The sequence below is a fragment of the Pelagimonas sp. genome (assembly GCF_058892305.1).
Genome location: NZ_JBZXVN010000021.1, coordinates 14,107 through 70,924, shown reverse-complemented (window position 1 = coordinate 70,924; position 56,818 = coordinate 14,107). Strand labels below are relative to the sequence as shown.

The window sequence follows — 56,818 nt, the reverse complement described above, 5'->3', positions numbered from 1 at the left end:
ATATGACACCCAATCCGACATGGCGCTTTATTCACAATACGGCCAGCAACTGACGCGTCAGGACAAGGTTGATGTGGTGCATGGTGGCATTCTGTCTGCATCGCGTGAGGCAATCCGTCAAACAATGCGCAAGACCAAGACACCCTATTTCTACAACGTGCTTTACGAAGGCGGCGTTTGTGATCGGAACATCTTTATCAACGGCGTAACACCTGCCCAGCAGGTCGAGGCGCTTGTCCCTTATGCCATGGGCAAGTCGGGCAAGAAAGTCTACATTCTCGCCGCCGATTACAACTATGGCCAAATCACCGCACGCTGGATTCAGAAATTCGTGGCCGACAACGGCGGTGAGACTGTCGGCGTCGACTTCTTCCCGCTGGATGTGAGCGACTTTGGGTCCACCATCGCGAAAATTCAATCAGTCGGCCCCGATCTGGTGATCGCACCACTCGTCGGCGGCGCACATTTGTCGTTCTTCCGTCAATGGGCCGCCGCTGGCATGAAAGACCGTATTCCGCTGGCGTCGACCACTTTGGGTGTTGGCAACGAACACAAGGTTCTGACGCCCGAAGAAGGCAACGGGATCATGGTCGCCTACAACTACAGTCAGGAACTCGACACCCCCGCGAACAACGCGTTCAAGGAACGGTGGGCAGCGGCCTATGGTGACAGCAACCTGATCCATGAGATCGCCGTGTCGAACTATCAAGGTGTGCTGACTTGGGCCGAAGCCCTACGTCAGGCAGGTTCGATGGATCGCGATGCCTTGATCGCGGCTCTGGAAACCGGCCTGTCGATTGAAGGCCCGGCGGGCAAAGTCACGGTTGATCCCAAAACGCACCACGCGGTTTTGGATGTTCACATCATGGAAATCGAAAATCAGGGAATGAAGGTTGTCGAAACGCTGCCGCAGCGCCAGCCGATCGACACGCAGGCTGTGTGCGATCTATCTGCCAATCCAGACGACAACACACAGTACGAAATCGCCATCTGATCTCCCCCAGATTTTGGCAGGGCGGCAAACCCGCCCTGCACGCCCAGAGTTGGGCCGCCTTTCTTGCCAACGGAAACTCGCTCTCATGGACTTATCCGTCGTTATTCTTGTTGAAATGCTCTATGCGGTCGCCTCGCTGATCCTGATCAGTGCTGGGCTTGCGGTCGTGTTCGGTATGATGAAAGTGATCAACCTCGCCCATGGCGAGTTCATGATGATGGGCGGCTACGCGACCATCACCGCCGTGAACCTTGGCGTGAATATTTTTGTGGCCATGCTGGTAATTGCACCGATTGTCGTCGGCTTGATCGGGCTTGTGGTCGAACGGCTGGTCATCCGCCATCTTTACGGGCGGCTGGTTGATACGATGTTGGCGACCTGGGGGCTAAGCCTGTTCTTCATTGGTCTGGCCACCATGATCTTTGGCAATACGACGACCGGAATTTCGACTCCCATTCCCGGCTTTGCCATCGGGAATTATCAGATCAATGGGTACAACTTTTTCATCATCGTGATCGCCATCCTGCTGCTCATTGGGATACGTTTGATCCTAAAGGCCACACGCGCCGGATTGATCGCACGCGGCGCGATGCAACGCTCTGATATGGCCGCGGCGCTGGGGTACAGCCCTGATCGCATCTACATGGCGACCTTCTTTTGCGGCTCTGCCCTCTCTGGATTGGCCGGGGCTGTTCTGGCTCCATTGGTTGGCCTCGTGCCAACATCGGGTGGGGCTTACATCGCCAAGGCCTTCATCACCGTGATCGCGGGCGGGCCATCCCTGATCGCAGGTCTTTTTTCAAGTGCCGGGTTCTTTGGTATCGTCAATCAGGTTTTCACATTCGCTGTTTCACCCGTGATCGGAGAAGTTGCGTTGCTTGTCGCCGCGGTCGTCCTCCTGCGCCTGCTGCCGCAAGGCATTACGGGCAAGTTTTTCAAGGGGAACCTGTGATGCCCGGGACCCTGACAAAAGACGCCTTCACGATCATCCTCGTTTCGGCATTTCTGATCTGGGTGATGCCGCTGATGATCGGCACCTACACGCTCACCATTCTGATTGTTTACGGCATGCTTGGGCTAAGCCTTGGTCTGATCTGGGGGTTCGGCGGCATCCTCTGCTTTGGCCAAGCGGCGTTTTTCGGGCTGGGGGCCTATACCTATGCCATCGCCGCCATCAACATCGGTGAAAGCACGGTTCCGATGATCCTTGCCGTTCTGGTTCCGGCAGTCTTCGCGGCGCTTTTGGGGGCCTTGATGTTCTATGGGCGGCTCACGGACGTCTACCTTGGGGTCATCACGTTGGTCGTGACACTGATCCTGTTCAAGTTCATCAATTCCACCGCAGGGCCACAATATGTGATCGGAAACGCGCGGTTGGGCGGGTTCAACGGCATCCCCGGCTTCCAGACCTTGAACATCCCCGGTCGTCCTGACGACTACATCTGGGGTGACGCCTATTTCTATGTCTGTGCGGCCTTGCTCGGATTGGTCGTCTTCCTCGTGTCTGCCCTGCTGCGATCAAGTTTCGGTCGTATCGCCGTCGGCATTCGCGAAAATGAAACCCGCATGTCGCTGATGGGATACGATGTCCGGGCCAGAAAAACCGTTCTGTTTGCCGTTGGCGCGGCCATTGCCGGGTTGGCCGGGGCGTTGTTTGCGAACTGGGCCGAGATTGTAACACCCAGCTTGTTTTCGCTTGGCCAATCGGCCGAAATCATCATCTGGTGCATTGTTGGGGGTCTGGGGACGCGGCTGGGGCCGATCCTTGGGGCCGCCGGATTGGCCTATCTAAAGTTCCTTCTGGGCCAGCAGACAATGGTGGATAACACATTGATCACCGGCCTGATCCTCGTGCTCTTTGTCCTTTTCCTGCCCAAAGGCATCGTGCCGGCACTGGCCGGTTTGTGGAAGGTGAGCTTTGGCCGCCGCCCCTTTGGGCGCATTCATCAGCAACGACGAATGAGAAACAGGGGGCGGGTCAATGGCTGAAACTGTGCTTGAAACGTACGGGCTTACCATGCGCTTTGGCGGCGTGGTCGCCTCAGACAACGTTGACTTCAAACTCCGCGCACGAGAGCTGCGCTGTCTGATTGGCCCAAACGGGGCCGGAAAATCCACGTTCTTTAAATGCGTGACGGGGCTGCAAACCCCGACCGAAGGCGAAGTGTTTATGCGCGGAGTGGAAACCACGCATTGGATGCCGCACCAGATCGCGTCGCTTGGCGTCGGGATCAAGACACAAACGCCCAACGTCATGGACAGCCTGAGCGTTTTCGAAAACATCTGGCTTGCGGCACGGCGGTTTCACGATCCCTCGACCGCCAACAGAAAGACACAGGACATCATCGAACGTCTGGCCTTGGGCGCGATTGCCCGAGACGATCTCGGGCGGCTGGCCCATGGGGAACGCCAGCGCGTGGAACTCGCTCTGGTTGCTGTCGGGGACCCTTGGCTGGTGCTTTTGGACGAACCAGCAGCGGGTATGAGCGCGCAAGACGTTGAGCGGATGACCGGCACAATCCATGAGCTCAATAAAACCGCTGCGATCATCATCGTCGAGCATGACATGCAGTTCATTCGCTCAATTGCCGAGAAGGTGACGGTGTTCCACCAGGGGAAAGTATTGATGGAAGATCACGTTGATCGCGTCATGTCCGATCCTACCGTACGCAATGTCTATCTTGGAAAGAAGAGCTGAGATGAATGACGACGTGACACATGTCCTCGAAGTCAAAGGAATTTCGGGCGGGTATGGCAAAGTGCCGATCCTGCACGGGATCGAATTCGCGGTCGCCGAAAACGAAGTCGTTGGCATTCTCGGCCATAATGGCATGGGCAAGACCACCCTTCTCAAGACCCTCATGGGGTTTCTGCCTGCTGGGTCGGGAACGATCAGGTTTCATGCCACCGACATCACCGGGATGCCCCCCTTTGAGCGCGCCGGTCTGGGGCTTGGCTATGTTCCGCAAGGGCGGGGCATTTTCCCGCAACTGACGGTTCGCGACAATCTGCGGTTCGCCTGGCATGAATATGCCGGTGCATCCGAACGCGATGTCATGGACGCCGTGCTCTCGGATTTCCCGCGCCTGCGGTCGTTGCTTGATCGCCAGGGCGGGGCGCTGTCCGGCGGCGAACAACAATTGCTGGCCCTTGCCCGCTGCCTCATGGGCGACCCGGATTTCCTGCTTCTTGATGAGCCGACCGAGGGTATCCAACCCTCAATCATCGAAGAAATGGGCGAAACCTTGTTGGCCCTGCGCAAGAGCCGGGGGCTTTCCATCCTTCTTGTCGAACAAAACTTCGACTTCATCTCCGATCTCTCTGACCGGGTTCTGATCCTTGAGCGCGGTCGCATGACCGGCGAGTTGAGCAAAGCCGATCTGTCCGATCAGGCCAAGGTCGATCAGTTCCTCGGTTTCGGTGCGGCCCGCTCAACCCGTGGACAAGCCCGCGGGCATCCCACCGCTCAGCCCACCACACAGACACCTCCCAAATCCCAGGCAGAACCCGCAATGAAACTGGCTGCCGCAAGCATGGTGACCAACATGACCGTTAAACGACCAACACTTTCGCAGATGCGTGACATGGCCAGCCGGTTCGGGATGAACCTGTCGGATGAGGACCTGAACGAATACCGTGAGATCATCGAACCTTATATGCAGTCCTATGACCGTTTGGATGCAATGCCGGACTACCTGCCCGAGGTGCGCTATCCGCGCAACCCCGGCCATTTCCCAAGCCAGACCGAAAACCCTTTGAACGCATGGTACGTGAAAACCGAAGTGCGCGGCGCACCGGATGGCAAATTGCGTGGCAAGCGCATCGCGCTCAAAGACACGATTTGTCTGGCTGGTGTACCGATGATGAACGGCTCGTCGATCATGGAAGGTTATACGCCCGAGATTGACGCCACCATTGTGACCCGGATGCTCGATGCGGGGGCAATTATCACCGGCAAGGCGCATTGCGAAAACTTCTGCCTTTCGGGGGGCTCGCACACCAATGCCAAGGGGCCGATCCACAATCCTTGGAAGCGCGGATACATGGCGGGCGGCTCGTCTGGTGGCTCAGCGGCGCTTGTGGCGGCGGGTGAGGTCGATATGGCCATCGCGGGCGATCAAGGTGGATCAATCCGCATTCCGGCCTCCAATTGTGGCGTATACGGGATGAAACCCACGCATGGGCTTGTGCCCTACACCGGTGCGATGCCGATCGAACAAACCATCGACCATCTTGGGCCAGTGACCAACACAGTGGCCGACAATGCCTTGCTTTTGGAGGTTTTAGCGGGCGAAGATGGCCTTGATCCGCGCCAATACAAGCCGACGGTCTACAGTTATACCGAGGCACTTGGCCGGGGGGCGCATGGGATGCGGATCGGCCTGTTGAAGGAAGGCTTCGGCCATGCAAACTCGGAAGCCGACGTGGATGGCAAGGTGATGCAAGCCGCTGATCGCTTTCGTGAACTTGGCGCCCGTGTCGAAGAAATTTCCATTCCCGAACATTATACCGCCATGGATGCCTGGACGGCGATTACCCTTGAGGGGCTCCAGGACGGGATGATGTGGGGCAATTCGACCGGCACCAATTACCGAGGCCTTTTCCTGCCCTCGATGACCGACCATATGGCGCAATGGCAGGGCCGCGCGGATGAGCTGAGCCATTCGCTCAAGGCCTGCATGTTCGTGGGTGAGCATTTTCAGCGACAGTACCGAGGGCGGTTCTATGGCAAGGGCCAGAATATCATGCGGCTTTGCAACGAACGCTATCTTGCTGCGCTCAAACAATACGATTTGCTACTGATGCCGACGCTGCCGATCAAGCCGCAACAGCATCCACCGGCCGACTGCTCGCTTAGCCTCTATGTGCAGCGGGCCTTTGAAATGGTGCCCAACACGGCCCCTTTTAACGGTGGGCTGCCGGCGATGAGCATACCCTGCGGGCTCAGCGAAGGCCTGCCCATCGGTATGATGTTGGTCGGGCCGCACTATGGTGAGATGAAGATCTACCAAGCGGCGGATGCCTTTGAGCAATCAAGCGAATGGCGTAACATGTAAGGGAGGTTCAACATGTCAATCCTGAGCGAAAGCCTTGCGACCCGGATATCTGATTGGGACTCCAAGACCGAAACGGCCCCGCAAACCGCTGCTCCGCAGGACGGCCAATCCTATGTCCGTGGACCGTCAAGCCCACCATTGGCTTATATTACCATCCCACAACTGCTGCGTGATGCGGTGTCGAGATTTGGTCCCAGAGAGGCCGCCGTCTTCTCGGACCAAAACATTCGGATGAGCTATTACGATCTGGACCGCGCCGTCGATGAACTGGCCTCCGGGTTGCTGGCGCTCGGCTTGGAAAAGGGGGATCGGGTCGGGATCTGGTCCCCCAACCGGTTCGAATGGGTTCTGACACAATTTGCGACGGCCCGTGTCGGGCTGGTTCTTGTGAACATCAACCCAGCCTATCGTTTGGCTGAGCTGGAATACGCCTTGAACAAGGTCGGCTGCAAAGCCCTCATCGCGGCCAAATCCTTCAAGTCCTCTGATTATACCAGAATGATCCGGGACCTTGCTCCCGAGCTTGATGAGTGCGAACCGGGACGTCTGCGCGCACCAAAATTGCCGCATCTGCGCAGCGTCATTATTATGGACGACCAACCGGGTGCTGGGGCCTATTCCTTTAAAGACCTCAGGAATCTGGGCGGTCCGGCCCAGCAACTCCGCATTCCAGAGATCGACAAGACACTCACGCCGGATGACGCAATCAACATCCAGTTCACCTCGGGCACGACGGGGATGCCTAAAGGGGCCACGCTTTCGCACTACAACATCGTCAATAATGCGCGCTATGTGACGGATCGCATTTGCCTGTCCGAGGCTGATCGGCTGGCAATTCCTGTGCCGCTGTATCACTGCTTTGGCATGGTGATGGGGGTTCTCGGGGTGGTCAGCAAAGGCGCGACGATGGTCTTTCCCGGCGAAGGTTTTGATGCGGCCCAGACACTTGATGCGCTGGCCAGCGAGCGTTGCACGGCCCTCTACGGGGTGCCAACCATGTTCGTCGCGATGCTTGAAAGTCTCAAGGGCACCCCGCGTGACCTGTCCAACATGCGCACGGGCGTCATGGCAGGGGCACCCTGTCCGGTCGAGGTCATGCAGCGTGTGAACTCCGAGATGAACATGAAAGACGTCACGATCTGCTACGGGATGACCGAAACCTCGCCCGTCTCCTTCCAGAGTTCAGTGGACGATCCCACCGATAAACGCTGCGAAACGGTCGGTCGGGTTCATCCCCATCTCGAGGTCAAGATTGTCGATCAGGACGGGCAAATAGTACCCGTCGGCACGCAAGGCGAACTGTGCACCCGCGGCTACTCCGTCATGAAGGGCTATTGGGAAGACACAGAAAAAACCACCCAGAGCATTGTGGACGGGTGGATGCATACCGGTGATCTTGCCGTGTTCGACAGCAAGGGTTTCTGCTCAATTGTGGGCCGTGTGAAGGATATGATCATCCGTGGCGGGGAAAACATCTATCCACGCGAGATCGAGGAATATCTGATGCGGAATCCAAAAGTCAGCGACGTTCAAGTCTTCGGTATTCCAGATGAAAAGTTCGGCGAGGAAGTCTGCGCCTGGGCAATTGCCAAGCCCGGAATGGACCTGACCGAAGACGACCTTCGAGATGGGCTAAAGGGCCAGATCGCTCATTTCAAGATTCCACGACACATCCGGATCGTTGACGATCTTCCCATGACAATCACGGGGAAACCACAAAAGTTCGTCATGCGTGACAAGATGATGGATATGCTTGAATAGCGGCCATTCTAACGGTGCGCAGTCTTTGTAGCGCTGGGCACACAGCAGACCTTTGCGGTGCCCCGGCAGGCACGGTTCCGCCATTCATGAGCGCGTTCCACAGAAAACATCTGGCTTTTTGCATTTTTTAAACGAGGCCAAGTTGCTCGGGGCAGGGGAGCGAATCCTCACTGAATACCCAATAAAATAAGTCGGAATTGATGTTGCCGCACCGCAGCGCCGTTAGCGCTTAAAATGTGATCACAGCGACCAATCCAGTGATCACAAATTAACAAAAACCCGCCAATTGCGCCAAAAAACCGCGCCTTAAACGCTGCCACGCGCGTGACAGGCGTGTAAAAACCAGTAGAAAAGACGCAAGGGAACGAAAAGGACATCATATCATGGCCGACGTGAACCGGGGCAACCGCCCGCTTTCGCCACATCTGACTATTTACCGTCCGCAGCTGACATCCGTAACCTCCATCCTGTCGCGCGTCACCGGCAACGCTTTGATCGTTGCTGTGATCCTAGGGGTTTGGTGGTTGCTCGCGGCCGCGACATCTCCGGAATACTATGCCACCGTGAACGGCATCGTCACCTCTTGGTTCGGCGATCTGATCTTCACTCTGTCGGCATGGGCGATCTGGTACCACTACCTAGCCGGTCTGCGGCATCTCTATTTCGACGCTGGCAAAGGTCTTGATATCAAGACCGCTGAAAACCTGGGCTGGATCATTGTGATCGTCTCGGTTCTGCTGGCTCTGTTCACCATCGTTGTGGTCTGAGGGGGCTATCATGAGTTTTCTAACTGATCGCAAACGCGCCGTTGGCAAAGGTGCTTCGCACACCGGCACCGAACATCATTGGTATATGCAGGTCTCGTCCGTTGGTCTGGCCCTGCTGATCCCAACCTTTGTCTTCTACTTCGGCTCTGCGCTGGGCAGCACGCATGAAGAGGTGCTCGCCACCTTCTCGCGTCCGTTCCCGGCCATCCTGACCGCTTTGGTTCTGGTTGTCGGTCTGCAGCACTTTCGCAAAGGCGCGCAGATGATGATCGAAGATTACTTGCGCGGCTCATCCCGCAAGGCGGCCATCATTTTCACAATCTGCCTCAGCTACACGCTGATGGGCGCTGGCCTGTTTTCGCTCGCCAAGATCGCGCTGTGAGGAACTGAGATATGACTGAATATCAATATGAAACCCACGACTATGACGTTGTGGTTGTTGGTGCTGGTGGCGCGGGTCTGCGCGCCACGCTCGGCATGGCCGAACAAGGGTTGCGCACCGCCTGTGTGACCAAGGTGTTCCCAACCCGCTCGCACACCGTTGCGGCGCAGGGCGGCATCGCGGCGTCCCTGTCCAACATGGGCCCCGACAGCTGGCAGTGGCATATGTATGACACCGTCAAAGGCTCCGATTGGCTCGGCGACACCGACGCGATGGAATACCTCGCGCGCGAAGCCCCCAAAGCGGTTTATGAGCTGGAGCACTACGGCGTTCCTTTCTCGCGCACCGAAGAGGGCAAGATTTATCAGCGTCCATTCGGCGGCCACACCACCGAATTTGGCGAAGGCCCCCCGGTTCAACGAACCTGTGCCGCGGCCGACCGGACTGGTCACGCCATTCTGCACACGCTCTATGGCCAGTCGCTCAAGAACAACGCCGAATTCTACATTGAATACTTCGCGCTTGATCTCCTTATGGAAGACGGCGTTTGCAAAGGTGTCCTGTGCTGGAAACTCGACGACGGCACCTTCCACGTCTTTAACGCCAAAACCGTGGTCCTCGCGACCGGTGGTTATGGCCGCGCCTATTTCTCGGCAACCTCGGCCCACACCTGCACCGGCGACGGTGGCGGCATGGTGGCGCGCGCGGGCCTGCCGATGCAGGACATGGAATTTGTTCAGTTCCACCCAACCGGCATCTACGGCTCGGGTTGTCTGATCACCGAAGGCGCGCGCGGCGAGGGGGGGTATCTCACCAACTCCGAAGGCGAACGTTTCATGGAACGCTACGCCCCAACCTACAAAGACCTCGCGCCGCGTGACTATGTCTCTCGCTCGATGACGATGGAAATCCGCGAAGGCCGCGGTGTTGGCGCCGAAGGTGATCACATTCACCTCAACCTCAGCCACCTGCCTGCCGAAGCTTTGGCCGAACGCCTTCCGGGCATCTCGGAATCGGCGAAAATCTTTGCGGGCGTTGATGTCACCAAAGAGCCGATCCCGGTTATCCCGACGGTTCACTATAATATGGGCGGCATTCCAACCAACTATTGGGGCGAAGTGCTCAACCCAACCGCCGATGACGCCAACGCGATTGTTCCCGGCCTGATGGCTGTGGGCGAAGCGGGCTGTGCCTCGGTGCATGGGGCCAACCGTCTCGGGTCCAACTCGCTGATCGACCTTGTGGTCTTTGGCCGCGCCTCCGCGATCCGCGCTGGCAAGGTGATCGACCGCGATAGCGCCGTCCCAACCGCGCCCAAGGCCGAAATCGACAAGGCGTTTGATCGCTTTGACGGGCTGCGCAATGCGACCGGTGCCATTCCAACCGCCGACCTGCGTTTGGACATGCAGAAAACCATGCAGCGTGACGCGGCCGTTTTCCGGACCGCCAAAACAATGGCCGAGGGTGTCACCGCCATGACCGAAATTGCCGGCAAGCTGGATGACCTCAAAGTCACCGATCGCTCGCTGGTCTGGAACTCGGATCTGATGGAAACGCTGGAACTCACCAACCTGATGCCAAACGCTTTGGCAACCATCGTTGGGGCCGAGGCCCGCAAAGAAAGCCGCGGCGCACATGCGCATGAGGATTTCGCCGAGCGGGACGATGAAAACTGGCGCGTTCACACCATCAGCCGCATTGATGGCGCAAAGGTCGAGCTGTCGCATCGCCCTGTTGTCAAAGATCCGCTGACCACCGAGGACGAAGGCGGCATCTCAGTTGCCAAAATCGCCCCCAAAGCGCGGACATTCTAATGCGCCGCGCCCTCAGCATAGCAGCTCTGGTTCTGGCCGCTGCCACACCCGCACTGGCCAGCTCTGTTGAAGACGAACAGCGTAAGGTTCTGATGGCCTGTCAGGATCGTCTCTTTGGGGTTCCGCCTGTTGGGGCCGAAACCCACATGGAAACGACCTATAACAAAAATCACCCGATTGTTCGGGTGGTTGCGGGCGGTGTCGTCAATGAGTGGCAGGCGCGGGATATCAATTCCTGTGCTGCGCGCACTTGGGGCTTCCAGGGGCCTATTACCCTTGCTGATGGCGCGTTTAGCTCTTCTTGTCCGCCCGGTTTCCGGGGCATGTATCGGGGGACTTTGCTTTGCCGCTAAGTGCCGCTCATAAGTCTGCCCTCAAGGTTGCCCAAAAGGTGACTATTGTTGGGCTTGTCGCCTTTGGTCTCAGCGCCTGCTCTCAGCAGGCGCAGGATGAGATCGCCCGCGACGCTGCGCGCAGCGCCATCACCCCCGTGATCCAAGATAAATTCCCCGGTGTTCCTGTGGAACCGGCGGTCAATTGTGTCATCGACAACGCCAGCGCGCCCCAAATCCGCGCCTTGGCCGTTGATGCCGTTGCCGGTCCTACCGCGTCCACCGTGGAAATCGTAACCCAAATCGTCTCCAAACCCGAGACGCTGACTTGTCTGGCGGCCGATGGCCTTCCAGCCTTGCTTCGATAGGAGAGAGACATGGTCGAACTGACCCTCCCCAAGAACTCGACAATTCGTACGGGTAAAACCTGGCCCAAACCCGAAGGCGCGACCAATGTCCGCCAGTTTCAGATTTACCGCTGGAACCCGGATGACGGCAAAAACCCACAGGTCGATACCTATTTCATTGATATGGATAGCTGTGGCCCAATGATCTTGGACGCGCTGATCAAGATCAAAAACGAAGTTGACCCCACGCTGACCTTCCGCCGCTCGTGCCGCGAAGGGATTTGTGGGTCCTGTGCGATGAACGTCGATGGGATCAACACGCTGGCCTGTATCTACGGGCTGGATGAGGTTGAAACCGACGTGGTCAAAATCTACCCGCTGCCGCATATGCCGGTGGTCAAGGATTTGATCCCCGATCTGACCCATTTCTACGCCCAGCACGCCTCGATCATGCCGTGGTTGGAAACCAAAACCAACCGCCCCGCCAAAGAGTGGAAGCAGTCGATTGACGACCGCAAAAAGCTCGATGGCCTGTATGAATGCGTTATGTGCGCCTCCTGCTCAACATCCTGCCCAAGCTACTGGTGGAATGGCGACAAATACCTCGGGCCAGCCGCGCTCCTGCATGCTTATCGTTGGATCATCGACAGCCGTGATGAGGCCACTGGCGAACGTCTGGACGATCTCGAAGATCCGTTCAAACTCTATCGCTGCCACACCATCATGAACTGCGCCAAGACCTGTCCAAAGGGTCTAAACCCGGCCAAGGCTATCGCAGAAATCAAAAAGATGATGATCGAACGCCACGTCTAAGGTCGTTTGAAACAGATTCCTAAAAACCCCGGTGGCCATCTGGTCGCCGGGGTTTTCTTTTAGGCACCTTCGCCATCGCAATGTCGAAAAAAATACGCCCGATACCCATATGCAAAACCTGCAACGCGGTATTGCAAGATTGTCCGCTGATTTCCGATGCGAACATCCCTACCTTCTGGGTCAGGGAGGGGCTGCCACAAATCGAAAGGCACTCCGATGGCACAGCAGAATAAAACCAAAGCGCAACAAGCGCTTGAGGCACTCGAACAAGCTTGGGCATACTACACCCCCGAGCCACATCCCGCTCCTGCGGGCCCGGCGTATGAGGATATTCCGCTAGCCGCCTGACAATACCACTCACGCGACGATGAGGCCGTGCCGTTAGGTGCGGTCTTTGTGGGTCTGGCGCTGCGCCCTTGGGTTGGCTATCACCCACCGCATGTACCTCTTTCCAATCCTCGTCATCGCGGTGTTACTTTATGGCCTGCTGGCCAAACGCGAAACGCGTGATTGTCGTTGGCGCGAAAAGCGCGACCCTGCTTCGGATCAAAGCGATTGGACCTGTCTACATTGCGGGGCCACAATGCGCGGCCCCCAATCAACGCCTCCCAAATCCTGCCTGCGTGCATAAACGCTTGCCAAATCAACCATCTCCGCGTTTCCTGCCCAAAAACCAAGGAGAGCGCGATGTCGTCTGCCCCCCCCGATGCCGAGGCGCGCCGCGCCATTGCCCCGGTCATTTGCTACCCAAATGATAGCCTGCCCAAGCCGGACCTAGCGCTGTATCAAAAGGCTCTCACCACGGCGCAGGTCTCTGACACAACGCTGGCTCCACCGCGTGACGCCTGCACCTTTGAGGTCCCCGCCGGGTGTTTCTTTCGCATATCTAGCGTCGACGGCGCGCAGGTTGGTGATCTCAACCTTTGGAACGCCCAAGACCTGTCAGAGCGGTTTTATTCCGGCAAAACCCGTGCCTTGCACGGCACCCATGTGACCACGGGCGAACGTTTGTGGACAAGCTTTCCGCATCTGCGCCCCATGGCAACCATCGTCGAGGATAGCCTCGATTGGTACGGGATCGACGAATTTGGCGGCTCGGTTCATGACGTTATCGGGACGCGCTGTGACCCCTATACCGGCAACCTTCTGGCCGGTTCGCAGTATCATTATTGTTGTCATTCCAACCTGACACGGGCGCTTGCGGCGCATTTGGGCATTGCGCTTGAGGACGCGGAACCGCATGTGCATGACGTTCTCAACGTCTTTATGTGTACGGGGTTCACCCGCGATACGGGGCAATACTTCATGAAAGCCAGCCCGGTGCGCCCCGGCGATCAATTGACATTTTTTGCTGAAATACCGCTTTTGGGCGCGCTCAGCGCCTGTCCGGGTGGGGATTGTTCGTCGGAGCATAGCTCGGACGAAGCCGCGTGTTATCCCCTCAAGGTCGAGGTCCTGACTCCAACCAAGGGGAGCCTTGCGCATTGGTCCAGCCCTCCGCGCAACGGCTATGATCGCACACACGGTGCCTAAAACGGTAGGGTGGGGATGTTCCCCACCCTTTTGTTTTCAAACGGATTAAGCGTCTGGAAAAGCCGCTTCCAAAGCGATTTCCACCATATCCCCGAACGACCGTTCCCGATCTTCGGATGGCAATGCTTCACCGGTTTTCAGGTGATCAGACACCGTCAGAACCGCCAAAGCCCGCACGCCATAGCGCGCCGCAAGGATGTACAGTTCCGCCGCTTCCATTTCGACACCTAGGGTGCCGTGGCGTTCCATCTGTTCGGTCAAATCCGGGCGCTCGTCATAGAACACATCGGACGAATAAATGCCGCCAACATGGTAGGGCACATCGCGCGATTTGGCCGTGGCCACCGCATTCGCCAACAATCCGTAATCGGCACAAGGGGCAAAGTTCAGCTCCTTGAAAATGCCGCGCGACGGGGTCGACAATGTTGACGCAGTCATCGCGATGATCACGTCCCGCACTTTGACTGCGTCCTGCATTCCGCCACATGACCCGATCCGGATAAGGGTTTTGGCCCCGTAATCGCGGATAAGCTCATTGGCGTAAATTGACAGTGACGGCATGCCCATGCCCGAGCCGTGAATCGTGACGGGGTTCCCGCGCCACGTGCCGGTAAAGCCCAGCATGCCACGCACCTTGTTCACACAAACAGCGTCATCAAGAAACTTTTCCGCTGCCCATTCGGCGCGATAGGGATCGCCGGGCATCAAAACAGTTTCTGCGATTTGGCCTTTTTCAGCTCCGATATGGACAGTCATCTCAGATTTCCATGTCTTCGACGGATTTGCCCGCATTCAATGCGTCAACAACCCATTTTGGTTTGCGGCCACGGCCGGTCCACGTCTGGGTTGGGTCGGCTGGGTTGGCGTATTTTGGTGCGCCTTTGGTTGTTTTACCACCGGCGGACAGGATTTCATCCAGTGAATAGCCAAATTCCTTGGCAACCTTTTCAGCGGCCAGTTTGGCTTCGGCTTTGCGACGCGCGTCAACGCTTTTCAGCGCCTTGGTGGCATCCGCAATCAGTTTGCTTAGCTCTTCACGAGAAAGGCTCTCAAGATCGATTTGCATATTCCCTCTCCTTTGTTTTTCTGAACGCTACCTCGTTAAATACGAGCTAAGTCTCAAGAGGGGATTTGTGTCAATGGCAATCAATTGCTTAAAATAATGAAGATCGCCCAATTAGAAATTGAGCGACCTTCGAATTTATTACCGTAAAACGGTATATTTTTAGGGTTTGATGCTATTCAGCGGCGACCGGTTTTGTGTCAGCCAGTGCCACAATATCACGCATGATTGAATTGAGTTCAAAGTCTTTGGGGGTATAAACCCGCGCGACTCCCATGGCGCGGAGGCGCTCCGCGTCATCATCGGGAATGATACCGCCAACGGTGACCGGAATATGAGAAAGCCCTTCTTCGCGCATTCTGTTCATCACATCTTCGACCAATGGAATATGGCTACCTGATAGAATAGATAGGCCAATCACATGCGCTCCGTCTTTTGCGGCGTCGATGATTTGCTCCGGTGTCAGGCGAATACCTTCGTAGTCGATTTCCATACCGCAATCGCGGGCACGGAAGGCGATTTGTTCGGCTCCATTGGAGTGTCCGTCCAATCCAGGCTTACCGACGAGAAAGCGCAAACGCCGACCCAGCTTGTCGCTGACCGCATCCACAGCCTCGCGAATATCATCGAGCCCTTCGGTTTTGTTGCTCACCGATTTGGAGACGCCGGTCGGGCCGCGATATTCACCGTGTACGCCACGCATCTGCGCCGCCCATTCACCGGTTGTTACCCCGGCCTTGGCACAGGCAATCGAGGCCGGCATAACGTTTTCCCCGGCCTCAGATGCCGCGCGCAGGGCCGCCAGAGCGGCTTGAACCGCGGCGTCATCGCGTTCGGCTTTCCATTCATTAAGACGGGCAATCTGTTCCTGCTCAACCGCCGGGTCAACAACCATGATGCCGCCGTCTTCGCCCACCAATGGCGAGTCTTCGCCCTCGGTCCATTTGTTCACGCCAACAACAACGGTTTCATTGCGCTCGATGCGGTTTAGGCGTTCCGCATTAGAGTCAACCAAACGACCTTTCATATATTCAATGGATCCAATCGCGCCGTCCATCGATTCAATATTGGCCAATTCGGCGCGCGCCCCATCTTTGAGCGCTTCGACTTTGCGATCCACCGCCGGGTTGCCTTCGAACAGATCGTCGTATTCCAATAGATCGGTTTCATATGCCAAAATCTGCTGCATCCGCATTGACCATTGCTGATCCCAGGGGCGCGGCAATCCAAGGGCTTCATTCCAGGCTGGCAATTGTACGGCACGGGCGCGGGCCTTTTTGCTCAGCGTCACAGCCAGCATTTCTATCAAAATCCGGTAAACGTTGTTTTCGGGCTGTTGTTCCGTCAATCCGAGCGAGTTCACCTGAACACCATAACGGAACCGGCGGAATTTCGGGTTTTCGACGCCATAACGTTCCTGAAGGATCTCATCCCACAGGTCGACAAAGGCCCGCATCTTGCACATCTCGGTCACAAACCGAATGCCGGCATTCACAAAGAATGAAATCCGCCCGCAAAGCGCCGGGAAATCCTCGGGATCAACGCGCGGCTTCAATTCGTCCAACACCGCAATTGCTGTTGCCAAAGCGAATGACAATTCCTGCTCTGGCGTCGCGCCCGCCTCTTGCAAGTGATAGGAACACACGTTCATCGGGTTCCACTTTGGCACATGTTTGTAACAATACTCGGCCACATCGCCGATCATCTTTAGGCTCGGCTTGGGCGGACATATATATGTGCCGCGCGACAGGTATTCCTTGATCAGATCGTTTTGCACCGTGCCCTGAAGCTTGGACACATCCGCGCCCTGTTCCTCGGCCGTGGCAATATAAAGCGACAACAACCAAGGCGCAGTGGCGTTGATGGTCATCGAGGTGTTCATCTGTTCCAATGGAATATCGGCAAACAGGGTGCGCATGTCGCCCAGATGGCAGACCGGGACACCGACTTTCCCAACTTCACCCCGCGCAAGAATATGATCGCTGTCATACCCCGTCTGCGTGGGAAGGTCGAAGGCCACCGACAAACCTGTCTGCCCTTTGGCAAGGTTGTTGCGGTACAAAGCATTGGATGCTTTGGCGGTCGAATGGCCTGCATAGGTTCTAATCAACCACGGGCGGTCTTTTTGAATGTCGGTCATCGGGGCCTCCATCGGCAAGAATCTGGTGTCGCAATCATATTGCTTTTGCGAATGGATAGACGAAAGAATATGTCGCGTCAATTCGCTGCGTTGCGGCGGTGCATCTGCAGCATATCACAAAGCGCGCCGGCCCTCATGGGGCGAGGCGCCGCAAAGGTCTAATTAAATCTGACGTTAGCGCTCGCGTCGTTGGGGGCAGGGGGCAACAGCCCAGAAATCGCCATACCAATCTCTCCCAAACGTCGGGTAAATCGGACCGATTGCCGTTGCCGTGGCACAGAACGGCGGCGTTAACCGGTCATTTCGGGCCAAAATCCACTCCGGCTCCCAAAACTGGGGGGCAATCTGACTCAATCTTCCCGAGAATCGAACAGATTCCCCCTCTTGATCGATGTTGCCGGGGCTGCCACGGTGATTAACCATGAATAATCCGGTTACGATCCCACTCTGGGCGTTTTTATTGATTTTGGGTTTTGCGGCGATCACCTTTGCCTCGCATTTCCTGTTCCCGTCCGTGCGTTGGTTTTTCCGACATCGCATGGAGCGGGCAGTGACCCGTTTGAACACCCGACTTGAGCGGCCTATCGAACCGTTTCGCCTGTTGCGTCGTTACGATCTGATCCAGCGGTTGATCTATGATCCCGAGGTGACGCAGGCCATTGTTGATCATGCACGCGAAACCGGCGTGCGCGAGGACGTCGCCTTTGAACGCGCCCGGCGTTATGCGCGCGAAATTGTGCCAAGCTTCTCCGCCTTTGCCTATTTTGGCTGGGGGGTGCGGGGCGCGCGGTTCCTGTCCAAAGCGCTGTATCGCGTGCGCCTTGGTCATCATGATCCCAAGGAACTCGCCGGTATCGAGGCCGAGGCCACTGTGGTTTTTGTGATGAACCACCGCTCCAACATGGATTACGTCCTTGTCACCCATCTCGCGGCGGATCGCTCTGCCCTGTCTTATGCGGTTGGTGAATGGGCTCAGGTTTGGCCGCTGGCCCAGCTGATCCGCTCAATGGGGGCCTATTTTATCCGGCGAAAATCCCGAGATGCCTTGTACCGCAAGGTGTTACGCCAATATGTCCGCATGGCGACCCAAGGCGGCGTGACCCAGGCGATCTTTCCCGAAGGCGGGCTAAGCCTTGATGGCGCGCTGGCCCCGGCCAAGCTGGGGTTGCTGACGTATATGATGGATGGTCACGATCTTGACGCCCGCGATGTGGTGTTTGTGCCGGTTGGTCTCAACTACGACCGCGTGCTCGAAGACACGGTTTTGGTCGGCGCGGCCAAATCCGGCGGGCGGCGCTTTAACGCCAAAATTGCCCATGTGACGCAGGCCTTGTTCAAGCAAATCTGGTTGCGGGTCCGCGGCAAATTCCACCGGTTTGGCTATGCCGCCGTGAGCTTTGGCGCGCCTCTGTCCTTGCGGGCGCATCCCGATCTCATCGACGATCCGCAAGGGTTAGCCGATCGGCTGATGAAGGATGTCGGAGCGGTGGTGCCGGTTTTGCCTGTGCCCTTGGTGGCGCATCTGTTGTTGGCCCAAGACCAGACGCGCACCGCGCTTGAAGCGGCGTTTGAGACAGCGTTGAACGGGCTCGAGTCAAGTCATGCCCATCTGCCACGGGGTGACATTTCTTATGCGGTTGAGGTTGGTTTACGCGGGTTAGAGGAGCGTGGATTGATTGAAAAACATGGGGAAATCTATCTGGTTAACAAAGAGTCACGGGATCTCGTTGAATTTTATGCAAATTCGATCCGGCATCTTTTTTAACTGATTTTTAAGGGAATTTCTGCGTTTGCGAAGGGATTTCTGCACTCGCTCGGTTATAAAATTACAAAATACCCGGTTTCTGCGATTGCATTGTTGCGCGCCCTCTTGTACTTCAAGGGCAAGCCCCCGCACGATTCTGCACTGCAGAAGGGGGAAGGAAACGCAACTTTTCGTACCCAAGGAGGCCCCCATGGCTCTGGATCAGGACACCGGTATCGCGCAATACGACGCCCCCGAAAAAGACCTCTATGAAATCGGCGAAATGCCCCCAATGGGCTATGTTCCCAAGAAGATGTATTCATGGGCCATTCGCCGCGATCGCCATGGTGAGCCGCTGCAATCCTTCCAAAAAGAGGTGGTCGACACATGGCAGGTCGACAGCCACGAAGTGCTGGTTTTGGTCATGGCTGCGGGCGTGAACTACAACGGTGTTTGGGCTGGTTTGGGCGAGCCAATTTCGCCGTTTGACGTGCACAAGCAAGACTACCACATCGCCGGTTCCGATGCTTCGGGCATCGTGTGGGCCGTTGGTGACAAAGTCAAAAACTGGAAGGTTGGCGACGAGGTTGTTATCCATTGTAATCAAGACGATGGCGACGATGAAGAGTGTAACGGCGGCGATCCGATGTTCTCTCCAACCCAGCGTATTTGGGGTTACGAGACCGGTGATGGCTCCTTCTCTCAGTTCACCCGCGTTCAGGCTCAGCAGCTGATGCCACGCCCCAAGCATCTGACTTGGGAAGAGGCGGCTTGCTACACGCTAACACTGGCCACTGCGTACCGTATGCTGTTCGGTCACCACCCGCATGAGCTTAAGCCGGGCCAGAACGTTCTGGTTTGGGGCGCGTCGGGCGGTCTTGGCTCCTATGCGATCCAGCTGGCCAACACAGCCGGTGCCAATGCGATTGGTGTGATTTCGGACGAAAGCAAGCGTGATTTTGTTCTGGCGCAGGGCGCTAAGGGCGTGATTAACCGCAAAGATTTCAACTGCTGGGGCCAATTGCCCACGGTGAACAGCCCCGAATATAACGCGTGGCTCAAAGAAGCCCGTAAGTTCGGCAAAGCCATCTGGGACATCACCGGCAAAGGCGTCAGCGTCGACATGGTGTTCGAACACCCGGGCGAAGCGACCTTCCCTGTGTCGACCCTTGTGGTGAAAAAGGGCGGTATCGTTGTGATCTGCGCCGGCACCTCCGGTTTCAACACAACCTTCGACGTGCGTTATATGTGGATGCACCAGAAGCGTTTGCAGGGCTCGCACTTTGCCAACCTAAAACAAGCCGCATCGGCGAACCGTCTGATGTGCGAACGTCGCCTTGACCCATGTATGTCCGAGGTCTTCCCATGGGAAGAAATTCCAGAGGCCCACATGAAAATGCTGCGCAACGAGCACAAGCCGGGTAACATGGCCGTGCTGGTTCAAGCCCCCACAACTGGGCTGCGTACATTTGAGGACGCGCTGGAAGCTAAGAAGTAAGCTTTCACACTGCTGATCTTGAAACGCCCGCGAATCACCATTTGGTGGCGCGGGCGTTTTTGTTTGATAGATCGCATTTTAGAAAACAATCACTTGGAGAAACGCCCCTTCGCAGTTTCTGGGGAGTGAGATTCCGTGAATATTAACCGTGATTGGCACATGCTATTGTTGATTTAATGGATCATTAACCTGCTATAAGAGAGACTTGATATGGGACAAGATTGGATACTGGACGTACTGGCTGACCTGAAAACTTTCGCTCGTGAAAATGGTATGCCGTCGCTTGCGGCGCAGCTAGATGACGCGAGCTTTGTGGCTCATGCCGAAATTGCGTCCCTTGCCGAAGAAAACGGGATTGGGCTTTTTGGAAAACGTGCCGCGCCTGGACAGGTTGATACAACGTTTGGAATCGGCTGAAGGGCTTGATGATCTACAGGTTGCGATCGAAGAGCTTCGTGACCAACTTGGTGTGGATCATCTTGTGTATCATTGGGTCAGCAGCAACGGGGAACAATACGGTTGCGGGACCTATGATTTGGAATGGGTCAATCGCTATGTCGAAAAGGGCTACCTAAGAGTCGATCCCGTCATCCAAGGGTGTTATCAACGTTTTCACCCGGTTGACTGGAAGCGGCTGGATTGGTCCAGCAAAGCGGCCCGACAATTGCTGCAAGATGCAATCAAACATGGGGTCGGCAACCAAGGCTATTCAATTCCGATCAGGGGCCCCAACGGTCAGTTTGCCCTGTTCACGCTAAGCCACAATGCATCGGATGAGGATTGGGAGCAGTTTACCAACGATAATCGGCGCGATCTGATCTTGATTGCCCATTACTTCAATCAAAAGGCGTTGGAACTAGAACCGGGGCGGAAGCCGGAACAGGCACAAGCGCTTTCGCCCAGAGAGATCGAAGCAATGACATTGTTGGCCGTCGGCTATAGCAGAGCCCAGGCCGCCGACACCCTGTCGATCTCTGAACATACATTGCGGGTCTATGTAGAAAGCGCGCGTTTCAAACTCGGCGCGTTGAACACAACCCACGCAGTGGCCAAGGCGCTGAGCCGCGGTGTAATTGTGGTCTGAATGTGGCAGCATTCGGGCGCAATTAAGGCTGTGGTAACCCTACCGTTCGCATTATTCTAACCTCGTTAACGGGCCAGACGGCAATCTCTCCTCATCACATCAACGAGGGGCAAACTCATGATCCGTTACATTTACGCCGAAGACCTGAACAACTTTCCAAAGCTGGCACGCACCATGTTTGAAGACCGTGCCGATCAGTTCAAGACCCGTCTGGGTTGGGCTGTGACCGTTGACGAACGTGGCTTTGAGCGTGACGAATACGATGATGAAAACCCTCTCTATGTGATCTGGGAAAATGCCGATGGCAGCCATGGTGGCTCCATGCGCTTGCTGCCAACGACCGGCAAAACCATGGTCAACGACCACTTTATCCACCTGACCGACGGCGTCCGCATTGAAAGCCCAATCATCTGGGAATGCACACGTTTTTGCTTGTCTCGTGGTGCCACACCCGGTGTTGCTGCGGCTCTGATGTTGGCCGGTGGCGAAGTAATGAAAGAATTCGGTGTTGAGCATTACGTTGGCGTCTTTGATGCCCGAATGGTGCGGATTTATCGCCGTATTGGTTCGTCCCCTGAGGTTCTGGGGAGCGAAGGTGAAGGCCGTGAACGGATCAGCGTTGGGTTGTGGGAATTCACCGCAGACGCACAGGCCTCAGTTGCCAAAAGTGCCGGTATCACACCCGATATGTCCAAGCGTTGGTTCGAATTATCCTTTGGCGCCCCGGTTTCGCTCGACGAGCAAGCCAACCCGTTTCTGGCGAACCTGACGGCCGCCGCCTAACAGTCCATCCAAACACCCCGCATGTGACCGGCGCGTGAGCAATGCTCGCGCGCTTGGTGTTTGTAGCGCTTTGATCTGGCGCCCCAAGTGCCCCGCATATAGGGTGCGCGCATGACAGCACCTTCAATCATTTTCTCCGAAGATCAGGCCCTTGCCCATGACCGCGTCGCCGACATGCTACGTGAGGCGGGCGTTGATTTGGATGAAGGTCTCTCCGGACCAGCCAATGATGGACCCGGCCGGGTGATGGCCCTTATGGGCAAGGCCGGTAGCGGCAAAACGCTTTTGTTGGCCGAATTGGTCAAAGCCCTTGAAAACGCGGGTGTTGGCATCGTTTCAGGCGACTACGAATCCAAAAGCAGCCGTGAAAAACGCACGCTTGCGGTGCTTGCCCCAACCAACAAAGCGGCCTTTGTTTTGCGCACGCGTGGCGTGCCGGCGACCACCATTCACCGCATTTTATACACACCCGTTTACGACCCGGAATTTGAACGGGTGGCGGAATGGTTGATGGGCAATGATGAGAAGCCCGAAATTGAAGGCCTAAGCGACGAAGCTTTTGAACGTGCGAAAAACAGCTACGAGTTACACAAATCGATTCCGGCGGCTTTGGCGGCGGCGGGCCTGCGTGGGTCTGACTTCATCACCGGCTGGAAGCGGCGCGATGATCCGTTGGATATAGGGTTTGTCGATGAATCTTCGATGTTGGATGATCGACAATTCGAAGACCTAAAGGAAATCTTCCCAAATCTGGTGCTCTTTGGCGATCCGGCTCAGCTTCCGCCTGTTAATCAATCGGGCGAAATGGTGTTCGAAAAGATCAAAGATAGCCAAAAACTCGAGCTGCACCGGGTTCACCGTCAAGAGGCCGACAATCCGATTCTTGATTTGGCTCATGCCTTGGCGGATCCGCAACTCGGGTTTGATGAATTTGAACACATGATCGAAGACGTCTCGCGCAAAGATGATCGCGTTGTTTACGCGCAGCGGGTCGAAGTGGATTTGATGGCGCGCTCGCCGGTATTGGTTTGGCGGAATGCGACGCGGATTCGGTTGATCAATGCCTTTCGCGCCGTTCATGGCGCACCGGAAACAGAACTTTTACCGGGCGAACCGTTGATTTGTGACGGGATCGAACTGCCCCTGAAGCACCGAAAAAAGCGGCTCGATCTTGAGGCGCGTGGCCTGATCAAAGGGGCTCAGGTGGTTTACCTTGGGCCGGGTCGTAAACCGGGGTTTTCGCGCCTTCATGTGATGGGGGCGATAGAGCCGCAAGTCTCGGCCGCATCCATTGTGAAAATCGAAAAACCCGAGGAAGCAGAACCGTTTATCCCCTTTGCCGCCCGCATGGGGGCGACGTTTCTGCATGGGGCCGCAGTAACGATTCACAAGTCGCAAGGCAGCCAGTGGGAAAATGTTCAGGTGTTCGCGCCCGATCTTTATGCGGCGGCGCGTATGGGACGATCTGAGGCAGGTCAGCCATTGTGGAAACGTCTTGCCTATGTGGCGATAACGCGGGCGTCGGAACGTCTGTTTTGGGTGGTGCGCAACCGATTATCCAAGCCTTCCGGCATTCTCGAAATTGATGATCTGGGCGGAACCCCAGCGCCTTTGGCGCTGGAGCCCCAAACCGAGATTGACGGGTTATAGGGCAACGATCTGCTTGCCGGTATTGCCGCCTTTGAGCATGGAGATGAACGCATCTGGCATGTTGTCTAACCCCTGTGCCACGTCTTCCAAATGCTTGATCTCGCCGGACAAAACCTTGGCTGGGATATCGGTCAAGAACTCGGGATAGTCGTCCCAATGATCAAAGATGATAAAGCCCGAAACATGCAGGCGTTTGACAAGGATCGAACGCCACAACATCGGTAGGCGGTCTTGCGACTCCTCAACACCACCATACCATGAAATCATCCCACATACTGGAATGCGTCCGCCGACGTTCATCAAAGGCAAGGTTGCCTCAAGAACTTTGCCACCAACGTTTTCCCAATAGATATCAACTCCATCTGGGGCCAATTCGGCCAAATCTTTGCGCAAATCGGCGGCGGTTTCATAGGCACGGTGATCCAGAGCGGCGTCAAACCCAAAGGTTTCCGTGGCGATGCGGCATTTTTCGGCCCCGCCGGCGATGGCGATCGTGCGCAAACCGGCGGCCTTGGCCAGTTGTCCAACCATGGCCCCGACCGGACCGGTTGCCGCCGCCACGACCAAGGTTTCGCCGGCTTGCGGCCGGCCGTATTTGCGCAGTCCCGTCCAAGCGGTGAAACCGGGCATGCCCAATGCCCCCAGAAACAAGGACGGGGGCACCTCGGCGGGTAACACCCGTGCCTCGGTGGCCTTGACCACGGCGTGGCTGGCCCAACCGGTCATGCCCGTAGCCAGATCACCGACCTTAAACCCATCGGCCTGTGAGGCGATCACCCGCCCGACACCTTGGCCTGTCATCGTTTCGCCAATCCCCACCGAGGGGGCATAGCTTTGGACATCATCCATGCGGCCACGCATATAGGGGTCTAGCGACAAGTGGCTGGCTTTGATGACAATTTCGCCCTCTGCTGGCTCTGGTACTGGGCCAGTTTCAAGGCTGAAATCTTCTGGTACCGGGTCGCCCTTGGGACGGCGCGCCAAGGCAATGCGTTGCATGTCGGTCATAAATCCCCCTACGTCACGAAGTGTTTTTCAGGTGCAAAACCTGTTGCCTTTGGTCGCTTGGTTTTGCCACTCTGTTTGCAAACATAGCAGACGGCAGGGGAGGGTCAGATGCAAGGCATGATGATGCAGATGCCGCTACGTATTATCGAGATACTACGATATGCGAGCGAAGTTCATCCAGAAGGTGAAATCGTTTCGGTGCGAACCGAAGGCGACATTCATCGCGAAACCTATGCCGACGCTTTTAAACGCAGCGCGCAATTGGCCCATGGTCTCAAAGCCTTGGGTGTGGGTGATGGCGATAGAATTGCAACACTCGCGTGGAACGGCTATCGCCATTTTGAGCTATACTATGCGATCTCGGGCATGGGGGCGGTATGTCATACCATCAACCCGCGCTTGTCGGCCGAACAGATGCTTTACATTATCGGTCATGCCGAAGATCAGGTTTTGTTTGTTGATCTGACCTTTGTGCCGATCCTAGAAGCCTTGGCCGATCACCTGCCATCGGGTCTGAAACTTGTGGTGATGACCGACCGGGCGCATATGCCCGATAACCCGCTAACCTTGCTTTGCTACGAAGAGCTATTGGACGGGCAGCCCGACACCTACGATTGGCCGCTGGTCGATGAAAACGCTGCGTCGAGCCTGTGCTACACATCGGGAACAACAGGCCATCCCAAGGGCGCACTTTATTCGCATCGCTCAACCGTTTTACACGCCTTTATGGTCGCGATTGTCGTTCCAAAATCCCTACACGAAGGCGCGCGGATCTTGCCCGTTGTGCCGATGTTCCACGTCAACTCATGGGGCTTGCCCTATGCGGCCCCTCTTGTTGGGGCGTCTTTGATCATGCCTGGACCTAGGCTTGATGGAGCGTCGCTGTTTGATCTGATGGAGGTCGAACAGGTCACCGCAAGCTGGGGCGTTCCGACGGTATGGTTGGGATTGCGCGGTGAGATGGACAAACGGGACGCGGTCCCCTCACAGTTGGCACAGCTGGTGATCGGCGGATCGGCAGCAGCGCGCGACATGATTACCTTCTTTGAAGACAAAGGGATAGACGTTTGTCACGCTTGGGGCATGACAGAGATGAGCCCGATTGGAACGCAAGCCCAACTGTCGCGCCCGATGGCTGACTTGCCGGAGAAAACCAAGATTGATTACAAATGTACCCAAGGCCGTCGGGTCTTTGGTGTCGACATGAAAATTGTCGACGAAACGGGTGCGCGGCTTCCCCATGATGGCACGGCCGTCGGGGAATTGTACGTCCGGGGCAACGCTGTGATTTCCGGGTATTTTAACAACGAAGAGGCCTCGAATGCGGCGATGGATGCCGAGGGTTGGTTTGGTACCGGCGATGTGGCAAGTATCGACGACAAAGGATTTTTGTCGCTTCAAGACCGGTCCAAAGACCTGATCAAATCGGGGGGCGAATGGATCAGCTCGATTGATCTTGAAAACATGGCCCTTGCGCATCCCAAGGTTGCCAATTGCGCCGTGATCGCCATTGCACACCCGAAATGGGATGAACGCCCGCTTTTGGTTGTTGTGCCTGTTGAGGTTGATGATCCGCCCGATCTGGCCGACATTCATGAGATGATGCTAGAACATGTTGCGCGCTGGCAATTGCCCGACGATATGGTTTTGACCGATGCCCTGCCTTTGACGGCGACGGGCAAGGTTTCAAAGCTGACCCTGCGCAAAACCTTTGGCGATCATGTTCTGCCTGATCTTGCCGGATGATACATGACGATCTGCGGGCGTTGCCCGAGCAAGTAACGGATTGGGTGGCATTGGATGCGCAAAAGGTAAAAGCCTTTGCCGATGCCACCGAAGATTGGCAGTTCATTCACCTTGATGAGGCCCGCGCCGCCGCAGAAACGCCGTTTGGCGGGGCCATCGCGCATGGGTTTTTGACCCTGTCGATGCTGTCGATGATGTCCTATCAGGTGGTGCCCGATCTGCCGGGTGTACGCGCCAGTATCAACTATGGCTTTGATCGCATTCGCTTTATTTCTCCGGTGCGTGTTGGCGCGCGGGTGCGGGGCAGGTTTGTCGTGGCCTCGGTTGACGAAGGTGAAGGGTGGCTTGCCGTTCATTGGGATGTCACGGTCGAAATTGAAAATCAAAGCCGCCCGGCCTTGGCGGCACAGTGGATCACCCGTCTGGAATTGGAGACATAAGATGGATCTTGGAGTAACAGACCGGGTACGCCCGTTGATCGAAGCGGTGCGCCACATGGTCGAAGATGACATCGCGCCACTGGATGCGGAGTTTCACGCCGAGGTTGGTAAACACCCCTCGGGTGATCGCTTTCAACACACCGACCGGCAATTGGAAATCTTGAACGGTCTCAAGGCTTTGGCCCGCGAGCGGGGGCTTTGGAACTTTTGGCTGACCGATAGTGATCGCGGCTATGGCCTTAGCACGGTGGAATACGCCTATCTGGCCGAGGAAATGGGCAAGGTTGGCATCGCCGCCGAGGTGTTCAACTGCAACGCGCCCGATACCGGAAACATGGAAGTGCTGGAACGCTATGGCGCGGATTGGATGAAAGAGCGCTGGCTGACGCCCTTGCTCAACGGTGACATCCGCTCCGCCTATGTGATGACGGAACCGGATGTGGCCTCGTCCGATGCGGCGCAATTGGCATTTGAGGCGCGGCGTGACGGCGATGATTATGTTCTAAACGGCGAGAAATGGTGGATCAGCGGGGCAGGGGACCCGCGCTGCAAAGTCTATATTTTGATGGCTTGCACCGACCCGGAGGCCGCCAAACATAGCCGCCACACCATGTTTGTCATGGATGCCGATTCATCGGGGATCGAAGTGCTACGCCCGATGCAGGTCTTTGGCCAAGATGATGCGCCACACGGGCATATGCACCTGCGGTTCACCAATGTCCGCATCCCGGCGCGCAATGTGATTTTGGGCGAAGCCCGTGGGTTTGAGGTTGCTCAAGGGCGGCTTGGCCCCGGTCGCATCCACCACTGTATGCGCGCGATTGGTCAGGCGGAAAAAGCCTTGGACATGATGTGCAAACGCGGCCTCGAACGCGAGGCATTTGGCAAGCGGATTGCCGATCTCGGGGCCAATTACGACATCATCGCCAATGCCCGGATGGAGATCGAGATGGCGCGGCTTTTGTGTCTCAAGGCCGCGTGGATGATGGATAGCGCCGGGGTCCGCGCCGCCCAGCCGTGGATTTCCAAGATCAAGGTGGTTGCGCCTTTGATGGCGGGCAAAGTCATTGACGAGGCCATGCAATTGCACGGCGCTGCCGGTATTTCGCAAGACACCACGCTGGCTTCGATGTGGACCCATGTGCGCACCTTGCGGTTTGCCGATGGACCGGACGCGGTGCACCGTCGTCAAGTTGCCCGGGCCGAGCTGCGCAAGCATTCCAATCAGGCAGGGTAAGCGATGCAAGTCTCTGACCTTGATAGGGTTTCTGGCTGGATGCGTACCCATGTGCCGGGCTTTCATGGCCCGGTTCAGGCGACCAAATTCGACGTGGGCCAGTCCAATCCGACCTACCGGCTTGAGGCTCCCTCGGGCTGCTACGTTTTGCGTCGCAAACCCCCCGGCATCCTGTTGAAATCCGCCCATGCTGTGGACCGCGAATACCGGGTGCAACGCGCCTTGGCGCACTCCGATGTGCCGGTGCCCAACATGTTGGCGCTTTGTCAGGATGACACCATCCTCGGCACCGATTTCTACATCATGGAACATGTCGTCGGCCGCAACATTGTTGACCCGTCCATGCCTGATACGTCCCCCGAGGGACGGCGCGCCGTCATGGCGGAAATGAACCGCGTTTTGGCGGCGATCCATTCGGTGGATGTTGATGCGGTGGGACTTTCCGATTTCGGCCCCCCCGGCCACTATTTCGAACGCCAATTGGGCCGGTGGAGCAAACAATACCGCGCGTCAGAGACCGAAAATCTAAGCGAAATGGAACAGCTTATCATATGGCTGGCCGACAACATGCCTGCTGATGATGGCCAACGTACCTTGGTGCATGGGGATTACCGCATTGATAACATGCTGTTTTCCCAAGAAGGCGCAGCCTGCCTCGCGGTGCTGGATTGGGAGCTTTCAACCCTCGGCCACCCCTACGCCGACCTTGCCGGGGTTATCATGCAATGGCAATTGCCCCCCGGTGGCGAAGGGCGCGGATTGGCGGGTCTTGACCGAGCGAGCCTCGGCCTTCCTTCTGATGCGGCGTTTGTCGCCGACTACTGTAAACGCCGCAACATATCCAACATCGACAATTTCGGCTTCTACCTCGCGTTCTCCTTCTTTCGCATGGCGGCCATTCTGCAAGGCGTTAAGAAACGCGCGCTTGACGGCAATGCGGCCAACCCGGAAAAGGGTCTCAGACTTGGGGCCTTTGTCCCGCATTTTGCACAACTCGGATTAAAGGCCAAACACTGGAATGGATGAAAACCTGCGCGAAAAATCATACGCTTACGCCAAGCATCTCGGGTTTGAAATGGTGGATTGGCGGGATGGATACTCCAAATTCCAACTGCCCCTAGAACCCCATATCATGAACCGCCACGGAAGCCCGCACGGCGGCTCGCACGCCTCGCTCTTGGATACGGTGATGGGCTTTGCTGGGTGTTTTACTGGCGATCCCGACAATCGCCAAATGTGTTGGACGCTCACACTGAACGTCCAATACTTGTCACGCCCGCACGGCAAAGTCTTTATCGCAGAAGGGTTTAAAACCGGTGGCGGTAAATCGACCTTCTTCGCCGAAGGCACGATCAGTGATGAAACCGGCGAGCTAATCGCCAAAGGCACGGGCACATTCCGCTACCGCAAGTAACGTGCCCAAGTAACGCGCCTCTGTTTCTTCTTTCCAAAAATGTCCCAGGGGGCCAACGGCGGGGGCAGTACCCCCTCCGCCCGATTAACCCGCGACTGACGCCTTGATTGCGCGGATATTGTCGCCATAAGGCGTTGGGTTTTCAACCGAGCCACCACGGAACACCGCCGAGCCAGCCACCAATACATCCGCCCCGGCGTCGACAACCAAAGGTGCGGTGGTTGGATCAACGCCGCCGTCGATCTCAATATGCACCGGGCGGTCACCAATCATCTCGCGCAACTTGCGTACCTTGGCGGTCATGTCGATGAACTTTTGGCCACCAAATCCGGGGTTTACAGTCATCACACAGACCAGATCGGTGAGGTCAAGAAGGTGTTCAACCGCTTCGGCGGGGGTGCCGGGGTTGAGCGCGATGCCTGACTTCATACCGGCGCCGCGAATGGCCTGCATGGTGCGATGACTATGGGCACCGGCCTCGACATGGGCGGTCAAAATATCGGCCCCCGCATCGGCATAGGCGTCGATATAGGCGTCGACCGGCGAAATCATCAGGTGCACGTCCATGACGGTTTTCACATGTTTGCGGAACGCTTTGACGGCCGGGGGGCCAAAGGTCAGGTTCGGCACAAAATGCCCGTCCATGACATCAACATGGATCCAATCCGCGCCTTCGGCTTCGACGGCCTGAATTTCACGACCGAAATCGGCGAAATCGGCGGAAAGGATGGAGGGAGCGATCTTGACGCTGCGGTCGAAAGTCATGGCTGATTCCTGTTTGGGCAAGCAGATAGGCAGGGCTTAATAGCCCGCGCTGCGATCGACAAGGTGTAAGAGTGGCTCGCCATCGACGTCGCGCCGGATGTTGGCGGCAATCACCCGCGCCGCGGTATCGGGCCGCGTGAACGAGGCGATATGCGGGGTGACCGTCACGTTTGGGTGGGCCCAAAACGGATGATCCTGTGGAAGCGGTTCGACCCGGAAGACATCCAATGTGGCATGGGCGATCTGACCGCTGTCGAGGGCGTCCAAAAGCGCGTCGTCATCAATAAGCGGCCCACGTCCGGGGTTGATGATAAACGCCCCTTTGGCGAGCAAAGCCAGGCGAGCGGCGTTTAACGTGTTCTCGGTTGCCGGTGTGTTGGGCAGCAAAAGCACAACAATTTCAGCCCCGCGCAGGGCCTGTTCCAACCCGTCTTTGCCTGAAAGGCACGACATGCCGTCGGCCTCTTTGGCAGAGCGGCTCCATCCGGTGACAGGAAAGCCCAAGGCCGCCAAGGATTGCGCACAGGCCAAGCCCAAAGCCCCAAGGCCAAGCACCGTGACGGGGCGATCTTGGGCAATTTTTGGTGGTGTGCAATTCCAGTTGCGGTCCGGGTTCACGATATGGGCATCCATACCCAAATGATGGCGCAACGCGTGGCCTGTCACCCATTCCACCATGCCTTGGGTTAGCCCCTCTTGATCGACCATCCGCGCCACCGGAACCGTCAGCGTGTCATTGCTAACAATGCCTTCGACCCCGGCCCACAGGCTGAGAACCGCTTGGAGTTTGGGGAATATGGTGAAGTCCGTGAGGTCAGCATTGGGGGCATATATTATATATTCGACCTGATCGGGCGGCATGTCACAGGCAAGGGTATAGTCGAGACCCGTGGCGTCGAGTTCCTTGCGCAATGGGGCTTCGTAATCCGTCCAGCGTTCTGCTTTGGCAGAGAAAAGTATCTGTAGTGTCACTATCGTGGCCTATGAATGTGGGCGCTTTGCACCAGTCCAAACCCCAACATCAAAACCAACATGGCCGAGCCACCAAAGCTCACCATAGGGAGGGGAACCCCGACAACCGGGGCCAATTCCATCACCATCGACATGTTGACGGCAAAATACAAAAAGAACGTGAACCCTATCCCAAGCGTCATAAGTGATGAAAACCGATCTTTGTTTTGTAAGGCAGAGAAGATGCAGAACACCACAATGAGCATATAGAGCAGCAACAAGGATATGCCGCCGACAAAACCGAATTCTTCGGCAAGGATGTTAAAGATAAAGTCGGTGTGTTTTTCAGGGAGGAAGTTAAGCCGCGATTGCGTGCCTTGCATAAAGCCCTTGCCGGTCCACCCCCCCGATCCCATGGCGATTTTCGCCTGTGTGATGTGGTAATCTTTGCCCAAAGGGTCATCGGTGTCTTCGAGAAAGGTTTCAATCCGGTCGTAGTGATAGTTGCTTAGCAATTGCCACGACGTGTCGCGGCTTTCAAAAACGCCGATCACCAAAACCACCGCTAGGGCGATAGCCCCGCCGAAATACCAAAGGCTCACCCCTGCAAGAAAAATCACCAATCCACCGCCGATCGTGATCAGCAAGGCCGTGCCCAGATCAGGCTGTTTAAAGACCAGAGCCACCGGGATGAGCAACAAGAGAATGGGGATGGCCACCCACAAAGGCCGCGAGGTTCTCTTGAGTGGCAGCCAATCGTAATAGGCCGCCAGCAAGACAACTACGGCGATTTTCATCAGCTCAGAGGGCTGCAGGCGCATAAACCCAAGGTCGATCCAGCGCACCGCGCCCCCGGCCTTTGACCCAAAAAGCTCAACCGCGACAAGCAGACCAAGACCGGCCAGATAGCCAACCACCGCCATGTTGCGCCAAAACCAGATCGGCACAAAGGCGACAAAGAACATGGCACAGAGGCCAAGGATAAAGCGTTTGATTTGCGGTTCGGCCCATGGCGAAAACGACCCGCCTGCCACCGAATAGAGCATCAAGAACCCGACCGAGGCGACGGCACAAATCAACACAACAAGCGCCCAATTGACATGAAGCACCTTGCGCCAGCCCGATGGAACGCTTTTGATATTTTGCTCGAGAAAGCTCATGCGCGTGAGTTCCGTTGGGCTTGGCGTTCTTCGCGCTCGCGGTTCAAACGGGCCTGAAGGGCCTTGATCCGTGGTCGGTCTTTCGTCGGATAGGCGTCAAGCGGCGGATTGCCCCCGTAAAGGGCCTGCAAGGTCACGTCACGCGCAATCGGGGCTGCGGCAACCGAGCCACCGCCACCATGTTCCACCACCACCGACACCGCGATTTTCGGATTGTCCCAGGGGGCGAAATTGACAAAAAGCGCATGGTCGCGTTTCTCCCAGGCCACCGATTTGTTGTCGACAACGGTCGATGACACCTGCGCGGTGCCGGTTTTGCCCGCCATGCGCATGCCATCGGCGATGATGCGCGATTTATAGGCGGTGCCTCGGCGGTTGTTGGACACCGCATACATCCCGCGATGGATTTGCAAAAGGTGGTTGGGGTTCAATCCCAAATCCACCCCGGCGCGCGACGGGGTTTCGACATGACCAATCCGTTTGACCAGACGGGGCGAAATGCTACGCCCGGTTGCAATACGCGCAGCCATCACCGCCAATTGCATGGGCGAAGTTAGAACAAACCCCTGACCGATCGAGGCGTTGACACTATCGCCGATCACCCAATCCTGTTTGTGTTTGCGCTGTTTCCACGCCTTGTCCGGCACCAGCCCGCTGGTCACTGCTGACATCGGAACGCCATGACCATCGCCAAGGCCAAGCCGCCGGGCCATCGCAGCAATCCGTTCGATCCCCACCTTAAGGGCAAGATCGTAATAATAAACGTCACAGGAATGGCGGAGGCTTTGTTCGAGGTTCATGTTGCCATGACCCGAGCGTTTCCAGCAGTGGAACTTGCGACCGCCAACTTCCATATGACCGGGGCAATAGACGGTTTCATCTGGCGCAACCAAGCCCGCATCCAACGCTGCTAGGGCTGTGACCATTTTGAACGTCGACCCTGGTGGGTAGGCGTCTTGCACGGTTTTAGAGGCTTGGGGGCGATGATCATTGTCGCGCAAAAAGGCGTAATCGGCGGTTGAAATACCATGTACGAACTTGTTTGGATCATAAGACGGGGCCGAGGCGATCGCCAGCAAATCCCCCTGTTCCAAATCCATGACCACAACCGAGGCGGACTCATCCCCCAACCGCGCCAAAGCATAGTCTTGCAGGTCGGTATCAACCGTTAGCTGTAGGTCGGGTCCGGGTTGTCCTTCTCGGCGGTCAAGTTCGCGCATAACACGGTTGGCATTGTTGACCTCGACCCGTTTGGCCCCGGCCTTGCCGCGCAAAAGGTCTTCGTATTTGGATTCAATCCCCACTTGGCCAAACTGAAACCCCGGCAGGTTAAGGACCGCCGGTGGGTCTTCGTAGCGGTTCAGGTTGCGGTCGTTGACCTTGGCCACATATCCGGCGACATGGGCGTAGAGCTCGGCCTGCGGGTAAATCCGCGATTGGCCCACTTCGGTCGACACACCGGGCAGGGCGGGCGCATTGGCGGCGACGCGGCTGATGTCTTGCCAACTGACCCGATCCGCAAGGGTGACGGGATCAAAGGGGCGCTTGGGGTTGATGCTTGCCAACGCGCGGTTGAGATCGTTTTCGTCCAGTTCAACAAGCGAAGACACGCGGGCAATCACATCGGCGACATCGTCGGTGTCTTCGGGAACCAAAACAATGCGATAGGTCGGTTCGTTTTCGGCAATGACGGTGCCATTGCGATCAAAAATTCGGCCACGAGTTGGGGGAATAAAGCGGATGGAAATGCGGTTCTCTTCGGCCAAGAGACGGAATTCATTGGCCTGATCAACCTGCATATGACGCATGCGCAGGGCCAAAACCCCGGCAAAGCCGAGCTGCGCGCTCCCTAGCAAAAGACCGCGGCGGGTGATTTTGCGGGCGCTTTCTTCGGTTTCGCGGGCTGTGCGTCTCATGTTTTGCGCCCCATCTGTTCAAACTCACCCTGTTTGCCGCGTCGCGATCCGAACGCCAGAAAACTGGCCCCGGCGATCAGGGGGTAAACCAGCATCGTCATACCAAATTGCATAAAAGATAGAGAAAGCGCTCCGGGCGAAACAATCAAGAGGCCAAGCGTGGCGCGATAGAGCAAAGTGGCAAGAAACAGCGTATAGGCGACAGTGAGCCATTCCGCCGCAAAGGTGTTTTCCCGTAGATTTCGGTCGCGCAGTTTGAGCCATTCTGCCGACAGAAGGATCAGCGCCGCCCAAAGCCCCGGAGGGCGTTGTAGCAAGAAATCCGCCAGCAACATGACCAATGCGATCAACAACATTGGCACATATTGCGGACGTCGAAGTGCCCAGGCAAAGGTGAGTGCGACCAACACATCGGGACCGGCAAAGCGTTGCGGGGTGGTCTCTAAAGGGAGCAAATGCGCAAACAGGATCAGTGTGGCCAGAACCACATAGGTCAGCCGCATGAACCATAGCTTGGCGGGGCTGCGCTCAGCCATCGCCTGAGCCCTGCCCGTCAAGTGCCGGGGCAGGGGCCTCGGAATCGGGGATGTTTTCGGGCAAAATCAAGCCGCTAGGCTGGCTCACCCGGCGTGCTCCATGATCGCGCAGCACACGCAAGAACTCTAACCGCTCGTAATCTGCGGCGAGGCGCGCGCGCAAACGCCCGCCTGGGTCTTGGGCCACCTGACCGATCAAAAGACCGGGGGGAAAGACCTCGCCATCGCCAGTTGTGACAATGCGGTCGCCGGGGCGCACCTGACCGGGGTCTTCAAGGAAATCGATCGGTGGTGCGGCGGAATTGTCGCCGACAACCAAAGCGCGCTGGCCGGATGGCAGTATTTCAACCGGGATGCGCGAGTTGGTGTCGGTTAGCAAAATAACCCGGCTGGTATTGGCCCCAACACCGGCGATCCGACCGACAAGGCCGATACCGTCCATTGTCGCCCATCCGTCAACAATCCCATCGCGAGAGCCAACATTGATGAGAACCGACTGGCGGAACGGCGAGCCGGAGTCGGCCAAAACGACGCCGGTGATATAGGTGAGGCGCGGGTCAAGCCGGACGTTGTTAAGGTCGCGTAGACGGGCGTTTTCCTGTTCAAGCTGCAAGGCGGCTTCTTTCCAGGCGGTCATTTGGCGCAACTCGCGGCGTAACTCTTGGTTTTGCTCGTGGATGCTTTGATAGCTTTGGAAATCGCGTAGGATTTTAACGGTGGCGGTCACCGGGGCCATGGCCCAATCCATACGGGGCACAACTGCGTCCACCACTTGGGCGCGCATGCGTTCAACCCGTGGGGAATCGATGCGCCAGAATAGAAAAAGGACAAGAAAACACAGCGTCAGGACAGCCAGAAGCAGCCGCTTGAGCGGGCGGGTGAAATCCTCGCTTGATCCACGGTCCTGAGCCAAGCGGCCTCCGTCCTATTTCAACGTCTTTGATCTGTTTTGCGACCTAAAGGCGCGCGGAACAAGATTTTTCCAAAAATCTTGCAAATTCCGTGCACGGAATTTGGGTGCGCCCAGATCAAAGCTCAGTGATTAGCTGTCATAGTCGATGGCATGGGCGAGCTGTTTTTCATATTCCAGCGCCTTGCCGGTGCCCAAAGCCACACAGTTCAATGTTTCGTCGGCGATGGACACGGCAAGACCTGTTTGCTCACGCAAGGCCAGATCAAGATCGCCCAACAATGCGCCGCCACCTGTAAGCATGACGCCACGATCAACAATATCGGCTGCCAAATCCGGAGGCGTCGCCTCCAACGCCGTCATAACCGCTTCGCAAATCGCCTGAACTGGTTCACTCAAGGCTTCTGCGATCTGGGCCTGACTGATTTCGGTTTCCTTTGGCACACCATTCAAAAGGTCGCGGCCGCGAATTTGCATTGAACTGCCGCGCCCATCATCGGGCATCCGTGCGGTCCCGATCGAGGTTTTGATCCGCTCAGCGGTGCTTTCCCCGACCAACAGGTTTTGCTGACGGCGCAGGTAGTTGATGATGGCTTCGTCCATACGGTCGCCACCAACCCGGACCGAGCGCGCGTACACAATATCGCCCAGAGACAGAACCGCAACTTCGGTGGTCCCGCCGCCGATATCGACAACCATGTTGCCGGTTGGGTCGGTGATCGGCATCCCGGCCCCGATGGCCGCGGCGATGGGTTCGGCAATCAAACCGGCTTTGCGTGCCCCAGCGGACAAAACAGAATTTCGGATCGCGCGTTTTTCCACCGGGGTCGCCCCATGTGGAACGCAAACGATGACTTTGGGGCGCGAAAATGTCGACCGGCGGTGCACCTTGCGGATGAATTCTTTGATCATCTCTTCGGCGGCGACAAAGTCGGCAATCACACCTTCACGCATCGGGCGGATCGCTTCGATGCTACCGGGGGTCCGGCCAAGCATCAGTTTGGCGTCTTCGCCAACCGCCAGTACCTTCTTTTGTCCGTCCTTGACGTGGTACGCGACCACGGAAGGTTCCGAGAGGATAACCCCTTTGCCTTTCACGTAGACCAACGTGTTGGCTGTTCCCAGGTCGATGGCCATGTCCGATGAGAACATGCCCATGATACCGTCAATTCCAAACATTCGCGTACTGCCCCATAGACTGCAAGGCCCGCGACTCTGCTAGTCCGGACCAGCTGTTCTTATAGGGGGGTCCTGCGCAATGGGGAAGGGTGGCAAGCCATCAAATCAGCATGAATTCGCCGCACCGCGAAAATGCGCTGGAAATGTCCTGTCTTAGCCATTTTTCTGCCCGCATTGGTTGATCTACCGTCAGCGTGTCAATTTTCTACTGACGAGGTCGCCGTGCGTATCGCTATCGCTATTATTTGTGGATTTATTGGGATTGTGAGCTCCTTCGGGATTGCCGATTATTCGATCCAAGCAATCCAATCCGGTCAGGGGCTTACCGGATTTGGGCTTTCTGGCTGGGTGAATTCCGTGGCGGAACGTGGACAAGAGGCCGCCGAGAAACGGCGCTCTGAACAGCAAGTTGCTGAAAAACTAGGCAAAGACATGCGTGACCTTTTGCCCGCAGCGCCGCATGGCTGGCGCAGGCAATCCTGGAGTGTGACACAATCCAAGATCATGCGCGGACAATACCGGGGGCCAATTCCAAGTCACGATGAGTTGGAGAAACTTGCGGTTGACGAGTTGGCACCAAAGTTTTCTGCCTTTGCAGATGAGATGAATTCCTATTCCGGGAAAAAATTCGCTCGCCGAGAGGCCAAGCAAACCTGGGTCTATGTCCAAGGCAAAGAGCGGATTGCGGTGCGCATTCGCCAGATTGAAAAGCCGCGCAAAGCCCGCACAATGACCGAAGTTGCCTTTAACCGGATGCAGAAACACGAAAATTGGGACAAGGACGACATTGCCTTTGCCCGTATTCGCGGCGTCGTTTTTATCGAATCCGTGAGTGATTTTGAGCACTTAGCCTTTCGCACCATCGAGGCGGATATGATTGTCCCCGATGGGTCCAGCATTCGCATCACTATCAAAGCCCAAGCCAGTGACCGGTCCATCAAAAAGATTCTGAACGGCATCAATCTTGGTCGAATTCGCCAGTTTGCCGATCCCGGCAATACGGCACCGACTATGGCGGCGGCGTCCGATGCGGTTCGAAAACGCCGAGAGGCCGCGTTGGAACGCGAACGCGAATTGTTGCGCACCGCCGCGCGTGACCGCGCCCAACACCGTATCAACATCGAAGCCAACGCCGAGCGGTTTTCACGCTAAGTGACCGTGAACTAGGTGATCAGCCTTCGGCAACCATCTGATTTCGAACGAGGTGTTTGAAAATGTGGAAATACATTGTACTTGCCGCCAGCATTCCAACCATTCTGGTTCTGGCCTTGGGCATCGATTTTGCCATGTTCCGCGCCTATGCGACGGCGTTGAAACGTCCGGCCGGGGTGGTGGCCTATATCGAAATGCGCACCGGGGCCGAAACCAAACCTTTGGCCGCCCCCTTGATGGCCACCGTTACCCCAATGGGAAGCAAAAAGGATTTGGCCCGCCAGATCGACGCCATTTACCCGCCCGCTCCTGTCGGGTGGACCAAACGCAAATTTGTTGAGGCCGATTTTTGGAAACTCTTTCCCGAAATGGCATTTTGCGCCGGGCGCAACGCCAAGCCGACAATGGTCGACATGATGGATGGTGACCCAGAAGGGTGCCCCTTGAAACCGGGGGAAACAGGCGCGTGGGTTTACGAAAAAGGCCATGAGATCGTCGCGCTGCATATCAAATATATCCGCGAAAAACACGAAGGGCCGCGGGTGTCTTCGGGGCCAAAACCGTCGATCGTGACAAGCACCTTTGGCGCGGATTACTACAATAGCGACTACCCGCAATTCATGCACTACAACAACATCAAGTTCGGGACCGTTCCAGCCAAACATTGGTATCGGGCGGGTAAAACGTCGAACCGGACCAAGATGATTTATGGGCGCGGGACAGGAGATGGCAAACTGCACAGCTTCGCAATCGCGCGCGCCTCCAATGAGGCGATCAAAAAGATTTTGATGCAGATAAACCGCGATATGGTGGCCAGCTTGTTAAAACAACCGCAAGCCTGAAGCCGGGCCAGCACGCAAGTCGAAACCGCAGCGCAACTTTCATGGTTTGCTGCGGTTTTGTTTTGGGCGCGCCGTCCTTCGTTGTCACGCAACAAAATCACCCGGTGCGGATGTGGCACCGGGTGATTTCGTGTCGGGACGTTCTGGGGCACGCATGTGGGCTTGGACTACTGACCAACCTTGCAAAACGTACCCTGACCGCATTGGGCGTTGGGGCGGGTGACGCGTGGCTGTTGCCCAGAGGAAACCAACACGGGTTCAGACATGTCCAGCGGCTTTGGTGATGGCGGTTGGTGCCCCTGTGGCAAGGGAAAGTCGGCCAAATCGCGAACGCCGCTGAGATCAACATTGGTTAGGAAACTCCGCACCATCTTGTCCGAGGCGCGGGTGGTCAACACAAGGGACACGTCCTTGATTTGGGCTTCGAAGAACCGCAACTCAAAGGGCAAATCCCCGTTTGAGGCGGCGTCAATTGGCCCCGAGACCTCGGACCATGTCAGGCCCTGAAAAGTGCCATAGCTTGATTTGCGATCAATCGTGTCAAAATGCGCGTCGACACGACGAAACGCGTCGCGCCATAGGGGGCTATTGATGGGTTTGGTTTTGTCGTTGATCCAAAGCCCAATGCCATGGGGCCCCTGTTCGTAAAACACGGTTGTATCGGTGTGATAGGCTTGAAAAAGCTCTAGGTCGGACGTGTTTGGATCGTCAAACTGGGTCATCCCGGCAATCGCATGATCCACATGTTTGGTGTAAAGCGCGTATTGCTGGGCGCTATACAAAAGATCATCGGCCCAAGGATCCCAATCATAGGCCGCCCATCCGGCTGGGGCGTTGGGCAAAGCATGATAGACCATCGACGATTTGCGCAACATCAGGCCAATCGCCCCGCCGCTGTCGCCAAATCGGTCATACAAAGACACGATGTATTGTGGTGCGCCAAATTCGCTTTCGGCCTTGCTCCATTGCAGGCTGTAGTCGGTAGCGAACACGCCAAGCCCAACCAATCCTACAATCGCCGTCATTCCTATCGTTTTAACCAAAGACATCATCTACTCCAAAAACAATAACCTGCCGCCAGACTGACGCCAAATGAGGACAATTGTTGGGCGTGGATTTGGAAACTTCCGATCTTTGACGGTTTTCACGGCCTCGCAGGTCGTTTTCACACCTTAACCGGTCGGGCTGGCTCTGCTTGCTTTGGGTGGGCGCGCTATTGATTTGGTCAATTATCCGGGGAGATAGCGCATGAAAACCCAAGTCAAAGCATTGGTTGTCGGCGGCGGTGCCGTTGGAACATCTATCGCTTACCATCTGGCCAAGGCGGGCTGGGATGATGTGATGTTGATTGAGCGGGACGAGCTGACCTCTGGCTCAACTTGGCATGCGGCGGGCCTTTTGCCGCTGTTCAACATGTCTTATGCCACGACCCATATCCACAAATATTCGGTCGATTTCTACAAGCAGCTTGAGGAAGAAACCGGGTTGAACGCCGGATTTGCGGTGGTTGGCAACCTGCGCATGGCCCAGACCGAAGAGCGCATGGATGAATACAAGCTCTATGCGTCAACGGCGGAAACCTGCGATGTCGCCTATGAATGGCTCACCCCCGATCAGATCAAAGAGCGTTGGCCTCTGATCGAGACATCCGACCTTAAGGGCGCGATTTATCATACCGAAGACGGCTATATTAACCCCGCCGATGTGACCCAGGCTATGGCCAAAGGCGCGCGCCAACGCGGCGTTGATATCGTGCGCAAGATGCAGGCCGATGCGTTCCATTGGACGGGCACTCATTGGGAGGTCACCTGTACCAAAATGGTCGAAAAGGGTGGCAACCTTGTGCCGTCGGACGAACAGGTTGTGATCACCGCCGAACATGTTGTCACCGCCTCGGGCAACCACGCACAGCGCACCGCCAAAATGCTGGGCATCAAGATGCCCGCCATCCCGGTTGAACACACCTTTATCGTCATGGACAAGGACCCAGAGCTTGTGAAATGGCGCGAGGCGGGCAACCCCGAGCATCCGGTTGTGCGCGACGCCGACAATGAATCTTATGCCCGCGAAGAGCGTGGCGGCTGGATTTTGGGCATCTATGAACATGGCGCACCGGCGCGCTTTGAACATAGCGTCCCCGATAGTTTCCGGGCCGACCTGTTCCCGCTCGATCTCGACCGGATTGCCGATCAATACATGGCGATGGCCGAACGGGTGCCGTCCTGTGCGGATTCCGGTCTCAAGGACGATTTCAACGGCCCGATTTGTTATACCCCGGATGGCAACCCGCTGGTTGGGCCCGCGCCGGGCCTTCGCAACATGTGGCTTGCCGAAGGCTTTAGCTTTGGCATCACGGCCGCTGGCGGCACCGGGTATTACCTCGCCCAGATGATGGTCGATGGCGAGGCCGAGATCGACATGGCCTCGCTTGATCCCAAGCGCTACTCCTCAAGCTGGATGACCACCGAATTCGCGGCGCGCAAGAACGAAGAGTGCTACGAACACGTCTATATCCTGCATCACCCCGATGAAGAGCGCGAGGCCTGCCGCCCGCTGCGCACCGGCCCGGTTTATGACCGTCAAAAAGCGCTGGGTGCGCAATTTGGTTGGGTCAACGGTTGGGAACGTCCCAACTATTATGGCCCCGTTGATGCGCCGGACAATTTCGACAAGGAAAGCCGGTCGTTCCGTCGCGGCGGCTGGTGGCAGCACGCCGTCGAAGAGGCCAAGGCGATCCGCAATGGTGTTGGCCTTGTTGATGCCTCGGCCTTTACCAAACATGTTGTCAAAGGCCCCGGTGCGACGCAATTCCTCGATTGGTTCACCTGCAACAAACTGCCCAAAGTTGGCCGGATCAACCTGACCTATGCGCTGACGGCTGCGGGCACTACGCGCACCGAATACACCATCGTGCGCAACGGCGAGAACAATTATTACCTCGTCTCTGCAGGGGCTTGGACGGAATATGACGCCGATTTTCTGCGCAAAGCCGCAGAAGATAAAATGGACGAATTCGGTTACATCGAGATTCAGGATGTCACCACGCAATGGGGTGTGTTTGCCATCGCCGGGCCAAAGTCCCGTGATGTGTTGAACGAACTCATCGTGGATGCCGATCCCGCCACGGCGCTGTCCAACAAGCGGTTCCCATGGCTGTCTGCGCGCCAAATCGAACTGGGTATGTGCCCGGTCAATGCCATCCGTGTTGCCTATACCGGCGAACTGGGCTGGGAATTGCATCATCCCATCGAAATGCAGACCTATCTCTGGGATCAACTCATGGCCGCAGGCGAAAAACACGGCATGAAACTGGTTGGGGCGCGGGCGCAAAACTGGCTCCGTCAGGAAAAATCCTATCGCGCCTTTGGTACCGAATTGGGCCGCGACGCCACCCCGGCCGAGGCCGATCTGCCGCGCTTTATCGACCTGTCCAAAGACTTCCACGGCAAACAGGCGATGCAAGCCACCGGTGTTCGGGTTAAATGCTGTACCCTGTTGATCGACGGGCCTGCGGACGCCGACCCATGGGGGCGCGAAGTGCTTTATACGCCCGAAGGCACCCGCGTTGGTCGCCTTACCTCGGGCGGCTATTCGGTGCATTTCGAAAAATCTATCGGCATGGGCTATGTCACCCCGGAATTGGCCGTCGAAGGCACCAAGCTTAAGGTCAAAATGCAAGACAAGCTGTGGGACGCCACCGTCACCTGCGACAGCCCCTATGACCCGAAAAACGAGACCATTCGCATAAATGGCTAAGTGATCCGGTTAGGATCACCAGAACGTGACAGATCGGGGCTTGCTTTGGCGGGCCCCGTTTCCTTTGTAAGGATCTGTTCAAGGAGATCACGATGCCCAAAGCCGTTTTGTACCGAATGGAATTGCCGAACTACACTTGCGGCTATGGCACCGCTGCGCGCGATCTATTGCGCAAAGAAGGTTTCGAGATCGAAGAGCACATCTTGAGAACGCGCGACGAAACCGACGCCTTCAAAGACAAGCATCACATCGCAACAACGCCTTTGATTTTTATCGACGGTCAAAAGATCGGCGGATTTACCGACCTGCGCGCCCATATCAAAGCATCCAAGCCCAAGAAAAAGCGGTTTTGGCAGCGGTAAGCCCCGTGTCAGATGCGTGATTGCCAATCTGGCGCGGGCGGCTATCTTACCGCAAAATCCAGCGAAAAGGCCTTGCTATGACATTCCATGTTTACCTCAGCGGCGAAATTCACACCGATTGGCGCGAACAGATCATCAATGGGGCCGATGGCCTTGATGTGGTCTTTTCGGCCCCCAACACCGATCACGCGGCATCGGATGACTGCGGTGTTGCGATCCTTGGGGCCGAGGACAACAAATTCTGGCATGATCATAAAGGCGCACAGATGAACGCCATTCGGACGCGCAAGATGATCGAAGAGGCGGATGTTGTTGTGGTGCGTTTTGGCGAGAAATATCGCCAATGGAATGCCGCCTTTGATGCCGGATATGCCAGCGCGCTGGGCAAATCGCTTATCATCTTGCAACAACCAGATCACGATCACGCCCTCAAAGAAGTCGATGCCGCCGCATTGGCCGTGGCGCGCACACCCGACCAAGTTGTGCAAATCCTGCGCTACGTCCAAACCGGAGAACTCCCGGCGTAATCGCATCTGACGTTATGTCTATGAGGGAAACCTGTATCTAAATTCCCTCTTTTCCAAATACCCTGTTGCGTGGTCAAAGTTTGCTCGTGTTAACTATGCGCGCGCAGGCGGTGGGCCTGCTCTAATCAAAAACGGGGACGTGGGACATGATTCAGGAATTCAAGGACTTTATTGCCAAGGGCAACGTCATGGATATGGCGGTTGGTATTATCATCGGGGCGGCGTTCACCGCGATCGTCACATCGTTGGTTGGCGATTTGATCAACCCGATCATCGGTCTGTTTATGGGCGGTATTGATTTTAGCGAATGGTTCTATGCGCTGGACGGCAAAGACTACGCGACATTGGCCGCCGCCGAAGAAGCCGGCGCGCCGGTTTTCGCCATTGGTCGCTTTATCATGGCGATCATCAACTTCCTGATCATCGCCTTTGTGGTCTTTATGCTGGTGAAAATGGTCAACAAAGCCAAAGCCGCCGCCGAAGAGCCAGAAGAGCCAAAAGAAGAGGCCCCAGCAGGCCCAACCGAGCTGGATATTCTTGTCGAAATCCGCGACTCGCTTAAGAAATAAGTGCCGGATATGGCGCAAAGGAAAGGGGCCCAGCAGGGCCCCTTTTTTGGATTAGACCGCAGCGGTATATTCGCCACGTGCCGGATAGTTGTTGGCAATGGCGAAATCTAAGGCTCCAACCAACTCCGAGAAATGCGGACGCATAAACGGCATGGTTTGCACGGTGCCAAAATACAGGGTCTGTTCGGGTGTTACCAAAAACAGGCCGGGTTCCGAGAAGAGCGCGGGTTCTTCGATGCCAATCGAGGTTTTACCGCGCGAGGTCGAAATATAGAGTCCCCAATCACGCGCCTGATCCAGTGGTAGATCATAGGCAATACGCAACTCTTTGGCGTCGATTTTGTCGGCCATACCACGGGCGCGTTCTTCATTGTCCGAGCTCACCGCAATGGCCCCAACGCCGCGTTCAGCAAAGGCAGGGAGCAGTTTTTGCAGCTCGGTCAGGTATGTCGCGCAAATGGGGCAATGCAACCCACGATAAAAACACACCAAGGTTCCGCGCTCGGACGTTTCCTGCGCAAGGTCAAACTGGCCATTGTCCAGTGTGGGCAGGGTGAGACCGGGGGTTTTCTGACGGGGCATCAACATGGGTGTATTCCTATTAGAACTTGACGATGGGGTCATATTGCGCGATTTTCTGTAATGAAAATCCGAAATATCTAGCAGAAAATCCGAATGAGCAAATGCGCGCCCGCCCGACCTGACCGCCTAGCCGACTTAATCGAACGCTTTGATGTGGCCATCACTCCGGTTGCGGATGCCCCGGCCAATCTGGTTATTCTGGGCGATAACAGCGGCCCTCGCTCCGTTTTGTTCCTGCAAAAACCACAGGCCTTTCCGAGCGCACAGTTTGCGGCGCGGGTCGATTGGGGCACGGTGGAGAACCCGCTTGAAACCGGGTTACCGGCGCGAATCGAGATGCCGATTGAAACGCCGGATCTGATGGGGCTTGCGGTTGCATTGAAATGGGAGGCCGAGGCGCATCGCTGTGGGTCGGCCTCGGTATTGCGCCGCTTGGCCGAGGTGCTGATCGTGCGCCTTTTGCGGTTCCAGTTCGACACCGGGTGCGATCAAATCGGGGTCTTGGCCGGTCTGACCGACCTGCGTTTGTCGCGGGCCATCGTCGCTATGCACAATCGCCCCGGTCATGGTTGGTCAAGCGGTGATTTGGCGGTCGAGGCGGGCCTGTCGCCCTCGCGGTTTTCTGAGCTGTTTTCGCAAAAGGTGGGACAATCCCCAATGGCCTATCTGCGGCAATGGCGTTTGACCGTAGCGCGCCAAGATTTGCAACAAGGTCAACGCGTTGACGCGGTTTCACGTCGTTATGGATACGCTTCATCCGAGGCGTTTTCCCGCGCCTTTCGGCAGAAATATGGGGTGCCACCCCTCGCACTTAGGGGACGCGTTGGGGTGGCACCGGGTGCATAAAACGGTTTAGGCCGCTTTGAGCACCAACTGGGGGGAGGTCACGTCCATCCCCAGAGCCTTGCCAACCGCGTCATAGGTTAGCTTGCCGGCATGGACATTGAGACCGTTCAACAGATGCGGATCATCGGCACAGGCCTGACGCCAGCCCTTGTCGGCCAGGGCCAACATGAAGGGCATCGTGGCGTTGCCAAGCGCGATGGTCGAGGTGCGTGCAACCGCTCCGGGCATATTGGCGACGCAATAATGCATAATGCCGTCAACCTCATAGACCGGGTCCGCATGGGTGGTCGCCTTGGAGGTTTCAAAACACCCGCCCTGATCAATCGCCACATCCACAAGGGCCGCGCCGGGTTTCATCGTTGAAAGCTGGGCGCGCGAAATCAACTTGGGCGCGGCCGCTCCCGGGATCAGAACCGCACCAATCACCATATCCGCCTCTTGGATAAGCTCTGCGGTGGCACCGGCGGTGGAATACTGGTTTTTGAACGTGCCACCAAACACGTCATCAAGGTAACGCAAACGCGGGATGGACCGGTCAAGCACGGTGACATCCGCGCCCATACCCGCCGCGATTTTGGCCGCATGGGTGCCAACAACCCCGCCACCAATCACAACAACTTTGGCTGGGCCAACGCCGGGCACGCCGCCCATCAACACGCCGCGACCACCATTGGCCTTTTGCAAGGTCCAGCTGCCCACTTGCGGGGCCAAACGCCCAGCGACTTCGGACATCGGCGCCAAAAGCGGCAGACCACCGTTGTTGTCGGTCACGGTTTCATAGGCGATGGCCGTACAGCCCGACGCAATGAGATCGTTGGTTTGATCTGGGTCGGGGGCAAGGTGCAAATAGGTGAACAAAAGCTGATCTTCGCGCAGCATTTTGCGCTCACCGGCTTGTGGTTCCTTGACCTTGACGATCATATCAGCGGTGGCAAAAATCTCCTCTGCGGTGTCGATAATTGCGGCACCTGCGGCCACATAATCATCATCCGAAAAGCCAGCCCCGATGCCGGCGCCTTTTTGCACAACCACCTGATGGCCATGTCCCACGGCCTCGCGTGCGGCGTTGGGTGTTAGACCGACCCGAAATTCCTGTGGTTTGATCTCTGTGGGGCATCCGATTTTCATAGCCATTCTCCATTTGCCTATTTTTTAAGCATGGTTGAAATGGCTTGCAATTTCCCTGCGAATTTGCTGCGTAGTTAGCGGGAACATTCGAAGAATCTTCGAAAACTTTTGCTCCAAACGAAGAAAGTGCGCGCACATGGCCTTGGACGAGACAGATCGACGTATCTTAAGGGTGATTCAACGTAAGGGGCGGATTTCCAATTCTGACCTGTCGGATGAGGTGAATCTTTCGGCCTCGGCCTGCCATCGGCGGGTGCAGCGGCTCGAGAGCGACGGATATGTCAAAGACTACGTTGCGCTATTGGATGCGCGTAAATTGGGGATGCCGAGCACGGTTTTTGTGGAAATCAAGCTTAGCGCTCAGGCTGATGAAGTGCTTGACGCTTTTGAAAAGGCGGTGGCGCGGGTCCCGGATGTTTTGGAATGCCACCTGATGGCGGGCACGGCGGACTACATTTTGAAAGTTGTCGCCGAAGACACCGAAGATTTCGCCCGCATCCACCGCCAATACCTCACCCGCTTGCCCGGCGTGGCCCAGATGCAATCGAGCTTTGCACTTAGAACAGTGTTTAAAACAACGGCTTTGCCTGTGTGAAGTGAGCGCAAGGTAACCAAAGCTTAGGTTTGATCTGCGATGATGGCGTCTATTGTCGGAGTCGGGTCAATGGTCGCATCATTTACAATGAATGGGGGGGACAACTCCTTTGCTGTTGCGACCGGCAGCAATGTCGACATTGTTGCCGGCCAATCTCGGTTTGATCATCCGCCAAATTCCACGACAGATTTGCAAATCACGACCAAGGATGGCGATCCGGATCCGCGGTTATTTGAGGTTGGTGACACCTATGACATCACATGGTCGGGTCATGGCGGCGGCAATCTTGTCGATGCTGTGGTTGTGCGCAGTGATGCCGCGCCGGATACCGGCGGTGCCATTGTGTTTGAGGGGACCGACGGCGGCGAAACCGTTCAGGTTATTTGGACACCGGATTTCGACCTCGAAAATTGGTATTGGACCTACTACGGCCCATCTAATCCGCCCAATTTCTACACCACGGATCAAGATCCGAACTATGACCATACATACATCTGTTTTGAGAAATCCACTCAGATTGCCACACCGCGTGGATATGTGCGCGCTGGTCAGCTGAAGGTTGGTGAAACGGTGTGCACCATGGGCGGGATTGCGCGTGAAATCCTTTGGATTGGTCGCAAAACCATTTCGGGCGAGGGGGCATCGGCCCCGGTTCGGTTCCCAATCGGCAGTATTGGAAATTTTGCGCCTGTCAAACTGTCTCCGCAACACCGTGTTTTGATTAGCTCAAATAGTGCCGAGTTGCATTTTGGCGAACGCGAGGTGTTGGTCCCGGCCATTGCCTTGGTCGATGGCAAACGCATCCGGCAGGTGCAAAAGCCAACGGTTGTTTACGTGCATATCTTATTGGATCGGCACGATATTCTCTTGGCGCAAGGCGCACCCTGCGAAAGCTTGATGCCCGGCGACGCCATAGAAACCCTTCTGGATGAGGGGGAGCGCGCCGAAATTCACGAGGTGATCAAAGATCGGGAGTATCGCCTCATTCGGCCCGCTTTGCACCGACACGAAGCCGAAGTTATTGCTCAGGATCGTGACATCATAAAACGCGAAACCGCGTTTCTATAGGCGTCTAACCTTTGGGTTTGTCGTCGTAGTCACCGGACAAAATCCGCTGAGCGTCGCCTTCTGGGTCATCATATTGGTTTGAGCGCAGGGTAAACACGAAAAAGCCCAAGCCAGCACAGCCAAGCACCAAAGAGATCGGGATCAGATAAGTTAGGATATTCACAGGTGGTTACCTCAGGCGCAGCGCGTTAAGCGAGACTGTAATCGAACTTGCCGACATCGCCAAGGCGGCGATCAGCGGCGAACACAGCCCGGCAATGGCCAAAGGCACGGCGATGATGTTGTACCAAGTGGCGATGGTGAAATTTTCGCGGATGCGGCGGGTGGCCTTGCCAGCGGTGTCAATCGCGTCGGGGATCGGGTCAAGCGTGCCGCCCAATAACACAATATCCGACGCCACGCGGGCCGCGTCCAAGGCCGAGGCCGGAGAGATCGAGGCATGGGCCGCCGTAAGCGCCGCCGTATCGTTTAACCCATCGCCAACCATCAAAACCTTGGCACCTTGTTCGGTAAGCGCCTCAATTCGCGTGGCTTTGTCTTGGGGCAGGGCTTCGGCCAGCCATTGTTCGATGCCAAGCCGAGTGGCGAGTGCTTCAACCGCCGCCGTGGTATCGCCCGACATCAAGATCACTTTCTTGCCGCTCTCTTGTAAGGCGCGCACCGCCTCTTCGGCCCCATCCCGGAGCCGGTCGGTAAAGGTAAAGGCCTGGGCCGGGCCATCGCCGACCCGCAACCACGCCGAGGTCATGGCGTGGCTGCCTGCGCCAACCCATGCGGCGCGACCAAGGCGGACCATCTGCCCTTGCCATTGGCCTTGTGTGCCGTGTCCGGGAACCTCTTGAATATCGGTGACATCGGCCGGCGCGATGCCTGCCGCGCGGGCGGTGGAGGTCAGGGACTGCGACAGCGGATGCGCCGACCCTTGTGACAGCGCTAGGGCGATTTCCAAATCGCGGCGGGTGAAATCATCAAGGTTGGTCAGGTCCGGAGTGCCTGCGGTCAAGGTACCGGTTTTGTCGAACACCACCGTGTCGATCTGGGCCAAACGTTCCAAGGCGGTGGCGTCTTTGATCAACAACCCCTGTTTGAAAAGACGGCCCGAGGCGGCGGTTGTTACCGCTGGAACCGCCAAACCCAAGGCGCAGGGGCAGGTGATGATCAAAACCGCGGCGGCAATATTCAGCGCAATGCGCAAATCTCCGGACCACAGGTACCAGCCGACAAAGGCCAGTGCCGATAGGATGTGAACGCCGGGCGCATAGAGTTTCGCCGCCTTATCCGCCAGCGACGTGTAGCGCGAGCGCCCGGATTCCGCCACGGCGACCAGATCGGCCATCCGGTGCAAGGACGTGTCGCGCCCCACAGCCGAGGCGCGCACCAAAAGCGGCCCCGTTAGGTTCACTTCGCCTGCGCTGATAATGGTGCCGGGCTCTGCAAACACCGGCAAGGTTTCCCCGGTCAAAAGTGAGCGATCAAGCTCCGACGTGCCCTCAACGATTTCTCCGTCCACCGGCATCCGGCCACCGGGTCGCACGCGAAGGATGTCGCCGACGCGAAGCTCAGCGACGTTGACCTGTTCCTCTCCGGTATCGCTCACCCGCCAAGCACGTGGCACTTCGAGTGCAGCAAGCTCTTCGGCGGCGGACCGGGCAACAGAGCGGGTGCGATGATCAAGGTAACGACCCGTCAACAAAAAGAAGGTCAGCGCCATAGCCGCGTCAAAATAGGCATGCTCGCCAGACAGCGAGGTTTCCCAAAGCGAGGTGACCAGTGCCAGCAGAATGGCCAATGAAATGGGCACATCCATGTTGAGATGCCCGGCCTTCAGCGCGGTCCAAGCGTTTTTGAAAAACGGCTGGGCGGAAAAGGCGACGGCGGGGATGACGATGGCCGCCGAAATCCAATGGAACATGTCGCGGGTTGGCCCTTCGGCCCCCGACCAGACCGCCACCGATAGCAACATCACGTTCATCGAGGCAAATCCCGCCACCGCAAGCCGCATCAGCAACTCGCGCCCGGCGCGGTCGGTGTGCGTGGCGGTGATGGCGGTGGTGTCAAGCTCATGGGCCTCATAGCCCGCGCCTTCGACCAGCGGAATGATATCCGCGGCGGTGAGATCCGGGTCGGCTTCGATGCTGACCCGTTTCATGGTAAGATTGACCCGCGCCGATCGCACGGCATCCGAGGCGTTCAAAGCCTGTTCCACCGTCGACATACAGGCCGCGCAATGAATTGTCGGCAGGGATAGAACGATATGCGCCTCAGTTGGTTCCTGAGCCGCAGCCAAAGCTTCGGCCGCTGGGGCCGCAGAACAAGCAGGGCAGGCCGAGGCCTGAGGGCGTATCGCAGCGGTCATGGTCTAGTCCTCAACGATAAAAACAACACGTTGTTCAAACGGGGTGCCATCAAGCGCGGTGGCTTTCATGCGGATGTTCCAATTGCCGGGGGCAAGCGTTTCGCGGGCCACATAGGACCGGCCATCAAACTGAAAATCCGGGCTGCGGTCATCTTTGACATGGGTGGGGCGCCCAAGGGTCGCCTCAAGCTTGCCCACCTGCACCGGCGTACCATCCTGTTCGGCAATCGACAGGATCAGCAAGCCGCCCACATGTTTGGCCCCAACATCCCAACCAAGCCCTTCTTGCGCGGCGCGGCGTTTGTCAAACGTCTGGCTTGCGACATAGGAATTCTTGGTCTCCAACCCCGGAAAGGTTTTCACAGCGCTAAAGGCCAAGACAAGGTTGACGGCGATGATGACACCAAAGGCCCCACCAAAAATCGCCAAGACATGCCAGCCGGTTAATTTACGTTCGGTTTTGGTCATTTGTCGGCCCGCCCGTTGAATACAGTATCGTTATGCGCTCGGTCGCCTGTGGTCAAATCTTCGACCCAAAGGCGGATGTCGACGCGTTCCATCGCAGCAGGGTCCGAATGGCGCGGCGCAATGACATGGACCTTTTGCAGCAACGTCTCGTTCGCGTTGACGGTGACGGTCTCATAGGGCGTGCCTTCGAGTTGGATATGGAGCGACGGATCACCTTTGAGTGTCATGCGGAACGGGCGATCTTCGCCGTGTTTGTTGAGCAACCGCACCTCATAGGTGTTGCGGATCGAGCCATCTGACATGGTGACGTAGATCGGATTGCGCACCGGGGCGACGGTCATTTCGATTTCAGGCCGAATGAACAAGGCAAAGACCAAGCCAACCCCGACCAGAGACCAAAGCGTGGTGTACATCATGGTGCGGACCCGGAAAATATGGCTCCAAACCGGGCGAGGCGGGTTGCCGGCGCGCTCTTTTGGTTCATCAGAGGCGGCAAGGTAGTCGATCAAACCGCGCGGTTTGCCGATTTTGTCCATCATGTCGTCACAGGCGTCGATGCACAGACCACAGGTTATGCATTCCATCTGTTGACCATCGCGAATGTCGATCCCCATCGGACAGACGTTCACGCAGGCCATACAGTCAATACAATCGCCGGTTTCCTGACTGTCGTCCTTTTTCTTGCGCAGCTTGCCACGCGGTTCACCACGCCAGTCGCGATAGCCAATGGTCAACGTGTCTTCGTCCATCATCGCCGCTTGAATGCGGGGCCAAGGACAGGCGTAGATACAAATCTGTTCGCGGGCGATGCCCCCAAAAAAGAAGGTGGTGGCGGTCAAAACCAACATGGTTGTGTAGGCGACGGGGTGTGCCTGGCCGGTGACCAAATCAACCAAAAGCGTTGGCGCATCGGCGAAATAGAACACCCAAGCCCCGCCGGTGGCGAGCCCGATCAGGAACCAAGAGATGTATTTCGTGACGCGCAGCCGCGCTTTGCGGACATCCCATTTTTTCTGACGATGTAGGCGCAGGCGGGCGTTGCGATCCCCTTCGATCCAACGTTCGACTAGAATAAACAAGTCCGTCCATACGGTTTGTGGGCAAGCATAGCCGCACCACACCCGGCCCAAGGCCGAGGTGAAGAGGAAGAGCCCCAAGCCAGCCATGATCAACAAGCCAGCAACGAAATAAAACTCGTGTGACCAAATCTCGATCCAGAAGAAATAGAAACGTCGGTTGGCCAAGTCGATAAGAACGGCCTGATCCGGAAGTTCCGGCCCCCGGTCCCAGCGAATCCAAGGGGTTAGGTAGTAAATCCCCAATGTGACCAGCATGATAACCCATTTCAGGTTCCGAAAGGCGCCAGTGACGCGTTTTGGAAACACCGGTTCACGGGCGGCGTATAGGGAGGGAGGGGTGGCATTATTGTCGGACACGGGGAATCGCTCCGTTAAGGGGTTTTATCAATATTGGTTTTCCCAACTCAGTGCAGGCGCAGCATTGACCTGCATCAAATTCTGAATCTTTGATTTAGGTTTTTGTGGCCTGTGCCAAGATCCAGCGACAAAATGCCCTGAGCGCCGGACGCTGAACACCCGGCCGGGTGACAAGATGATAGCTTGCCCCCCTGTCTTCTTCGAACAAAACGCTTAGCCGCCCGGCGGCGATGTCGTCTTCGACCATCATGCGGGTGACCATCGCCACGCCTTGCCCACGGCGAATGCCTTCGAGAACAAGATTTCCCGGCACATTGGTGATGGATTTCGCCTTGCCGGGGCGAATCCCGTGGCGTTCCATCCAACGCGAGGCTTCGTTTGTGCCAAATTCATTGAGCCATGGCAGATCAGCGAGGCCATCCGGGTCGTCCTTTTGGTAGTTCCGAACAAGATCGGGTGTGCCGACCAGCGCAAGGGGCGCATGGATCAAGGCGGTGGACGAATAGCCGGGCCAATCCCCGTTTCCGTATCGAATTGCCACGTCAATTCCCCCCGGAGTGAGGTCGACCAACGTGGGGTTTGGGTCAATCATCATGCTGATGTCTGGGTGTTTTTTCCGGAAGCTTGCCAATCTGGGCATAAGCCAATCGGCAGCAAAACTTGAGGTGCAAGAAATTTGAACCGGGCGTTCTTGTTCCTGCGTTGTCAGCTGTTCGACCGTTTCAAAAATGGCGGTAAAGGCGGTGTCCAGCGTTCTGGCCAGGGTCTCGCCGTCTTCGGTTAGGGAAAGTTTTTTGCCCTGCCGTTCCAAAAGCGGGACATTTAAATGCGCCTCAAGCTGGCGGATTTGCTGGCTAATGGCGGCATGGGTCACATTGAGCTTGGCACCGGCCGCCGTCATCGACCCGGTCTGGGCAAATGCCCCAAAGGCCCGTAGCGCCGCCATCGGAGGGAGTTGCCCCCAATTCATTGTAATCTGACCTTACACATCTGAATTATCCCTGACTCGCGTGGTTCCGTAGTTTGTGTGAGGTTTTCATAAGGAAATCATCAAATCAAGAGGGTGACATGTTCACAATATATGCACAAAGCTTTATGACTGCCTGCCGCCGAGACTTACATAGGTTTGCGGATGAGCACCCACAAACCCCTATTCACGAAGCGGATCGTCGCCGTGAACAAGAGGCCAAAACGCGCCGCCGGATGATGTTTCGGCGTGGCTGGTTGTCATAGAATGGGAAATAAATGCGCCGATGCCCTAGGAAACGCGCGAACAGGACAGGACATCGGCGCAATACGCCCCGACCCGAGGGTTGGGGTATATTATTGATCGGGGGGAGGGCCCCAATCTTTCTGATCCGAATTTGACAGGATGGCCGGCGATTCACCTTGACTTGTGTCAAGCTCGGCGGTGTTGACCGCCATATTTTTGGGGATCGGAGACGTTTTTTTGGGGGCAAGTTCCATTTGGGCGCAGGCACGGGGCTTGAGAGGTCAACGCACTCTGATTGCGGTCGCTGTTTGGCGCGACCAAAGCGCAAATCCGCAGATGTCGTCGCATTGGGTTCTGACTTTGCCCTTTGGCGTCATTGGCCGGGGCAAGACCGCGACAAGAAAAAGACCCCCGACCGCAATGGCCGGGGGTCCGATTGTTTTCAACTGATTGATTTCTCGGTCAGTTACTCTGAGGCTTCACCGCCGCCCAAACCATGGACATATGATGCCACGGCGCGAATTTCGGCTTCGTCCAGACGTTCGGTCCATGAGGGCATCACACCAAAACGAGCGTTGGTGATTGTCTCAAAGATGTCGTCATAGCTGCCACCAAAGAGCCAAATCGCGTCCGTAAGGTTCGGGGCACCTTGGCTCACGTCACCGGTACCGTCTTCGGCGTGGCAAGAGGAGCAGTTGTCTTCAAACAGCACCTTGCCCGCTTCGGCGGCGGCGGCATCCTGAGGGGTGTCACCGGACAACAGTTGGACAAAGTTCGCTAGCTGAGCGATCTCTTCTTTTTCCAACAGCTCGTCACGCCCAAATGCGGGCATTTCCGAGTAACGCGCGTCGTCGTCGGTTTCGTTGCGAATACCGTGGCTGATCGTGGCGTGGATATCCTCGATCGACCCACCCCAGAGCCAGTCATCGTCCAGCAGGTTGGGATAGCCTTTGGCCCCCGCCGCACCAGAACCGTGGCACTGGGCACACCAGGTTTTGAACACCGCAGAGCCAGCATTGTTGGCATAGGTATGCAGTTCCGCATCGGCCGCGATTTCAGTCAGCTCGGTCCCAGCCAATTTGGCGTTGATCGCAGCATTCTGATCTTCGACACGGGCGATTTCAGTCGCGACTTCGCCACGGGTGGAATAGCCAAGCACACCGGGCGTTGCCCCGTTGATTAGTGGCCATGCCGGATAGGCGATGACATAACCGATGCCCCAAACGATGGTCGCATAAAAGGTCCACACCCACCACTTTGGAAGCGGTTTGTTGTATTCCTTGATGCCGTCCCAAGAGTGGCCGGTTGTCTCATAGTCGAGATCGTCTTTTTTCTTGTCACTCATGTGTTCCTCGCCTCCTTAATGTTCGGCGGGGGCGCCAAGGTCGGGCGCCGGTTTATCATCATGACGGAAGGGGATGTTGGCCGTGTCCTCATGGACGGCTCGGCTGCCGGGTCGGAACGCCCAGAGGGCGATTCCGATGAAGACAGCGAACATGACCAGCAAAGCCCAACTATCGGCAAGCTCACGAAGGAAAGAATAGGTTTCCATAGTCCCCCCTAGCGGCTTGCGTCAGGCGTGAAGGTCGAGAAGTCGACCAACGTGCCAAGCATTTGCAGATAGGCAACCAGAGCGTCGGCTTCGGAAATGCCAGCCCGGTCATCAAAGTTGCGAACGTTGACATTGTCACCGTAGCGTTCAAGCAGCCCGTCATAGTCACTGTCGGGGTCCGCCTGAGCGGCAAAGTCGGCCTGAGCGTTGTCGATCATCTCTTGGGTGTAAGGAACCCCCACAAGACGATGCGTTTTCAGCAGGTCAGCCACATATTCGCCTTCGACGAGCTTGGCTTCGAGGAAGCCGTACTTTGGCATCACCGATTCCGGAACAACCGACTGCGGGTCACGCAGGTGGTCGATCTGCCATTCGTCAGAGTAACGGCCACCAACGCGCGCCAGATCAGGACCTGTCCGCTTGGAACCCCACTGGAACGGGTGATCGTACTTCGATTCCGCCGCCAGAGAGTAGTGACCGTAACGTTCGACTTCGTCGCGCATCGGGCGGATCATCTGCGAGTGGCAGACATAGCAGCCTTCGCGGATGTAGATGTCGCGACCAGTCAGTTCGAGAGGGGTGTAGGGGCGCATGCCCTCTACATCCTCAATTGTGTTCTCGAGATAGAAGAGCGGTACGATCTGCACCAGCCCACCGATTGTTACCACCAGGAAGGCAAAGATTGCCAAAAGGGTAACATTTTTCTCGAGGACAGCGTGTTTGTCGAGAATTGCCATGTATCCGGTCCTCCTTATTCGGCCGGTGTGGCGTGCGCATTAGCGGCTTCGGCATCGACTGCCGGGGCTGCTTTTGCGGTCATCCACAAGTTGTAGACCATGATCACGGCACCAGCGACGAACATCACACCACCCAGAGCGCGGACAACATACATCGGGAATTTGGCACCTACGGTGTCGGCAAAGCTCCAAACAAGGAAGCCATTGGCGTCAACTTCACGCCACATCAGGCCTTCCATGATACCGGTGACCCACATGGACGCCGCATAAAGAACGATGCCGATCGTGGCGAGCCAGAAGTGCCAGGACACCAGCTGGTTCGAATACAGACGTTCACGGTTCCACAGTTTTGGCACCAGATAGTACAGCGCACCAAAGGTGATCATGCCGTTCCAACCAAGCGCACCAGAGTGTACGTGACCAATGGTCCAGTCAGTATAGTGCGACAGTGAGTTCACAGCGCGGATCGACATCATCGGACCTTCAAAGGTCGACATGCCGTAGAAACCGATCGAGATCACCATCATACGGATAACCGGGTCGGTGCGCAGTTTGTCCCATGCACCCGACAGGGTCATCAGACCGTTGATCATACCACCCCAGCT

56 protein-coding genes and 1 pseudogene (1 of these 57 cut by a window edge) are annotated in these 56,818 nt (G+C 56.7%); 34 read left to right on the top strand and 23 right to left on the bottom strand.

Annotated features, from left to right (window positions below; all coding sequences use genetic code 11):
• From AC5EFR_RS09805 to AC5EFR_RS09740, 14 genes are all read left to right on the top strand, one after another.
• Positions 1 to 994 carry the 3' portion of an urea ABC transporter substrate-binding protein gene (locus AC5EFR_RS09805; RefSeq protein WP_493575650.1) on the top strand. Its footprint begins 227 nt before the window's first position, so the window shows 994 of its 1,221 coding nt (coding positions 228–1,221); its start codon lies off the left edge, out of view; the stop codon is at positions 992 to 994.
• A gap of 85 nt (positions 995 to 1,079) precedes the next feature.
• Positions 1,080 to 1,946 carry an ABC transporter permease subunit gene (locus tag AC5EFR_RS09800; RefSeq protein WP_431376957.1) on the top strand — a complete coding sequence of 289 codons (867 nt, stop codon included), beginning with the start codon at positions 1,080 to 1,082 and terminating at the stop codon, positions 1,944 to 1,946.
• Positions 1,946 to 2,983 (top strand): branched-chain amino acid ABC transporter permease, encoded by a 1,038-nt coding sequence (locus AC5EFR_RS09795; RefSeq protein WP_493575649.1) that lies wholly within the window; start codon positions 1,946 to 1,948, stop codon positions 2,981 to 2,983. Before AC5EFR_RS09800 ends, AC5EFR_RS09795 begins: the two co-directional genes overlap by 1 nt.
• Positions 2,976 to 3,692, top strand: coding sequence for an ABC transporter ATP-binding protein (locus tag AC5EFR_RS09790; RefSeq protein WP_431376955.1), 717 nt, complete (start codon positions 2,976 to 2,978; stop codon positions 3,690 to 3,692). The genes AC5EFR_RS09795 and AC5EFR_RS09790 overlap by 8 nt, the downstream gene beginning before the upstream one ends.
• 1 nt (position 3,693) lies before the next feature.
• Positions 3,694 to 6,051: an amidase gene (locus AC5EFR_RS09785; protein ID WP_493575648.1), complete on the top strand. Its 2,358-nt coding sequence runs from the start codon at positions 3,694 to 3,696 to the stop codon at positions 6,049 to 6,051.
• A gap of 12 nt (positions 6,052 to 6,063) precedes the next feature.
• Positions 6,064 to 7,812, top strand: coding sequence for an AMP-binding protein (locus AC5EFR_RS09780; protein WP_493575647.1), 1,749 nt, complete (start codon positions 6,064 to 6,066; stop codon positions 7,810 to 7,812).
• Positions 7,813 to 8,195: 383 nt separating this feature from the next.
• Positions 8,196 to 8,579: a succinate dehydrogenase, cytochrome b556 subunit gene (sdhC, locus tag AC5EFR_RS09775; protein WP_493575646.1), complete on the top strand. Its 384-nt coding sequence runs from the start codon at positions 8,196 to 8,198 to the stop codon at positions 8,577 to 8,579.
• A gap of 10 nt (positions 8,580 to 8,589) precedes the next feature.
• Complete coding sequence (gene sdhD / locus AC5EFR_RS09770) at positions 8,590 to 8,961, top strand: succinate dehydrogenase, hydrophobic membrane anchor protein (RefSeq protein WP_493575645.1); 372 nt, start codon at positions 8,590 to 8,592, stop codon at positions 8,959 to 8,961.
• Between the two features lie 11 nt (positions 8,962 to 8,972).
• Complete coding sequence (gene sdhA / locus AC5EFR_RS09765) at positions 8,973 to 10,775, top strand: succinate dehydrogenase flavoprotein subunit (protein ID WP_493575644.1); 1,803 nt, start codon at positions 8,973 to 8,975, stop codon at positions 10,773 to 10,775.
• Positions 10,775 to 11,128, top strand: coding sequence for a hypothetical protein (locus tag AC5EFR_RS09760; RefSeq protein WP_493575643.1), 354 nt, complete (start codon positions 10,775 to 10,777; stop codon positions 11,126 to 11,128). The genes sdhA and AC5EFR_RS09760 overlap by 1 nt, the downstream gene beginning before the upstream one ends.
• A gap of 38 nt (positions 11,129 to 11,166) precedes the next feature.
• Complete coding sequence (locus AC5EFR_RS09755) at positions 11,167 to 11,475, top strand: hypothetical protein (RefSeq protein WP_493575642.1); 309 nt, start codon at positions 11,167 to 11,169, stop codon at positions 11,473 to 11,475.
• A gap of 9 nt (positions 11,476 to 11,484) precedes the next feature.
• Positions 11,485 to 12,267 carry a succinate dehydrogenase iron-sulfur subunit gene (locus AC5EFR_RS09750; protein ID WP_299921054.1) on the top strand — a complete coding sequence of 261 codons (783 nt, stop codon included), beginning with the start codon at positions 11,485 to 11,487 and terminating at the stop codon, positions 12,265 to 12,267.
• Positions 12,268 to 12,483: 216 nt separating this feature from the next.
• A complete protein-coding gene (locus tag AC5EFR_RS09745; RefSeq protein WP_493575641.1) occupies positions 12,484 to 12,615 on the top strand; it encodes a hypothetical protein in 132 nt (43 codons plus the stop codon).
• A 339-nt stretch (positions 12,616 to 12,954) separates the two neighbouring features.
• Positions 12,955 to 13,800, top strand: a complete 846-nt coding sequence (locus tag AC5EFR_RS09740) for an urea carboxylase-associated family protein (RefSeq protein WP_493575640.1) — start codon at positions 12,955 to 12,957, stop codon at positions 13,798 to 13,800.
• Positions 13,801 to 13,845: 45 nt separating this feature from the next.
• On the opposite strand, the gene deoD is transcribed toward AC5EFR_RS09740, so the two are convergent.
• The 3 genes from deoD to AC5EFR_RS09725 form a co-directional block, all read right to left on the bottom strand.
• The gene (gene deoD / locus AC5EFR_RS09735; RefSeq protein WP_299932036.1) at positions 13,846 to 14,556 is read right to left on the bottom strand and encodes a purine-nucleoside phosphorylase; all 711 of its coding nucleotides are present in this window, start codon (positions 14,554 to 14,556) and stop codon (positions 13,846 to 13,848) included.
• Between the two features lies 1 nt (position 14,557).
• Positions 14,558 to 14,866, bottom strand: a complete 309-nt coding sequence (locus AC5EFR_RS09730) for an H-NS histone family protein (protein ID WP_493575639.1) — start codon at positions 14,864 to 14,866, stop codon at positions 14,558 to 14,560.
• Between the two features lie 172 nt (positions 14,867 to 15,038).
• On the bottom strand, positions 15,039 to 17,003 hold the full coding sequence (locus AC5EFR_RS09725) for a methylmalonyl-CoA mutase family protein (protein ID WP_493575638.1): 1,965 nt from the start codon (positions 17,001 to 17,003) through the stop codon (positions 15,039 to 15,041).
• Positions 17,004 to 17,424: 421 nt separating this feature from the next.
• Between AC5EFR_RS09725 and AC5EFR_RS09720 the strand changes: the two genes are divergently transcribed.
• The 6 genes from AC5EFR_RS09720 (at position 17,425) to AC5EFR_RS09695 (ending at position 23,762) form a co-directional block, all read left to right on the top strand.
• Positions 17,425 to 18,768, top strand: a complete 1,344-nt coding sequence (locus AC5EFR_RS09720) for a 1-acyl-sn-glycerol-3-phosphate acyltransferase (protein WP_493575637.1) — start codon at positions 17,425 to 17,427, stop codon at positions 18,766 to 18,768.
• A gap of 190 nt (positions 18,769 to 18,958) precedes the next feature.
• A complete protein-coding gene (gene ccrA, locus AC5EFR_RS09715) occupies positions 18,959 to 20,245 on the top strand; it encodes a crotonyl-CoA carboxylase/reductase (protein WP_299921039.1) in 1,287 nt (428 codons plus the stop codon).
• 210 nt (positions 20,246 to 20,455) lie between these two features.
• Positions 20,456 to 20,662, top strand: a complete 207-nt coding sequence (locus tag AC5EFR_RS09710; protein ID WP_299932040.1) for a hypothetical protein — start codon at positions 20,456 to 20,458, stop codon at positions 20,660 to 20,662.
• A complete protein-coding gene (locus AC5EFR_RS09705; RefSeq protein WP_493575636.1) occupies positions 20,637 to 21,329 on the top strand; it encodes a helix-turn-helix transcriptional regulator in 693 nt (230 codons plus the stop codon). Before AC5EFR_RS09710 ends, AC5EFR_RS09705 begins: the two co-directional genes overlap by 26 nt.
• Before the next feature lie 117 nt (positions 21,330 to 21,446).
• Entirely contained in the window at positions 21,447 to 22,112 is a 666-nt protein-coding gene (locus tag AC5EFR_RS09700) for an acyl-homoserine-lactone synthase (protein ID WP_493575635.1), read from the top strand.
• 111 nt (positions 22,113 to 22,223) lie between these two features.
• Complete coding sequence (locus AC5EFR_RS09695; RefSeq protein ID WP_493575634.1) at positions 22,224 to 23,762, top strand: ATP-dependent DNA helicase; 1,539 nt, start codon at positions 22,224 to 22,226, stop codon at positions 23,760 to 23,762.
• On the opposite strand, the gene AC5EFR_RS09690 is transcribed toward AC5EFR_RS09695, so the two are convergent.
• A complete protein-coding gene (locus AC5EFR_RS09690) occupies positions 23,757 to 24,770 on the bottom strand; it encodes an NADP-dependent oxidoreductase (RefSeq protein WP_493575633.1) in 1,014 nt (337 codons plus the stop codon). The two genes, AC5EFR_RS09695 and AC5EFR_RS09690, sit on opposite strands and share 6 nt — an antisense overlap.
• Before the next feature lie 108 nt (positions 24,771 to 24,878).
• Here AC5EFR_RS09690 and AC5EFR_RS09685 point away from each other — a divergent pair, with 108 nt between their 5' ends.
• The 5 genes from AC5EFR_RS09685 to AC5EFR_RS09665 are packed head-to-tail and all read left to right on the top strand — an operon-like array spanning position 24,879 to position 29,607.
• On the top strand, positions 24,879 to 26,516 hold the full coding sequence (locus tag AC5EFR_RS09685; protein ID WP_493575632.1) for a long-chain-fatty-acid--CoA ligase: 1,638 nt from the start codon (positions 24,879 to 24,881) through the stop codon (positions 26,514 to 26,516).
• Positions 26,513 to 26,956, top strand: coding sequence for a MaoC family dehydratase (locus tag AC5EFR_RS09680; protein ID WP_493575631.1), 444 nt, complete (start codon positions 26,513 to 26,515; stop codon positions 26,954 to 26,956). Before AC5EFR_RS09685 ends, AC5EFR_RS09680 begins: the two co-directional genes overlap by 4 nt.
• Before the next feature lies 1 nt (position 26,957).
• On the top strand, positions 26,958 to 28,193 hold the full coding sequence (locus AC5EFR_RS09675) for an acyl-CoA dehydrogenase family protein (RefSeq protein ID WP_493575630.1): 1,236 nt from the start codon (positions 26,958 to 26,960) through the stop codon (positions 28,191 to 28,193).
• Positions 28,194 to 28,196: 3 nt separating this feature from the next.
• Positions 28,197 to 29,219 carry a phosphotransferase family protein gene (locus AC5EFR_RS09670; RefSeq protein ID WP_493575629.1) on the top strand — a complete coding sequence of 341 codons (1,023 nt, stop codon included), beginning with the start codon at positions 28,197 to 28,199 and terminating at the stop codon, positions 29,217 to 29,219.
• Complete coding sequence (locus AC5EFR_RS09665; protein ID WP_493575628.1) at positions 29,212 to 29,607, top strand: PaaI family thioesterase; 396 nt, start codon at positions 29,212 to 29,214, stop codon at positions 29,605 to 29,607. Before AC5EFR_RS09670 ends, AC5EFR_RS09665 begins: the two co-directional genes overlap by 8 nt.
• 84 nt (positions 29,608 to 29,691) lie before the next feature.
• Here the strand turns inward: AC5EFR_RS09665 and rpe are convergent, their stop codons facing one another.
• From rpe to AC5EFR_RS09630, 7 genes are all read right to left on the bottom strand, one after another.
• A complete protein-coding gene (gene rpe / locus AC5EFR_RS09660; protein ID WP_299932059.1) occupies positions 29,692 to 30,372 on the bottom strand; it encodes a ribulose-phosphate 3-epimerase in 681 nt (226 codons plus the stop codon).
• A gap of 36 nt (positions 30,373 to 30,408) precedes the next feature.
• The gene (locus AC5EFR_RS09655) at positions 30,409 to 31,344 is read right to left on the bottom strand and encodes a 2-hydroxyacid dehydrogenase (protein ID WP_493575627.1); all 936 of its coding nucleotides are present in this window, start codon (positions 31,342 to 31,344) and stop codon (positions 30,409 to 30,411) included.
• On the bottom strand, positions 31,344 to 32,483 hold the full coding sequence (gene rodA, locus AC5EFR_RS09650; RefSeq protein WP_493575626.1) for a rod shape-determining protein RodA: 1,140 nt from the start codon (positions 32,481 to 32,483) through the stop codon (positions 31,344 to 31,346). The genes AC5EFR_RS09655 and rodA overlap by 1 nt, the downstream gene beginning before the upstream one ends.
• Positions 32,480 to 34,399: a penicillin-binding protein 2 gene (mrdA, locus tag AC5EFR_RS09645; protein WP_493575625.1), complete on the bottom strand. Its 1,920-nt coding sequence runs from the start codon at positions 34,397 to 34,399 to the stop codon at positions 32,480 to 32,482. Before mrdA ends, rodA begins: the two co-directional genes overlap by 4 nt.
• Positions 34,396 to 34,935, bottom strand: coding sequence for a rod shape-determining protein MreD (locus tag AC5EFR_RS09640; protein WP_493575624.1), 540 nt, complete (start codon positions 34,933 to 34,935; stop codon positions 34,396 to 34,398). The genes mrdA and AC5EFR_RS09640 overlap by 4 nt, the downstream gene beginning before the upstream one ends.
• Positions 34,928 to 35,848, bottom strand: coding sequence for a rod shape-determining protein MreC (mreC, locus tag AC5EFR_RS09635; protein WP_493575623.1), 921 nt, complete (start codon positions 35,846 to 35,848; stop codon positions 34,928 to 34,930). Before mreC ends, AC5EFR_RS09640 begins: the two co-directional genes overlap by 8 nt.
• A 129-nt stretch (positions 35,849 to 35,977) precedes the next feature.
• The gene (locus AC5EFR_RS09630; RefSeq protein WP_431374202.1) at positions 35,978 to 37,024 is read right to left on the bottom strand and encodes a rod shape-determining protein; all 1,047 of its coding nucleotides are present in this window, start codon (positions 37,022 to 37,024) and stop codon (positions 35,978 to 35,980) included.
• A gap of 222 nt (positions 37,025 to 37,246) precedes the next feature.
• Here AC5EFR_RS09630 and AC5EFR_RS09625 point away from each other — a divergent pair, with 222 nt between their 5' ends.
• Together AC5EFR_RS09625 and AC5EFR_RS09620 are read left to right on the top strand one after the other, a co-directional pair.
• Complete coding sequence (locus AC5EFR_RS09625) at positions 37,247 to 38,176, top strand: hypothetical protein (protein ID WP_493575622.1); 930 nt, start codon at positions 37,247 to 37,249, stop codon at positions 38,174 to 38,176.
• A 62-nt stretch (positions 38,177 to 38,238) separates the two neighbouring features.
• A complete protein-coding gene (locus AC5EFR_RS09620; RefSeq protein ID WP_493575621.1) occupies positions 38,239 to 39,018 on the top strand; it encodes a hypothetical protein in 780 nt (259 codons plus the stop codon).
• 167 nt (positions 39,019 to 39,185) lie between these two features.
• On the opposite strand, the gene AC5EFR_RS09615 is transcribed toward AC5EFR_RS09620, so the two are convergent.
• Positions 39,186 to 40,043, bottom strand: a complete 858-nt coding sequence (locus AC5EFR_RS09615; RefSeq protein WP_493575620.1) for a hypothetical protein — start codon at positions 40,041 to 40,043, stop codon at positions 39,186 to 39,188.
• 223 nt (positions 40,044 to 40,266) lie between these two features.
• On the opposite strand from AC5EFR_RS09615, the gene AC5EFR_RS09610 reads away from it, so the two are divergent.
• The 4 genes from AC5EFR_RS09610 (at position 40,267) to mscL (ending at position 44,232) form a co-directional block, all read left to right on the top strand.
• A complete protein-coding gene (locus AC5EFR_RS09610; protein WP_493575619.1) occupies positions 40,267 to 42,774 on the top strand; it encodes a GcvT family protein in 2,508 nt (835 codons plus the stop codon).
• 92 nt (positions 42,775 to 42,866) lie between these two features.
• A complete protein-coding gene (locus AC5EFR_RS09605; protein WP_299921004.1) occupies positions 42,867 to 43,136 on the top strand; it encodes a glutaredoxin family protein in 270 nt (89 codons plus the stop codon).
• A 77-nt stretch (positions 43,137 to 43,213) separates the two neighbouring features.
• A complete protein-coding gene (locus AC5EFR_RS09600) occupies positions 43,214 to 43,663 on the top strand; it encodes a YtoQ family protein (RefSeq protein WP_493575618.1) in 450 nt (149 codons plus the stop codon).
• Positions 43,664 to 43,809: 146 nt separating this feature from the next.
• Positions 43,810 to 44,232, top strand: a complete 423-nt coding sequence (mscL, locus tag AC5EFR_RS09595; RefSeq protein ID WP_493575617.1) for a large conductance mechanosensitive channel protein MscL — start codon at positions 43,810 to 43,812, stop codon at positions 44,230 to 44,232.
• Between the two features lie 51 nt (positions 44,233 to 44,283).
• Here the strand turns inward: mscL and AC5EFR_RS09590 are convergent, their stop codons facing one another.
• A complete protein-coding gene (locus AC5EFR_RS09590; RefSeq protein WP_493575616.1) occupies positions 44,284 to 44,820 on the bottom strand; it encodes a peroxiredoxin-like family protein in 537 nt (178 codons plus the stop codon).
• Between the two features lie 87 nt (positions 44,821 to 44,907).
• Between AC5EFR_RS09590 and AC5EFR_RS09585 the strand changes: the two genes are divergently transcribed.
• On the top strand, positions 44,908 to 45,660 hold the full coding sequence (locus AC5EFR_RS09585) for a helix-turn-helix transcriptional regulator (RefSeq protein ID WP_493575615.1): 753 nt from the start codon (positions 44,908 to 44,910) through the stop codon (positions 45,658 to 45,660).
• 6 nt (positions 45,661 to 45,666) lie between these two features.
• On the opposite strand, the gene ald is transcribed toward AC5EFR_RS09585, so the two are convergent.
• Positions 45,667 to 46,788, bottom strand: a complete 1,122-nt coding sequence (gene ald, locus AC5EFR_RS09580) for an alanine dehydrogenase (RefSeq protein WP_493575660.1) — start codon at positions 46,786 to 46,788, stop codon at positions 45,667 to 45,669.
• Between the two features lie 136 nt (positions 46,789 to 46,924).
• Here ald and AC5EFR_RS09575 point away from each other — a divergent pair, with 136 nt between their 5' ends.
• Both AC5EFR_RS09575 and AC5EFR_RS09570 read left to right on the top strand, forming a co-directional pair.
• A complete protein-coding gene (locus AC5EFR_RS09575) occupies positions 46,925 to 47,383 on the top strand; it encodes an Lrp/AsnC family transcriptional regulator (RefSeq protein ID WP_493575614.1) in 459 nt (152 codons plus the stop codon).
• An 87-nt stretch (positions 47,384 to 47,470) separates the two neighbouring features.
• Positions 47,471 to 48,451 (top strand): Hint domain-containing protein, encoded by a 981-nt coding sequence (locus AC5EFR_RS09570; RefSeq protein WP_493575613.1) that lies wholly within the window; start codon positions 47,471 to 47,473, stop codon positions 48,449 to 48,451.
• Positions 48,452 to 48,455: 4 nt separating this feature from the next.
• On the opposite strand, the gene ccoS is transcribed toward AC5EFR_RS09570, so the two are convergent.
• From ccoS to AC5EFR_RS09525, 9 genes and pseudogenes are all read right to left on the bottom strand, one after another.
• Positions 48,456 to 48,614, bottom strand: a complete 159-nt coding sequence (gene ccoS / locus AC5EFR_RS09565; protein ID WP_299920988.1) for a cbb3-type cytochrome oxidase assembly protein CcoS — start codon at positions 48,612 to 48,614, stop codon at positions 48,456 to 48,458.
• 6 nt (positions 48,615 to 48,620) lie between these two features.
• Positions 48,621 to 50,807, bottom strand: a complete 2,187-nt coding sequence (locus AC5EFR_RS09560) for a heavy metal translocating P-type ATPase (protein WP_493575612.1) — start codon at positions 50,805 to 50,807, stop codon at positions 48,621 to 48,623.
• Positions 50,808 to 50,810: 3 nt separating this feature from the next.
• Positions 50,811 to 51,275 (bottom strand): FixH family protein, encoded by a 465-nt coding sequence (locus tag AC5EFR_RS09555; RefSeq protein WP_493575611.1) that lies wholly within the window; start codon positions 51,273 to 51,275, stop codon positions 50,811 to 50,813.
• On the bottom strand, positions 51,272 to 52,711 hold the full coding sequence (gene ccoG / locus AC5EFR_RS09550) for a cytochrome c oxidase accessory protein CcoG (RefSeq protein WP_493575610.1): 1,440 nt from the start codon (positions 52,709 to 52,711) through the stop codon (positions 51,272 to 51,274). Before ccoG ends, AC5EFR_RS09555 begins: the two co-directional genes overlap by 4 nt.
• Before the next feature lie 94 nt (positions 52,712 to 52,805).
• Positions 52,806 to 53,681, bottom strand: coding sequence for a LysR family transcriptional regulator (locus AC5EFR_RS09545; RefSeq protein WP_493575609.1), 876 nt, complete (start codon positions 53,679 to 53,681; stop codon positions 52,806 to 52,808).
• A gap of 709 nt (positions 53,682 to 54,390) precedes the next feature.
• Positions 54,391 to 55,269: a cytochrome-c oxidase, cbb3-type subunit III gene (gene ccoP / locus AC5EFR_RS09540; RefSeq protein WP_493575608.1), complete on the bottom strand. Its 879-nt coding sequence runs from the start codon at positions 55,267 to 55,269 to the stop codon at positions 54,391 to 54,393.
• A 15-nt stretch (positions 55,270 to 55,284) separates the two neighbouring features.
• Positions 55,285 to 55,476: a cbb3-type cytochrome oxidase subunit 3 gene (locus AC5EFR_RS09535; protein WP_299920974.1), complete on the bottom strand. Its 192-nt coding sequence runs from the start codon at positions 55,474 to 55,476 to the stop codon at positions 55,285 to 55,287.
• A gap of 8 nt (positions 55,477 to 55,484) precedes the next feature.
• Entirely contained in the window at positions 55,485 to 56,213 is a 729-nt protein-coding gene (ccoO, locus tag AC5EFR_RS09530) for a cytochrome-c oxidase, cbb3-type subunit II (protein WP_299920972.1), read from the bottom strand.
• A gap of 14 nt (positions 56,214 to 56,227) precedes the next feature.
• Positions 56,228 to 56,818: pseudogene (locus tag AC5EFR_RS09525) on the bottom strand (cbb3-type cytochrome c oxidase subunit I); the annotation flags it as partial.

Bases quoted from the DNA above. Each gene is read 5' to 3' on its own strand.
- AC5EFR_RS09600 (WP_493575618.1), top strand. From the start codon at position 43,214: ATGACATTCCATGTTTACCTCAGCGGCGAAATTCACACCGATTGGCGC.
- ccoO (WP_299920972.1), bottom strand. From the start codon at position 56,213: ATGGCAATTCTCGACAAACACGCTGTCCTCGAGAAAAATGTTACCCTT.
- AC5EFR_RS09720 (WP_493575637.1), top strand. From the start codon at position 17,425: ATGAATAATCCGGTTACGATCCCACTCTGGGCGTTTTTATTGATTTTG.
- AC5EFR_RS09795 (WP_493575649.1), top strand. From the start codon at position 1,946: ATGCCCGGGACCCTGACAAAAGACGCCTTCACGATCATCCTCGTTTCG.
- AC5EFR_RS09630 (WP_431374202.1), bottom strand. From the start codon at position 37,024: ATGTTTGGAATTGACGGTATCATGGGCATGTTCTCATCGGACATGGCC.
- AC5EFR_RS09605 (WP_299921004.1), top strand. From the start codon at position 42,867: ATGCCCAAAGCCGTTTTGTACCGAATGGAATTGCCGAACTACACTTGC.
- deoD (WP_299932036.1), bottom strand. From the start codon at position 14,556: ATGACTGTCCATATCGGAGCTGAAAAAGGCCAAATCGCAGAAACTGTT.
- AC5EFR_RS09695 (WP_493575634.1), top strand. From the start codon at position 22,224: ATGACAGCACCTTCAATCATTTTCTCCGAAGATCAGGCCCTTGCCCAT.
- sdhD (WP_493575645.1), top strand. From the start codon at position 8,590: ATGAGTTTTCTAACTGATCGCAAACGCGCCGTTGGCAAAGGTGCTTCG.
- AC5EFR_RS09610 (WP_493575619.1), top strand. From the start codon at position 40,267: ATGAAAACCCAAGTCAAAGCATTGGTTGTCGGCGGCGGTGCCGTTGGA.
- AC5EFR_RS09730 (WP_493575639.1), bottom strand. From the start codon at position 14,866: ATGCAAATCGATCTTGAGAGCCTTTCTCGTGAAGAGCTAAGCAAACTG.
- AC5EFR_RS09680 (WP_493575631.1), top strand. From the start codon at position 26,513: ATGATACATGACGATCTGCGGGCGTTGCCCGAGCAAGTAACGGATTGG.
- AC5EFR_RS09620 (WP_493575621.1), top strand. From the start codon at position 38,239: ATGTGGAAATACATTGTACTTGCCGCCAGCATTCCAACCATTCTGGTT.
- AC5EFR_RS09615 (WP_493575620.1), bottom strand. From the start codon at position 40,043: ATGACGGCGATTGTAGGATTGGTTGGGCTTGGCGTGTTCGCTACCGAC.
- AC5EFR_RS09745 (WP_493575641.1), top strand. From the start codon at position 12,484: ATGGCACAGCAGAATAAAACCAAAGCGCAACAAGCGCTTGAGGCACTC.
- AC5EFR_RS09780 (WP_493575647.1), top strand. From the start codon at position 6,064: ATGTCAATCCTGAGCGAAAGCCTTGCGACCCGGATATCTGATTGGGAC.
- AC5EFR_RS09560 (WP_493575612.1), bottom strand. From the start codon at position 50,807: ATGACCGCTGCGATACGCCCTCAGGCCTCGGCCTGCCCTGCTTGTTCT.
- AC5EFR_RS09725 (WP_493575638.1), bottom strand. From the start codon at position 17,003: ATGACCGACATTCAAAAAGACCGCCCGTGGTTGATTAGAACCTATGCA.
- mscL (WP_493575617.1), top strand. From the start codon at position 43,810: ATGATTCAGGAATTCAAGGACTTTATTGCCAAGGGCAACGTCATGGAT.
- AC5EFR_RS09685 (WP_493575632.1), top strand. From the start codon at position 24,879: ATGCAAGGCATGATGATGCAGATGCCGCTACGTATTATCGAGATACTA.
- rpe (WP_299932059.1), bottom strand. From the start codon at position 30,372: ATGACTTTCGACCGCAGCGTCAAGATCGCTCCCTCCATCCTTTCCGCC.
- AC5EFR_RS09740 (WP_493575640.1), top strand. From the start codon at position 12,955: ATGTCGTCTGCCCCCCCCGATGCCGAGGCGCGCCGCGCCATTGCCCCG.
- AC5EFR_RS09800 (WP_431376957.1), top strand. From the start codon at position 1,080: ATGGACTTATCCGTCGTTATTCTTGTTGAAATGCTCTATGCGGTCGCC.
- AC5EFR_RS09790 (WP_431376955.1), top strand. From the start codon at position 2,976: ATGGCTGAAACTGTGCTTGAAACGTACGGGCTTACCATGCGCTTTGGC.
- ccrA (WP_299921039.1), top strand. From the start codon at position 18,959: ATGGCTCTGGATCAGGACACCGGTATCGCGCAATACGACGCCCCCGAA.
- AC5EFR_RS09710 (WP_299932040.1), top strand. From the start codon at position 20,456: ATGGGACAAGATTGGATACTGGACGTACTGGCTGACCTGAAAACTTTC.
- AC5EFR_RS09675 (WP_493575630.1), top strand. From the start codon at position 26,958: ATGGATCTTGGAGTAACAGACCGGGTACGCCCGTTGATCGAAGCGGTG.
- AC5EFR_RS09545 (WP_493575609.1), bottom strand. From the start codon at position 53,681: ATGAATTGGGGGCAACTCCCTCCGATGGCGGCGCTACGGGCCTTTGGG.
- AC5EFR_RS09785 (WP_493575648.1), top strand. From the start codon at position 3,694: ATGAATGACGACGTGACACATGTCCTCGAAGTCAAAGGAATTTCGGGC.
- AC5EFR_RS09535 (WP_299920974.1), bottom strand. From the start codon at position 55,476: ATGGAAACCTATTCTTTCCTTCGTGAGCTTGCCGATAGTTGGGCTTTG.
- AC5EFR_RS09575 (WP_493575614.1), top strand. From the start codon at position 46,925: ATGGCCTTGGACGAGACAGATCGACGTATCTTAAGGGTGATTCAACGT.
- AC5EFR_RS09665 (WP_493575628.1), top strand. From the start codon at position 29,212: ATGGATGAAAACCTGCGCGAAAAATCATACGCTTACGCCAAGCATCTC.
- rodA (WP_493575626.1), bottom strand. From the start codon at position 32,483: ATGAGCTTTCTCGAGCAAAATATCAAAAGCGTTCCATCGGGCTGGCGC.
- AC5EFR_RS09640 (WP_493575624.1), bottom strand. From the start codon at position 34,935: ATGGCTGAGCGCAGCCCCGCCAAGCTATGGTTCATGCGGCTGACCTAT.
- AC5EFR_RS09670 (WP_493575629.1), top strand. From the start codon at position 28,197: ATGCAAGTCTCTGACCTTGATAGGGTTTCTGGCTGGATGCGTACCCAT.
- AC5EFR_RS09760 (WP_493575643.1), top strand. From the start codon at position 10,775: ATGCGCCGCGCCCTCAGCATAGCAGCTCTGGTTCTGGCCGCTGCCACA.
- AC5EFR_RS09590 (WP_493575616.1), bottom strand. From the start codon at position 44,820: ATGTTGATGCCCCGTCAGAAAACCCCCGGTCTCACCCTGCCCACACTG.
- AC5EFR_RS09700 (WP_493575635.1), top strand. From the start codon at position 21,447: ATGATCCGTTACATTTACGCCGAAGACCTGAACAACTTTCCAAAGCTG.
- ccoP (WP_493575608.1), bottom strand. From the start codon at position 55,269: ATGAGTGACAAGAAAAAAGACGATCTCGACTATGAGACAACCGGCCAC.
- sdhA (WP_493575644.1), top strand. From the start codon at position 8,973: ATGACTGAATATCAATATGAAACCCACGACTATGACGTTGTGGTTGTT.
- AC5EFR_RS09555 (WP_493575611.1), bottom strand. From the start codon at position 51,275: ATGACCAAAACCGAACGTAAATTAACCGGCTGGCATGTCTTGGCGATT.
- AC5EFR_RS09585 (WP_493575615.1), top strand. From the start codon at position 44,908: ATGAGCAAATGCGCGCCCGCCCGACCTGACCGCCTAGCCGACTTAATC.
- ald (WP_493575660.1), bottom strand. From the start codon at position 46,788: ATGAAAATCGGATGCCCCACAGAGATCAAACCACAGGAATTTCGGGTC.
- AC5EFR_RS09570 (WP_493575613.1), top strand. From the start codon at position 47,471: ATGAATGGGGGGGACAACTCCTTTGCTGTTGCGACCGGCAGCAATGTC.
- sdhC (WP_493575646.1), top strand. From the start codon at position 8,196: ATGGCCGACGTGAACCGGGGCAACCGCCCGCTTTCGCCACATCTGACT.
- mrdA (WP_493575625.1), bottom strand. From the start codon at position 34,399: ATGAGACGCACAGCCCGCGAAACCGAAGAAAGCGCCCGCAAAATCACC.
- AC5EFR_RS09690 (WP_493575633.1), bottom strand. From the start codon at position 24,770: ATGACCGACATGCAACGCATTGCCTTGGCGCGCCGTCCCAAGGGCGAC.
- AC5EFR_RS09750 (WP_299921054.1), top strand. From the start codon at position 11,485: ATGGTCGAACTGACCCTCCCCAAGAACTCGACAATTCGTACGGGTAAA.